Below are 57,671 nucleotides of genomic sequence, written 5' to 3'. Positions count from 1 at the left end.
ATCGATACCGTACGCCGCATTTCGATCACCTTCGGTGGCATCAACCTTGAAGACATCAAGGCGCCAGAGTGCTTCGAGATCGAACGCACCCTGATCGAGCAGTGCGACATTCCGGTCTTCCACGATGACCAGCACGGCACCGCCATCGTTACGGCCGCCGGCATGATCAACGCCTTGGAAATCGCCGGCAAGACCCTCGAAGACGCCAAGATCGTCTGCCTGGGCGCTGGTGCAGCGGCCATTTCCTGCATGAAGCTGCTGGTCAGCATGGGTGCCAAGGTCGAGAACATCTTCATGATCGACCGCAGCGGCGTTATCCACGCTGGCCGTGACGACCTGAACCAGTACAAGGCGCAGTTCGCGCACGCGACCGACAAACGTACCCTGGCCGATGCCCTCGAGGGTGCTGACGTGTTCGTGGGCCTGTCCGGTCCGAACCTGTTGAGCGCTGAAGGCCTGAAGTCGATGGCCGCCAACCCGATCGTGTTCGCCTGCTCGAACCCCGATCCCGAGATCGCCCCTGAGTTGGCCCATGCCACGCGCGACGACGTGATCATGGCCACTGGTCGTTCCGACTATCCGAACCAGGTCAACAACGTACTGGGCTTCCCGTTCATCTTCCGCGGCGCGCTGGACGTTCGAGCCAAGCGTATCAACGAAGAAATGAAGATCGCCGCTGCCATCGCCCTGAAAGACCTGGCCAAGCAGCCGGTTCCCAAGGAAGTATGCGAAGCCTACGGTGTGGACGGTCTGGAATTCGGCCGTGAGTACATCATTCCCAAGCCACTGGATGCACGCCTGATCACTGTCGTCTCCGACGCCGTGGCCAAGGCTGCCATCGAGTCGGGCGTCGCTACGCTGCCGTATCCGAAGCATTACCCGCTCAAGAACGTTGACGACGTGTTCAACGGCTGATCGTTGTTCTGCACTGACTAACCCGGCTGTCATGGCCTGATGCTGTTTACGTAGGGCCGCGAAGCGGCCCCAACGATATCAAGACAGCATCAAGCCATGACTGCCGGGTTTTTTCATGGCTGGACAAACGAAGGGTTCGCGGAAAATCGCCGGCATCGCGCCGTAATGCCAGGGCCGCGTTGCAGCCCTGTCAGGGTGCCGGTTGGATATCAGAAGAGATCCATGGGCGTTGTTTCATCGGCTGGAAGCGGGCTACCCGGTGCAGTCCCGTTACCCAGTTCATCCACCGAGGGTGGAGAGTCCTCCGCCTTGAACAGCTCGAAATAGGCATTGGGCGTACTTGCCGAGGCAGCACGGCCACTGACCGGATCGACCCGCAGGCTCAGGATGCCTTCAGGCTGCGCAGGCGGGTGCTCCGGCCGGCCTTGCAAGGCAGGGCCCATGAAGCCCATCCAGATCGGCAGTGCGGCAGTGCCACCGTATTCCCGACGACCCAGGGTTTCGGGCTGATCGAAACCAACCCATACCGTGGTCACGTAGTCGGCGTTGTAGCCAGAGAACCAGGCATCCTTGGATTCGTTGGTGGTACCGGTCTTGCCTGCCAGGTCGGTGCGTCCCAGTGCCAGCGCTCGGCGGCCCGTACCGCGTTTGATGACGTCCTGCAGCATGCTGGTGAGGATGTAGGTGGTACGGCCGTCGATAATGCGCTCGGCCACTGCCGGGGCTTGGGGTGCGGGTGTCTGATCGAACGAGCCGGCGGGCTCACCAGGAACCTGCCCAGTGCTGATGGGCTGCTCGGGAGCGGCCAGCCCGGCGTTGTCTTCCGAACCCTGGGGAACGCGTGGCGGGTTGGCCGTGAACAGCGTCTCGCCATTGCGGCTCTCGATACGGTCGATGAGGTAGGGCGAGATTTTGTAGCCGCCATTGGCGAACGTACTCCAGCCGGTGGCGATTTCCATCGGCGTCAGGGTGGCGGTACCCAGTGCCAGCGATAGGTTACGGGGCAGGTCCTGCTTGTTGAAACCGAACTTGGCGATGTAGTCGATGGTGCGGTCGATGCCCATGGCCTGCAGCAGCCGGATCGAAACCAGGTTACGTGACTTGTACAGGGCTTCGCGCATGCGAATCGGGCCGAGGAACGTATTGGTGTCGTTCTTGGGGCGCCAGACCTTGTCCACCGACTCGTCGACGAACACGATCGGCGCGTCGTTGACCAGGCTGGAAGCGGTGTAGCCGCTGTCGAGCGCTGCGCTGTAGATGAAGGGCTTGAAACTCGAACCAGGCTGGCGCTTGGCCTGCATGGCACGGTTATAGTTGCTCTGCTCGAACGAGAAGCCGCCGACCAGTGCACGGATGGCGCCGCTGGTCGGGTCCAGGGTGACGAGTGCGCTCTGTGCACTAGGCACCTGGCTGAATTTCAATGACCCGTCATCCAGGCGTTGCAGGCGCACCAGGTCGCCCACTTGGGCAACGTCTGCCGGCGACTGAGGCGCACGGCCCTGGGCATTGGTGTTGATGAACGGACGTGCCCACTTCATGGTGTCCCAGGCCACGGTCTGTTCCTTGCCGTTGCGGGTCAGCACCTGAAGGCCGGTCTTCTCGACGCGGGTAACGATGGCCGGTTCCAGTCCACCCAGTGTGCGCTGCCTGGCCAGTTCGTGGGTCCAGGCCGCCACGGTGCGCCCAGGGAATCGGGCCTCGGGGCCGCGGTAGCCATGGCGCTGATCGTAGTCGGTCAACCCCTTGAGCACCGCCTTGTTGGCGATTTCCTGGGTGTCGCTGGGTACAGTGGTGGTCACGCGCAAGCCTTCGGTGTAGGCGTCGCTGCCGTAGCGGCCGACCATCTCGGCGCGGGCCATTTCGGCGACGAAGGGCGCATTCACCTCCGGCGTGGGCACGTGATAGCGGGCGTTCAGCGGTTCGGCCAGGGCGGCCTGGTAGCTTGCCTCGTCGATCTTGCCGAGCTTGTACATGCGGCCCAGGATCCAGTCACGGCGCTCCTTGGCGCGGACCGGGTTGGCCAGCGGGTTGAAGCGTGACGGCGCCTTGGGCAGGCCCGCGATCATCGCCATCTGCGCCAGGCTCACGTCACGGATCGACTTGCCGTAGTAAACCTGGGCGGCGGCATCGATGCCGTACGCGCGGTTGCCCAAGTAGATCTTGTTCACGTACAGCTCGAGAATTTCGTCCTTGGTCAGCTCGCGCTCGATCTGCAGTGCCAGCAGAATCTCGTTGGTCTTGCGCGAGAAACTGCGTTCGCTGGTCAGGAAGAAGTTCTTCGCCACCTGCATGGTGATAGTGCTGCCACCGGTCTGGATATGGCCGGTCTTGACCAGCTGTGTGGCCGCGCGCATCAGGCTGCTGGGGTCGACGCCATAGTGGTTGAGGAAATTGTCGTCCTCGGCGGACAGAAGTGCCTGAATGAACTGTGGCGGAATCTCCGAGAAGCGGATCGGGGAACGGCGCATTTCGCCAAATTCGGCGATCAGCTTACCGTCGCTGCTGAACACCTTGAGGGGGATCTGCAACTGGATGCTTCTGAGCGAATCGACCGAAGGCAGGTTGGGGCTAAGATACAGAAACGCACCGCTCACACCGAGTACGAGCGCGCAGATGGCTGCGACGGAAGACCACCAGAAGAACTTAAGCAGACGTATCAAGGCTTTTCGGTGTCCAGGTTGTGAATGGATTGCACGCAGGCCCGGCGGGCCGGAAAACGCCGGGCATTATAAGCATTTTTCGCCACGCCGGGGTTACCGCCCGGGCTGCTCGTCGTCTGGCGGCGGCCGGATTCAGGGAACGCCCCAGGGGGTATCGAGCGCAGGGAGGCCGCGATGCTTGGACGCTTTAGCAGGGATGCCGGTTCATTTACAGGGATTGAAATCGTCGAGAATGCGGTGCGGGTGGTTCAGTTGCGCAAACGCAAGCGGGGCTTTGAGGTGCTGTGCCAGACACAGGAATCCTACCGACAGCCAGCGGCCACCACCTGGATGGCCCAGCCAGCACATGCCGCAGCTGCGCTGCGGCGCGCCTTCGAACGTCACGGTCTACGCCAGCATCGAGTGGCCATGGCGCTGCCAGCCGACCAGGTGATCTGCAAGCCGACCTGCCTGCCGCTTCAGGCTTGTGAGGAACAGATCGAAGCGCAATTGCTCGCCGAAGCCGAGCGGCTACTGCCTTTTGCACTGGATGACCTGGCCATGGATTTTCATGTACTGGGCCCCAGCCTTGATGAGCCCAACAGTATCGACGTGATGGTGGCGGCTTGCCGGCAAAGCACGCTGGCACTGGTGCAATCGATGGTGACGCAAGCGGGGCTACAACTCGAGGCCGTGGAGGTCGACACGGTCGCCCTTACCCGCCTGTTACCGTCTGCATTTTCGGATCAGGCAGCCTTGTTGCGGATTGATCGGCAAAACATCGTGCTGCATCGCTGGCAACCCAAGGGCGTCTGCCAGCGATGGGAGTGGACGGCGACTGAACCCATGCGGTCGGGTGAGTTGTCAGAGCAGGTTGCTGCGGCGCTCGTGTCGCAGGGCCTGCCGGCCGACCTGTGGGTGTCAAGCGGCGACTGCATGACCCATCGGCACCTGCAAGCGATGAGCGAAAGGCTCAACGTACATTGCCGGCCGTTACCTGCACCCGGCGGGCTCGAATGTCTCGGCGGCCCCATGCTGCTTGCCAGCACGCTGGCGGCAGGAGGGTTGCGGGCATGATCCGGTTCAACCTGCTTCCTTGGCGCGAGCGGCAGCGGCAAGCGGCCATTCGGCGCTTTCGCAACCAGCTATTGGCAAGCGCATTGGCGGCCCTGTGCGCCGTGACGACGGTCGATCAGTTGGCGCGTCAACGGGCCCACTTGCAGGCGGCCGATAACAAGCAGCGAGCGGCTGAATTGACGGCCCTGGGTGAGCCGGCAGCGTCTAGGGCACAGCTGCAGGACCAGCACGCCACGTCGTCGAGCCAGCTTTCCCGGTTTGAGACGCTGCGCGCTGAGCAGCGCATTCTGGAGGGGTTGTTCACGGACCTTGAGCGCGCCCTGCCAACCACTGTGCAGTTGTTGGGCCTGCAATTTGAAGACAGACACTTGCAGATAACGGGCCTGGCTCCCTCTGGCGCCGTGATCGCCCAATTCATGCGGGACCTGGATCGCTCGGGCATGTTGATCGACCTGCAACTTAAGCAGATCAAAAGCCTGCCCCGTGCCGATCAGTTCCTGCTGACGGCACGCGTCGCTGCGTCCTGGTCATGAAACTGCAGACGGTCTTTGAGCGAGCGGCGGCGTTCGGGCAGTCCGCGCGGGCCAAGAGCCTGGCGCCGGTGCTGCTTGCCTGTTGCCTGTTCATCTTGGGCTGCGCAATACGCCTGCCCGCGGCACTGCAGCAAATGGACCGGGAGCAGGCCAGGGCCCAGGCGCTGGATGAGCGGCAATCGGCCTTGAATGCAGAGCGCGCGGGGCTCGACAGTCTGCGCGCCGCGGTGGCTGAGGCCGAGCAACGCCTGCAGGTGGCCCTGTGGAGCATGGCCGCCGGCCAAGACATGAGCGATCTGGTGGATCACATCGCGGCGTTGGGCCGCGCCCACGGCTTGCTCATCGAGCTGCTGCGGGTGCAAGAGGCGCAAACCCACGGTGATTACCAACAGGTGCCGCTGGAACTGCGGGTCAAAGGCGAGTATGCCGGCGTGCGGCAATGGTTGTTCGAGTGGCTTGGCCAGGCTCGGCTGCTGCGCACTGGCGACATGAGCCTGGAACCTGTCACCGGGCAGCCTGGCATGGTGCAACTGCGGCTGCAGGTCGATGCCTTCCAGGCAACCGTCCCAACGCTGCCGGCACAGGCATTGGCCCAGCTGCCGGCACGCATGCCCGTGGCGGCACCGCACGTCGACCCATTCAGGCCGCAGCAGGACCAACTGCCTGATCGCGGGCTGGCAAGCGTGCCGCTGTCGCAGGTGCGCATGGTTGGTAGTCTGTCGCGGGCGCAGGCTCACGAAGCGCTGTTGATAGCAGCCGGTAGGGTTCATCGGGTAAGCCTGGGTGACCGGGTCGGGCGCGATCAAGGGGTCGTTGCGCATATCGATCCGGGTCAGGTGGAAATTCGCGAACACTGGTTCATGGACGGTGCATGGCACGAGCGCGTTGCGTTTATCTCTATGGCAACACCTGCGGGCAAGGAGGCCCTGATCCTGGATGAGCAAGACATGGAAATGGCTACTCGCAACCCTGCTGTTGCCGTTGACGGCAATGGCCGCCCCCTACCAGGGTGAACGGCTGTCACTGAATTTTCAGGATGTCGAGGTACGCGCCGTGCTGCAGGTGCTTGCCGACCATGCCGGTATCAACCTGGTCGCCAGCGACGACGTCCAAGGGAGCGTCACCTTGCGGCTGGAAGATGTCCCCTGGGATCAAGCGATCGACCTGGTATTGCGCAGCAAGGGCCTGGGTCGACGCCAGGAAGGCAATGTACTGCTGATCGCACCGCTTTCGACCCTGAACGCGCAGTCGTTCGAGGGCACCGCAAATTCACTCGACGTGCAACAACAGCCCATGCGTCGAGAACTGATGCGTATCCACTATGCCAAGGCCGCAGATTTGTCCGAGCTGTTGTTGGCGAGCCTGTCTGAGGACGGCATCCTTGCCGGCAGGGGCAGCCTGGGTGTGGATGAGCGTACCAACACGCTGGTTGTCCACCAGCCGGCGAATCGACTTGCCGAGATTCGGCAACTGATCGCCCAGTTGGATGTGCCCGTGCGTCAGGTCGCGATCGAAGCCCGTATCGTGGAGGCCAATGTCGACTACCAGAAAGGCCTGGGGGTGCGATGGGGCGGCGACCTGTACAGCAACGAACTAAGACCGGGCAAGGACCTGTTTGTAGACCTGGGCGTCGAGCGGGGCGGCAGCAGCCTTGGCGTTGGTCTGTTGCGCGGCGACGTGCTCCTTGATCTTGAGCTCAGCGCCATGGAAAAGAGCGGTGAGGGGGAGATCATCTCGCAGCCCAAGGTAGTGACCGCTGACAAGGAGACGGCGCGGATACTCAAAGGTACCGAGGTGCCTTACCAGCAGTCCAACAAGAACGGCGCGACGACTGTGTCGTTTCGCGAGGCTTCGCTTTCACTGGAAGTAACGCCGCAGATCACGCCCGATGACAGTGTCGTCATGACCGTGAGAGTGACCAAGGACGAACCTGACTATGTCAATGCCCTGAATGACGTCCCGCCCATTCGCAAGAACGAGGTCAATGCCAAGGTCAGGGTCGAGAACGGACAGACGATCGTGATCGGAGGCGTCTACTCGACCACGCAAAACAATGTGGTGGACAAGGTGCCATTTCTTGGCGATCTGCCGTATGTTGGACGGCTGTTTCGACGCGATGTACTACAAGAGAAAAAATCCGAGCTGCTGGTCTTCCTGACTCCGCGTATCATGAGTGACCAGACGATTGCTGTGAGTCGTTGATTCTGTGCGAAATTTGATACTTGTGGGGCCCATGGGTGCTGGTAAAAGCACCATCGGGCGCCTATTGGCCAAAGAGCTGCGCCTGCCATTCAGGGATTCCGACAAGGAAATCGAACTGAGGTGCGGTGCCAACATCCCGTGGATCTTCGACAAGGAAGGCGAGCCGGGTTTCCGTGACCGCGAGCAGGCCATGATCGCCGAGTTATGCAGCCTCGATGGCGTGGTCGTTGCCACAGGCGGCGGGGCTGTCATGCGCGAGGCCAATCGCCGCGTGCTGCACCAGGGCGGCCGGGTGATCTACCTGCATGCCTCGGTCGAGCAGCAGGTTGGCCGCACCGCTCGGGATCGCAACCGGCCATTGCTGCGTACCGCCAACCCGGAGGCGACCCTGCGCGCCTTGCTCGAAACCCGAGACCCGCTTTACCGTGAAATTGCCGATCTGGTGGTGCAAACCGACGAGCGGCCACCGCGGATGGTAGTGATCGACATTCTCGAGCGCCTGCAGCAGTTGCCGCCCCGTTAGCCCGGGACTATTCTCGGCCTCCTGCGCCAAGGCGAGGTTCAACGATACCGCGTGGCTTGCCTGCCAAAGGCGCCGTGCACCAGCTCATTGTGGGGATACATGCAGACACTGAAGGTCGACCTGGGCGAGCGCAGCTACCCGATCTACATTGGCGAAGGCCTGCTTGACCAGCCTGAGTGGCTGACGCCGCATATCGCGGGCCGTCAGGTTGCCATCGTTTCCAATGAAACTGTGGCGCCGCTCTATCTGGAACGTCTGAGCAAGACATTGGGGGCTTACAGCGTACTGCCGGTGGTACTGCCTGACGGTGAGGCCCACAAGAACTGGGAAACGTTGCAGCTGATCTTCGATGGCCTGCTGACGGCCCGCCACGATCGGCGCACCACTGTCGTGGCGCTCGGTGGCGGCGTGATCGGCGACATGGCCGGTTTTGCCGCAGCGTGCTACCAGCGCGGTGTGGATTTCATCCAGGTGCCCACCACCCTGCTGTCGCAGGTGGATTCGTCGGTCGGCGGCAAGACCGGCATCAATCACCCGCTGGGCAAGAACATGGTCGGCGCCTTCTACCAGCCAAACGCCGTGGTGATCGACACCACGACGCTCGGGACGTTGCCAGCGCGTGAGCTGTCTGCCGGGTTGGCCGAAGTCATCAAATACGGCTTGATCTGTGACAAGCCTTTCATGGCCTGGCTCGAAGAAAATATGCCGGCGCTGCGCAGTCTTGACCCAGTAGCGTTGACCGAAGCCATCCGTCGCTCGTGCGCGGCCAAGGCAGCCGTCGTAGGGGCTGACGAGCGCGAGTCGGGTGTTCGGGCCACGCTCAATCTTGGCCATACCTTCGGCCACGCCATCGAAACCCATATGGGCTATGGCGTCTGGCTGCATGGCGAAGCCGTGGCAGCAGGTACGGCCATGGCGCTGGAGATGTCCATGCGGCTGGGCTGGATCACCCAGGCCGAACGTGACCGCGGCATCGGCTTGCTGCTGGAAGCAGGCTTGCCGGTTGTGCCCCCACAGGAAATGACCCCGGCGCATTTCATGGAACACATGGCGGTCGACAAGAAGGTGCTGGACGGCCGTCTGCGCTTGGTGCTGCTGCGCCAGCTAGGCGAGGCCGTGGTCACCGACGACTATCCCAATGAGATTCTTCAGGCCACGCTGTCGGCGGATTACCGCGCGATCGTGGCCCAGCTTTGAGGTTGTGACAGCGCAATGACCAGTTTGCACGCCGATGAGGCCTTTCTCGACCATTACCAACTGAGCCACGACCCGTTCGCACCACGCGTACCGGGCTTCAAGTTCTTCCCCGCCCAGCGCAAGCCGGTCCTGGCACAGCTGCACCACCTGGCCCGCTACAGCCACCTGATGCTGGTGGTCACCGGGCCTCTGGGCAGCGGCAAGACCCTGCTGCGCCAGGCGCTGGCGGCCAGCACCAACAAGCAGTCGGTGCAGAGCGTCGTGGTGTCGGCCCGCAGTGCCGGCGATGCTGCCAGTATTCTCGGCCAGATCGCGCAATACCTGGATGTGGCCGAGCCGCAGGTGCAGAGCATCCTGTCCAAGATGGTGCAACTGGCCCTGACTGGCCAGGAAGTGTATCTGCTGGTGGACGATGCGGAACAACTGGACGAGTCGGCACTCCAAGCGTTGCTGGAACTGGCGGCAGGCGTTCCCGAAGGGCGTCCGCATGTCTTCCTGTTCGGTGAGCCATCGCTGATCGCAGGGCTCGATGAGTTGAACATCGAGGAAGAACGCTTCCACATCATCGAACTTGCGCCGTACAGCGAGGATGAAACCCGCGAGTACCTCGAACAGCGCCTGGTGGGTGCTGGCCGGGGTATCGAGGTGTTCAGCCGGGAGCAGATCGCCGATATCCATGAAAATGCCGATGGGTGGCCTGGCACTATCAACCAGGTTGCCCGTGACACTCTGATCGAAGCCATGATCGCCAGCCGCACGACGGCAAAGCGACCAGCCATGGGGTTCAAGATGCCTAAAAAACACGTACTCGCGCTATCCGCCGTGGTCGTCGTCGCCGTGGCCGCGGCGGTGTTGATGCCCCGCAAGGGCGACAAGGCCCCTGAAGATGCACCCGCAGCCCAAGCCCAGTTGCCCCTTGGCGACGGCAATTCCAGCGCGGCAATCGAGTTCTCCGGCTCGTCCCAGCCCAAGCCCCTGCCGTTGGGCGGGCAGTCGCAACCGGTGATGCGTGAACCGTTGGCCCAGGCAGCAGGCATGGGCGAGGGCGAAGAGGGCAGCCCGGCGGGTGATACAGCGCTGCAACCGGGCAATCCGCCACCCACGGTCACCACCATCGCACCGCCACAAGGTGTGTCTGCTGGCCCAGCTCCGGCGCCTGCCCAGCCGGTTACCTCCACGGCCAAGCCGGCGGTCACGCAACAGCCCAAGCAGACCTCGCCGGCCAAGCCTGAGCCTGCACGTACCCAGGTGGCGGTGGCCAAGCCCGCGCCCAAGGCTGCCGAGAAACCTGCTGAAAAATCAGCGTCAGGTGGCAGCGGCAACAGCGCCTGGTACACCGGCCAGAAGCCAGGCAACTATGTAGTGCAAATTCTGGGGACCAGCTCCGAAGCGTCGGCCCAGGCCTTTGTGAAAGCCCAAGGTGGCGACTATCGCTACTTCCGCAAGTCCCTGCAGGGCAAGCCGCTGTACGTGGTCACCTACGGCAACTTCGCCAACCGCGATGCAGCGGTGGCCGCCATCAAGAACTTGCCAGCGAAGGTCCAGGCTGGTAAACCTTGGCCACGTACTGTCGCCAGCGTCCAACAAGAGCTGGCTTCGGCCCGCTGATACCTTCCGGGCAGCATCACCCCGCTGCCCTGTAGCCAAGCGAATTCTGGTTTTCGTCTAGCCTGCTGCGCCCAAGCGCGGCAGGCTTTTCTGTCCCGGGCTGTCGGCCACAAGCCACCCACGCAGCTCTGGCTGAATCGCTTCAGAGTCCAGTGAAGTCGCCACCTGGTTGGCGGCATCAATACATTCAAAAATGCGACATAAATTTTCAATGGTGAGACATGAAAATTTGTGAGTGTCGCTGTCGCTGTGCAACAATGGTTTTCCATGGCCACCGCAAAAAAGCTGGCGTTTGATCGGCGTGGATGGTAAGTGGTTGTTAAAAAAGAGATTTGCCTCCGTTGAGGGGTGAACCTGGTGAGAATGTGTCTATGAAAACAGGTCTGTACCATCCCGAAGAATTCAAGGACAACTGTGGTTTCGGCCTGATCGCCCATATGACGGGCGAGCCCAGCCACCACCTTCTGCAAACCGCCATGCAGGCGTTGACCTGCATGACGCACCGCGGCGGTATCAACGCCGACGGCAAGACCGGCGACGGTTGCGGGCTGTTGATGCAGAAGCCCGATCAGTTCCTGCGTGCCATGGCCCAGGAACATTTTGCCGTCGAACTGCCCAGGCAGTACGCCGTTGGCATGGTGTTCTTCAACCAGGACCCGATAAAGGCAGAAGCGGCTCGCGCCAACATGGACCGTGAAATCCGTGCGGCCGGCCTGCAGCTGGTGGGCTGGCGCAAGGTGCCGATCGACACCAGCGTGCTGGGCCGCCTGGCCCTGGAGCGCTTGCCGCAGATCGAGCAGGTGTTCATCGGTGGCGACGGCCTGAGCGATCAGGAACTGGCCATCAAGCTGTTCAGCGCCCGTCGCCGTTCGTCGGTAGCCAATGCCCATGACGCCGACCACTACATTTGCAGCTTCTCGCACAAGACCATCATCTACAAAGGCTTGATGATGCCGCGGGACCTGGCTGCGTTCTACCCGGACCTGAGCGACGAGCGCCTGCAAACCGCGATCTGCGTGTTCCACCAGCGCTTCTCCACCAACACCCTGCCGAAGTGGCCGCTGGCGCAGCCCTTCCGCTTCCTCGCCCATAACGGCGAGATCAATACCATCACGGGTAACCGCAACTGGGCCATGGCTCGGCGTACCAAATTCGCCAATGACCAGATCCCCGATCTTGAAGAGCTTGGCCCGCTGGTCAATCGCGTCGGCTCAGACTCCTCGAGCATGGACAACATGCTCGAACTGATGGTGACCGGCGGTATTGACCTGTTCCGTGGCGTGCGCATGCTGGTGCCGCCAGCCTGGCAGAACGTCGAGACCATGGACGCCGACCTGCGCGCCTTCTATGAATACAACTCCATGCACATGGAGCCATGGGACGGCCCGGCCGGCATCGTGATGACCGAAGGCCGCCACGCGGTATGCCTGCTCGATCGCAATGGGCTGCGCCCGGCGCGCTGGGTCACCACCACCAACGGCTACATCACCATTGCCTCGGAAATCGGGGTGTGGGGCTATCAGCCTGATGAAGTACTGGCCAAGGGCCGCGTCGGGCCTGGGCAGATCCTGGCGGTGGACACCGAGACCGGGCAGATCCTCGACACCGATGCCATCGATGACCGTCTCAAGTCTCGTCACCCGTACAAGCGCTGGCTGCGTCAGCACGCCACGCGGATCCAGGCGACCCTGACCGACGACCAGGGTGTGGCCAGCTACGACGCTGACCAGCTCAAGCAGTACATGAAGATGTTCCAGGTTACCTTCGAGGAACGTGACCAGGTGCTGCGCCCCTTGGGTGAACAGGGCCAGGAGGCGGTCGGCTCGATGGGTGACGACACGCCGATGGCCGTGCTGTCGCAGCGCGTGCGCTCGCCGTACGATTTCTTCCGCCAGCAGTTCGCCCAGGTCACCAACCCCCCGATCGACCCACTGCGTGAAGCGATCGTGATGTCGCTGGAGATCTGCCTGGGCGCCGAGCGCAACATTTTCCAGGAGTCGCCGGAGCATGCCTCACGCGTCATCCTGAGCTCGCCCGTCATTTCGCCGGCCAAGTGGCGCTCGCTGATGAATCTGGAGCGTGACGGCTTCGAGCGTCAGTTGATCGATCTGAACTACGAAGAGGCCGTCGGGCTGGAAGCGGCTATCCGCAACATCGCCGACCAGGCCGAAGAGGCCGTGCGCGCGGGCAAGACGCAACTGGTGCTCAGCGACCGCCACATCGCACCCGGCAAGCTGCCGGTGCATGCTTCGCTGGCCGTAGGTGCAGTGCATCACCGCTTGACCGAGCAAGGCCTGCGTTGCGACAGCAACATCCTGGTGGAAACCGCCACCGCCCGCGACCCGCACCACTTCGCCGTGCTGCTGGGCTTCGGGGCCTCGGCTGTGTACCCGTACCTGGCCTATGAAGTGCTGGCCGACCTGATCCGCACGGGCGAAGTGCTAGGCGATCTGGACGAGGTCTTCAAGTACTACCGCAAGGGCATCTCCAAAGGTCTGCTCAAGATCCTGTCGAAAATGGGCATCTCCACGGTCGCCTCCTACCGGGGCGCCCAGTTGTTCGAAGCCATTGGCCTTGCCGAAGAAGTGGTCGGGTTGAGCTTCAAGGGTGTGTCGAGCCGTATCAAGGGTGCGCGCTTCGTCGATCTGGAAAGTGACCAGAAGCTGTTGGCTGCCGAGGCCTGGAGCGTGCGCAAGCCGATTCAGCAGGGTGGCTTGCTGAAGTTCGTCCACGGTGGCGAATACCATGCCTACAACCCCGACGTGGTCAACACCCTGCAAGCCGCCGTGCAGCAGGGCGACTTCGCCAAGTTCAAGGAGTACACCACGCTGGTCGACCAGCGTCCGGTCTCGATGATTCGCGATCTGTTGAAGGTCAAGGTGGCCGACCAGCCGTTGCCGCTGGAGCAGATCGAGCCGCTCGACGCCATCCTCAAGCGCTTCGATTCTGCCGGTATCTCGCTGGGTGCGCTGTCTCCAGAGGCTCACGAAGCCTTGGCCGAGGCGATGAATCGCCTGGGCGCGCGTTCCAACTCCGGTGAAGGCGGAGAAGACCCAGCCCGCTACGGCACCCTCAAGAGTTCCAAGATCAAGCAGGTGGCGACCGGCCGCTTTGGCGTGACCCCTGAATACCTGGTCAATGCCGAAGTGTTGCAGATCAAGGTGGCCCAGGGCGCCAAACCCGGCGAGGGCGGCCAGCTGCCCGGCGGCAAGGTCAACGGCCTGATCGCCAAGCTGCGCTATGCCGTACCGGGCGTGACGCTGATCTCGCCCCCACCGCACCACGACATCTACTCGATCGAAGACCTGGCGCAGCTGATCTATGACCTCAAGCAGGTCAATCCGCAGGCGCTGGTTTCGGTCAAGCTGGTGGCCGAGGCGGGTGTCGGTACCATCGCCGCTGGCGTGGCCAAGGCCTATGCCGACCTCATCACCATCTCGGGCTACGACGGCGGCACGGGCGCATCGCCACTGACCTCGATCAAGTATGCGGGCGCGCCGTGGGAACTGGGCCTTGCCGAGACTCACCAGACACTGCGCGGCAACGATTTGCGCGGCAAGGTCCGGGTACAGACTGACGGCGGCCTCAAGACCGGCCTGGACGTCATCAAGGCTGCCATCCTGGGTGCTGAAAGCTTCGGCTTCGGCACCGCCCCAATGATCGCGCTGGGCTGCAAGTACCTGCGTATCTGCCACCTGAACAACTGCGCGACCGGCGTGGCGACCCAGAACGACAAGCTGCGCAAGGATCACTACATCGGCACGGTCGACATGGTCGTCAACTTCTTTACCTTCGTGGCTGAGGAAACCCGAGAGTGGCTGGCAAGGCTTGGCGTGCGCAGCCTTGGCGAGCTGATCGGGCGCACCGACCTGCTTGAGGTACTGCCGGGCGACACCGAGCGCCAGCACCACCTGGACCTGACCCCGCTGTTGGGCAGCTCGCACATTGCGGCCGACAAGCCGCAGTTCTGCGAGGTGGACAGAAACCCGCCCTTCGACAAGGGCGAGCTTGCCGAGAAGATGGTCGAAATGGCCATGCCGGCTGTGCGTGACCAGGCCGGTGGCGAGTTCGCGCTCGACATCTGCAACTGCGACCGTTCCATCGGTGCGCGTGTCTCTGGTGAAATCGCCCGGTTGTATGGCAACCAGGGCATGGCCGGTGCGCCGATCACGTTCCGTTTCAAAGGCACTGCAGGCCAGAGCTTCGGCGTCTGGAACGCCGGCGGCCTGAACCTGTACCTTGAGGGTGACGCCAACGACTACGTCGGCAAGGGCATGACCGGTGGCAAGGTCACCATCGTGCCGCCGGCCGGCAGCCCGTTCGAAACCCAGCACAGCGCAATCGTCGGCAACACCTGCCTGTACGGCGCCACCGGTGGCAGGTTGTTCGCTGCCGGTACGGCGGGCGAGCGCTTCGCTGTACGCAACTCTGGTGCCCACGCCGTGGTAGAGGGCACTGGTGATCACTGCTGTGAGTACATGACCGGCGGCTTCGTCTGCGTCCTGGGCAAGACCGGTTACAACTTCGGCTCTGGCATGACGGGCGGTTTCGCCTACGTGCTCGACATGGACAACAGCTTCGTCGACAAGCTCAACCACGAACTGGTGGAAATCCAGCGCATCAGTGGTGAAGCGATGGAGGCTTACCGCAGTCACCTGGCGCGGGTTCTTGCCGAGTATGTGGATGAAACCGGCAGTGAGTGGGGGCGTGAGCTCTCCGAAAACCTGGACGACTACGTACGACGTTTCTGGTTGGTCAAGCCCAAGGCCGCCAACCTCAAGCAACTGCTGTCCAGCACCCGCGCCAACCCGCAGTAAACAGCTGCACGTGACCAACCCTGGGCGCTCGAACCGAGCAGCCCAGGGTTTGCCCGGCTCAAGTGATCGTCTTGCGGCTTGCAGCGTGTAGCGTGCGGCTGCTGTTAAGAGGTTTTGAAAAATGGCTGAACGTCTGAACAACGACTTCCAGTTCATCGAAGTGGGCCGCAAGGACCCGAAGAAAAAATTGCTGCGCCAGCGCAAGAAAGAGTTCGTGGAAATCTACGAACCCTTCAAGCCGCAGCAGTCCGTGGAACAGGCGCACCGTTGCCTGGGCTGCGGTAACCCGTATTGCGAGTGGAAGTGCCCCGTGCACAACTTCATTCCCAACTGGTTGAAGCTGGTGTCCGAGGGCAACATCCTGGCGGCCGCCGAGCTGTCGCACCAGACCAACACCTTGCCCGAAGTCTGTGGGCGCGTATGCCCACAAGACCGTCTGTGCGAAGGTGCCTGCACCCTGAACGACGGTTTCGGCGCCGTGACCATCGGCTCGGTGGAAAAGTACATCACTGACACGGCCTTCGCCATGGGCTGGCGCCCGGACATGTCCAAGGTCAAACCAACCGGCAAGCGCGTGGCCATCATCGGTGCCGGCCCGGCTGGCCTGGGCTGCGCAGACGTACTGGTGCGCGCCGGCGTGACGCCCGTGGTGTTCGACAAGAACCCGGAAATCGGCGGCTTGCTGACCTTCGGCATTCCTGAGTTCAAGCTCGAGAAAAGCGTGCTCAGCAATCGCCGCGAAGTCTTCACCGGCATGGGTATCGAGTTCCGCCTCAACACCAACGTGGGCACGGACGTGACCATGGAGCAGTTGCTGGCTGAGTACGACGCAGTCTTCATGGGCATGGGCACCTATACCTACATGAAAGGCGGCTTCCCTGGCGAGGACCTGCCAGGGGTGCACGATGCTCTGGATTTCCTGATCGCCAACGTCAACCGCAACCTGGGTTTCGAGAAGTCGCCTGAAGATTTCGTCGACATGAAGGGTAAGAAAGTCGTGGTCCTGGGTGGTGGTGACACGGCCATGGACTGCAACCGCACCTCGATCCGCCAGGGTGCCCAGTCCGTGACCTGTGCCTACCGCCGCGACGAAGCCAACATGCCGGGTTCGCGCAAGGAAGTGAAGAACGCCAAGGAAGAGGGGGTCAAGTTCCTCTACAACCGCCAGCCCATCGCCATTGTCGGTGAGGACAAGGTCGAGGGGGTGAAGGTGGTCGAGACGCGTCTGGGCGAGCCTGATGCGCGTGGGCGCCGCAGCCCGGAGCCGATCCCAGGCTCCGAAGAGATCCTGCCGGCCGATGCGGTGGTGATCGCGTTCGGCTTCCGCCCCAGCCCTGCCCCTTGGTTCGAGCAGCACGATATCCAGCTCGACAGCCAGGGCCGTGTGGTGGCGCCGGAGAAGAGCAGGTTCAAGCATCAGACCAGCAACCCGAAAGTGTTCGCCGGTGGCGACATGGTGCGCGGGTCGGACCTGGTCGTGACCGCGATCTTCGAAGGGCGCACCGCAGCCGAAGGCATCCTGGACTACCTGGAAGTCTAAGCGCGCCCTGGCAGGTCACGTGGGGTCGCTGGGCGGCCTCACTTGCCAGGGACAAGCGCCAGACCTGCCCGGGAATGCTTGACCTGAAGCACGCAAAAAACAAAACGCATGGCCCCGACCGTGCCTTTTGTGTCGGTGTCTGAGAAAATGCCCCCACTATTTTTCCGGATGCCGACATGACTGCCCTGAAGAACGACCGTTTCCTGCGTGCTCTGCTCAAGCAACCCGTTGACGTGACCCCGGTCTGGATGATGCGCCAGGCCGGCCGCTACCTTCCGGAGTACCGCGCCAGCCGCGCCAAGGCCGGCGACTTCATGAGCCTGTGCAAGAACCCGCAGTTCGCCTGCGAAGTGACCCTGCAGCCGCTGGACCGTTACCCGCTGGATGCGGCGATCCTGTTCTCGGACATCCTCACCATCCCGGACGCCATGGGCCTTGGCCTGTATTTCGAAACCGGTGAAGGCCCGCGTTTCAGGAAGGTGGTCAGCACCCCGGCCGACATCGAGGCGCTGCCTGTTCCCGACGCGCAGAAAGACCTGGGCTATGTGATGGACGCGGTCAGTACCATCCGCCGCGAACTCAACGGCCGCGTGCCGCTGATCGGCTTCTCCGGCAGCCCCTGGACCCTGGCCACCTACATGGTCGAAGGCGGCTCCTCCAAGGATTTTCGCAAAACCAAGGCCATGGCCTATGACAATCCGCAGGCACTGCACCTGTTGCTGGACAAACTGGCGCAGTCGGTGACCAGCTACCTCAATGGGCAGATCCTGGCCGGTGCCCAGGCCGTGCAGATCTTCGACACCTGGGGCGGCAACCTGTCGTCGGCGGCCTATCAGGAGTTCTCCCTGGCCTATATGCGCAAGATCGTCAGCGGCCTGATTCGCGAACACGACGGGCGCAAGGTGCCGGTGATCCTGTTCACCAAGAACGGCGGCCTGTGGCTGGAAAGCATTGCCGATGCCGGGGCCGATGCATTGGGGCTGGACTGGACCTGCGACATCGGCGATGCCCGTCGCCGGGTGGGTGACAAGGTCGCCTTGCAGGGCAACATGGACCCGACCGTCCTGTATGCCCGGCCGCAGGCCATTCGTGCGGAAGTGGCACGCATCCTGGCCAGCTACGGCCACGGCAGCGGCCATGTGTTCAACTTGGGCCACGGCATCACGCCGGAGGTCGATCCTGAACACGCGGGCGCTTTCATCAACGCCGTGCACGAGCTGTCGGCGCAGTATCACCTGTGAGCCGCTTGTGACAGCGCATGACGCTGCGTAGCCCGGCCGGGGCTGAGTGCAGCGAGATTGTCGCATTAAGTTTCAATTCAGCGGTGCTCGCTAGGCTGGTCCTACTCCAACAGAGATAGGACCCGCTCCCATGAAAGCACGCTACCTTGCCCTGATCCTTGCCCCCTTGTTCAGCACCGCTGCACTGGCGTCAGGCGGCTACACCGGCCCTGGTGCGCAGTCGATTGCCACCGTGGCCGCTGCCAGCGAGGCCGCAGACGATACGCCGGTGGTCTTGCAGGGCTACGTGACCCGCAAGCTCGACAACGATGACAAATACGAATTCAAGGACAGCACCGGCACCATTACGGTCGAGATCGATGACGAGGACCTGCCGCCCACACCCTTCAATGACAAGACCAAGGTCAAGCTGATCGGCGAAGTCGAAAAACACTTGATGAGCCGCGAGGTGGACGTGGACCGGGTCGAGATCATCAACTGATCCAGTGATCCTGTCGCAGGCAGGCTCGCGGCGGATCCACTGCGAGCCTGCCTGTGTTGCCGCGTTCCCCTGCCTTCAGGCGGCCTTCGGCGCCAAGGTGCTCAGGCGCAACGCCACCATCAGGGCCACCGCCAGCAAGCATCCAATGAACAGGCCGATGCCGTTCCAGCCCCAATGGTGCCAGAACACCCCGCCAGCCGTGCCCGCCACGCTTGAACCGGCGTAGTAACAGAACAGGTACAGCGAGGAGGCCTGCCCCTTGGCTGTGAGCGCTCGTCGCCCGATCCAGCTGCTGGCCACCGAGTGGGCCCCGAAGAAGCCGAAGGTGAAGACAAGCATGCCCAGGATGATCAGCGACAGCGGCTGGGTCAGGGTCATGAGCAAGCCGCCGCCCATGACCACGATGCTGGCCCAGAACACCTTGCGCCGTCCCAGCCTGTCAGCCAGAGCGCCCACCTGGGCCGAACTGTAGATGCCAGACAGGTAGACGACCGACAGCAAACCCACCAGGGCTTGATTCATGTGATAAGGCTCGGCCAGCAAGCGGTAGCCGATGTAGTTGAACAGCGTGACGAAAGCGCCCATGAGCAGGAAGGCTTCGAGAAACAGCCAGGGCAGGCCGGCGTCCTTGAAGTGCATGAGGAACCCGTTGACCAACGTGCGTGGGTTCAGGGTCTGAGGCTGGAAGTTGCGCGACTCGGGCAATGCCTTCCAGAACACGATGGCCGCCAGCAGTGCCAGGCTTCCCAAGGTGAGCAATGCCGCGTGCCAGCTGACGAAATCGATCAGCACGCCCGTGATCAGGCGCCCGCACATGCCGCCGATGGCATTGCCGCCGATGTACAGGCCCATGGCCAGGCCAATGTGCTGTGGGTGGATCTCTTCACTAAGGTAGGTCATGGCCACGGCCGCCAGCCCGCTCAACGACAACCCGACCAAGGCCCGAGTTGCCAGGACCAGTTCCCAGGTCGGCATCAGCGCGCTGGCTATCGTGGACAAGGCCGCGCAGCCCAGGGCCGCCACCATCACTGGCTTGCGGCCGATGCGGTCAGAGATCGGGCCCGTGACCAGCAGCCCAAGCGCCAGCATGCCAGTCGAGACCGAAAGCACCAGGCTGCTCTGTGCAGCGTTGATGCCGAATTCCTTCGACAGCAAGGGCATCATCGGTTGTACACAGTAGAGCAGGGCAAAGGTGGCGAAGCCGCCGCTGAACAGCGCCAGGACCGTTCTCATGAACGCCGGGGTGCCCTTTTCGATCCAGGCGTCGTGCGAGGTCACAGGCTCGGGTTCGGGTTGGGTCGATACGAGGGCTACAGCGGTTTTCACGGGCAAGTACCTCAGAGGCAGTGAAAAAATCATATAGCTGGCTAATAATTAGGTCCAATATATTGTTCGACCTAATTGAGACGTTTCACGACCTATGGGGTGGGTGATGGAGCTGCGCCACTTACGCTATTTCGTCGCGGTTGCCGAAGAGTTGCACTTCGGCCGGGCAGCCCAGCAACTGGGCATCTCGCAGCCTCCACTTAGCCAACAGATCCTTGCGCTCGAGCAGGAACTCGGTGCGCGGCTGTTCGAACGGACCAACCGCCGTGTCGAGCTCAGCGAGGCCGGGCGACTGTTTCTGGAAGAGGCTCGTCAGGTGTTGGCGCAGGTCGAAAAGGCCGCCGATGTCGCCCGCCGCGCACAGTTGGGCGAACTGGGTGAAATGAAGATCGGCTTCACATCCTCGGCCCCGTTCACATCGAAAATTCCCAAGGCGATTCATGCGTTCCGGCAGCGCTTCCCTGCCGTGCACCTGAACCTCATGGAAATGAGCAGCCGCGAAGTGGCGCAGGGCGTGTTCGACGAGTCCATCGAAGTGGGGCTGATGCGACCCATGCCGCTGGCCGACGGCCTGGTTGCGACCGAGCTGTTTCGTGAGCCCTTGGTGGCAGTGATCAACGCCTCCCATGCGCTGGCCAACGGCGCCGAGCAGGGTGTGCACCTAGCAGCGCTGGCCCACGAGCCTTTCGTTTTCTTTCCACGCAGCTACGGCAGTGGTTTGTACGCGCAGTTACTGGATCTGGCGCGCCAGGCGGGTTTCAGTCCCCATTTCGCGCAGGAAGCAGGGGAGGCCATGACCATCATCGGCCTGGTGTCGGCGGGGCTTGGGGTGTCGGTGCTGCCGGCGTCCTATCAGCGCATGCGCATCGAGGGCGTGGTGTACCGCACCTTGCTGGACGAGCAGGCCACCTCGGCGGTCTGGCTGGTACAGCGCCAGTGCCGCAGGTCGGCGATGGCCGAGGCATTTGCCGAGCTGCTCACCGGGCAGGTTCAGGGATGAAACCTGCCCGGTGAGCGCGGAGAGTCATCAGTTGACGCGGGCCAGGTCACCCTTGAGCGCAACACCGGCAATCACTGCACCGGCGTGGCATTCGTAGGTGGAAGCGTCCTTGCGCTCGTTGCGCTTGTAGTAGCTGGCGATGTTCGTCACGGCATTGGCGTTTGCCTTGCGAGCAGCGTCCTGCAAGGTCAGCAACGCGGATTGCAGGGCCCACTCACAGGCAGCCTCGTCACTCTTGTTGAAGGCGTTGGTTTTCTTGTTGGTGACCGAGTTGGGGCTGATCACGGTGACCTTGCCGCGCGGCTTTACGCCGGCCAGGTAGAATTTGACCGAGCCATCGAGCTTCTTCTCGGCGAGCATCTGCTGCACCACCTTTTCGAACGGCAGGTACAGCGCTGTGTCGCGAGCCTGGCTCAGGCCGGGTAGGGCAGCGAGCAGCAGGGCGGTGGCGGCGGTCAGGGTTTTCAAGCGCATCGGGGTCTTCCTTGGTCAGTGGTTGGATGAGGCGTTGCTGCGTTGCAGAAGCTGATCGGCGGACAGTGCGTTGAGCTGGCGCACGATGCTGCGGTCCAGGTTGTAGACCCAGCGGTTGTAGTTGCGGTGGATCCTGCCGTCGTCATAGCCCAGTTCGCGGCTATCGCGGTAATCGATGCGGAACTGGCTGGCGCTGTAGTGAATATCCACGGCGGCGTAGAAGGTATTGCGCACAGTGATGTCGGCCTGAATGACCGAGGCGCCCACCGAACGGGCCGTCCAGCCACGCTCGACGATGGCCTTGAGGATCGCCTGCTGGACCTGCTGCTGGGTGTAAGGGGTGGCAGCAGCCAGTTGTTCCGAGGGGTTGAGCACCGGCTTGGAGGTACAACCGGCAAGGCCGGCCAGTACCAGCCCTAGTGCAGCGGCGCGTAGCAGTGAGGACATTCCTTGCGCTCCTATTGAGGGTCAGGGCCAGCGGCGGAAGATCAGCGACGTGTTGACCCCGCCGAAGGCAAAATTGTTGTTCATCACGAACCCGTGGCTCATGTGGCGGAACTCACCACGCAGGTAGTCCAGTTCGCCGCAGCGAGGGTCTACCGCGTCCAGGTTCAGTGTGTGCACATAGCGGTCGCTGTTCATCATTTCGATGCTGAACCAGGACTCCAGCGCACCGCACGCCCCCAGGGTATGGCCCAGGAAGCTCTTCTGCGAACTGAGGGGCATGCGTGGGCCGAACAGGCTGCTGGTGGCCAGGGTTTCGGCGATGTCGCCTTGCTCGGTCGCGGTGCCATGGCCGTTCACATAGCCAATCGCCTCCGGTGCCAGGCCTGCGTCTTCGAGCGCCAGTTCCATGGCCCGGCGCATGGTCGACTGTTCGGGTCGGGTCGTGTGCTGGCCGTCGGCATTGCTGCCGAAACCGATGATCTCGGCATGAATCTTCGCGCCTCGCGCCCGTGCATGCTCAAGCTCTTCGAGCACCAGCATGCCTGCGCCTTCGCCGATCACCAGGCCATCCCTGCCGCAGTCGTAGGGGCGCGGGCTGAGGTGCGGCGTGTCGTTCTTGAGGCTGGTGGCATAGAGCGCGTCGAAGACCATGGCCTCGGTCGGGCACAGTTCTTCGGCACCGCCGGCCAGCATCATCGGCAGGCGCCCGTACTTGATGGCTTCATAGGCATAACCAATGCCTTGGCTGCCGCTGGTGCAGGCACTGGACGTGGGGATCAGGCGCCCGGTCAGGCCGAAGAAAATGCTGATGTTGGCGGCGGTCGTGTGCGGCATCATGCGCACATAGGAATTGGCGTTGAGCCCGTCGGCCACCGAGTTGAGCAGCATGTTGCCGAACGCCTTGATCTCGTCGGTACTGCCGGTGGATGAGCCGCAGGCAACGCCCATGCGGCCATCGCGAATGCTCGGGTCGCCGAGCAAGCCTGCATCGGCGAGGGCCTGTTCGGCAGCGCCAACGGCTAGGCGCGACACCCGGCCCATGCTGCGAAGCTGCTTGCGCGTCCAGTGCGCCGGGACCTTGAAATCATCGATGGGCCCGGCCAGGCGCGTGTTCATTTCCTCGAAGCGGTCCCACTCGTCCATGCGGCGGATACCACTGCGTTGGCTGGCGAAATGACCGGCAATGGTTGCCCAGTCGTTGCCCAGCGAGGTGATGCCGGCCATGCCGGTGACGACCACGCGGCGCATCAGCACATCCCCCCGTTGACCGCCAGCACTTGGCGGGTGATGTAGCTGGCCTCCGGCGACATGAGAAAGTTGACGGCGCCTGCTACCTCTTCAGCGGTGCCCATGCGCCCGGCAGGGATCATCTTCATCAGTTCGTCCACCGGCACATGTTCGTCGAGCATGGCCGTGTCGATCAGCCCGGGCGCTACGCAGTTGACGGTGATACGCCGCTTGCCCAGTTCGATTGCCAGGGCCTTGGCCGCCCCGATCAGGCCCGCCTTCGAAGCGCTGTAGTTGACCTGCCCGCGGTTGCCGATGAGCCCTGAAACCGAGGTGATGCAGACGATGCGGCCCGGCGCGCGGCGGCGGATCATGGGCATGGTCAGTGGCTGCAGCACATTGTAGAAACCGTCCAGGTTGGTCCGCAGCACCTGGTCCCAATCCTCGTCGGTCAGCGCGGGGAAAGCGCCATCGCGGGTCAGGCCGGCATTGCACACCACGCCGTAGTAGGCACCGTGCGCTTCCACGTCGGCTTCGAGCGCCAAGCGGCAGGCGGCGCGTTCGCCGATGTCGAACTGCAATACGCGCGACTGCTGCCCCAGAGCACGCACTTGATCGGCCACCACGTCGGCTTCGGACCGGCCGCTGCGGCAATGCAGTACCAGGTCGTAACCCGAACGTGCCAGGCGCAGGGCGATGGACGGCCGATTCCACGGCTCGAACCGGTCACCAGAATGGTATCAGTCATGAAAGGGGCTCCTCAGGGCCCGCTTCGGCCAGGTAGCTGGCCGCTTGCGGCGGGCGGTACACATTCAGGCGGGCGGTGGCGTGGATGCCGGGGCCGCGCAGGTGACATTCGAAAACGCCCATGCCGTTCTCGTCTTCGAGCGAGCGTTGGGCGTGGACATGTAATTGGGCGCCGGCCGGGAAAGACTCGACATCGCACGTGTACTTGCGGGCACCGAGCAAAAAACCCAGCTCGACGGCCTGGCCATTGCGTCGCGCCCGGCAACCGGCGTAGGCGGCGACGCTCTGGGCCATCAGCTCGATGCCGAACCAGGCCGGCAGGCTGCCATCGGCGCGATTGAACAGTGCGCCGGGCCGTACGGTGGTACGGGTGCTGATCTGCTCCTCGTCACAGTGCTCGATGTGATCGATCAGGATCATGTCGCCAGCATGGGGCAGCAGCTCGGCCAGGGGCCAGGTGATCATGCGATGTCTCCAAGAATCAGGCTGACGTTGTTGCCGCCGAAGGCGAACGAGTTGCTCATCAGTCGGCGTGGGCCATGGGCTGCCAGGCGCTGGCTGCCGTCGACCAGGGTCAGTTCAGGCAGGGCAGGGTCGGGCTGGCCGTCCCACAGGTGCGGCGGCAGCAAGCCCAACGGGTTGTGCCTGCTCAGGCTCAGCCAGCAGAACGCCGCCTCGAGCGCACCGGCAGCGCCCAGGGTATGGCCGCCGGGCGTGGTGGATGGCCGCTGTAGCAGCGCTGGTCATGGACACAACCTCGCCACATACTCGGTACCTCGTCCCTATCCGGAGCTCAGTCATGCGACGCGTGGTGTTCAATCAGAAAGGCGGGGTGGGCAAGTCCAGCATCGCCTGCAACTTGGCCGCGGTAAGTGCCCATGAAGGCTACCGAACCTTGCTGATCGACCTGGATGCACAGGCCAACTCGACCCAGTACCTCACTGGGCTGGTGGGCGAAGACATTCCCATGGGGATCGCCGATTTCTTCAAGCAAAGCCTGTCCGGCGGACCTGGAGCAAAGAAGAACAAGGTCGAAATCTACCAGACGCCATTCGACGACCTGCACGTGGTCACCGCCACCTCTGAGCTGGCCGACCTGCAACCCAAGCTCGAAGCCAAGCACAAGATCAACAAGCTGCGAAAACTGCTCGAAAACTTGAGTGAAGACTATGAGCGGATTTACATCGACACCCCGCCGGCTCTCAACTTCTACGCCGTCTCGGCGCTCATCGCAGCGGACCGTGTACTGATCCCGTTCGACTGCGACAGTTTCTCGCGCCAGGCCCTGTACGGGCTGCTGGCCGAGATCGAGGACATCAAGGAAGACCACAACGAACACCTGATCGTCGAGGGCATCGTGGTGAACCAGTTCCAGCCCCGTGCCAGCCTGCCGCAGCAGATGCTGGACGCGCTACTGGCCGAAGGCTTGCCAGTGCTGCCGGTGTATCTGGGCAGTTCGGTGAAGATGCGTGAGTCGCACCACGCCAGCCTGCCCCTGATCCACCTCGACCCCCGCCACAAACTGACCCAGCAATTCGTGGCGCTGCATGATTTGCTGGGTGGGGAGGGGTAGGCGCAGCTTCCGTGCAAGTTTGGTGTTGATCATAATCTCCCAAAACGGGAGATTTTTTGAAATGCGGGTGATTGCCAAAAGCAGTCTAGTGAAATTTTGGGAGATGCCCGGTAATCACGATGCCAAGGCTGCATTGGAAAGCTGGTATGACTTAGTGATCAAAGCTACTTGGCTAACGCCGCAGGATGTGAAAGATCAGCTCGGCAACGCTCGCATCTGTGGAAGGAACCGCATTGTTTTCAACATTGGCGGTAATAAATATCGCCTCGTCGTGGAAATGCAATATAAGGCGGGCATCGCCTGGGTGAAATTCGTCGGCACCCATGAATGCTATGACGAAATTGACGTGGAGACAGTGTGTGAATATTAAGCCTATTCGCAGTGATGAGGATCTGCACGCGGCCTTTCGGCGGCTTGAGGCTATCTTCCAAGCCGAACCGGGCACCCCCGAAGCTGATGAAATGGAAGTACTCGTAACCCTGATTGAAGTGTACGAAAACAAGTACTACCCCATTCAGTCGGCTACCCCTCTGGAAGCCATCAAATTCTGCATGGAGCAACAAAGCCTCACCCCGCGAGACCTGGAGCCCTATATCGGGCCCAGTGGCCGGGTATCTGAGGTCTTGAATGGAAAGCGTAGGCTGAGCCTCTCCATGATCAGACGCCTGCACGAGGGGCTACGCATCCCCTATGAGTCGCTGCTGGGGGGTACCTGAAGTCAAACCCCTTTGCTGCGCAGCCACTCCAGCAGTGCCTGAAGGGGAAGAGCCCCCGCCTGGCGCACGACCTCGCGGCCGTTGCGCATCAGGATGAGGCTCGGGATCGAGCGAATGCCCAGTTGCCCGGCCAAGGTGCGGTTGGCTTCGCTGTCGAGCTTGGCCAGGCGGCAGCGGCCACTCAATTGGCGGGCCGCCTGTTCGAACACTGGCGCGAAGGCCTTGCAGGGGCCGCACCAATCGGCCCAGACATCGATCAGCAAGGGCAGGTCGCCTTTGACCTGGCTGGCATAGCTGTTCTCGGTCAGCACGAACGGCGTCTGCAGCACGACCTGCTGCTTGCAGCGGCCACACTTGGGCGCATCGCCCAGGCGGTCGGCGGGTAAGCGGTTCAGGCCGTTGCAGTGAGGGCAAGGGACAACCAGCGAATCGGTCATTTCATCTCCGTCCGAGTAAGTGGGTTTCAGGACGAGCAACTGATTTCCAAGTGCTTGCCCCATGCAGGGGGCGGCGCTGCATAGGCCTGCATCCCGGTCTGTTCCTCGAACGGGCGGCTGAGCACCTGATGCAAGCGCCTGACCTCAGTGTAGTCGCCTGCCTCGGCCGCTTCGATGGCGTTCTGCGCCAGATAGTTACGCAGCACATACAGCGGGTTCACGGCGTGCATGCGCTCACGCCGCCCGGCAGCATGGTTCGGTTCACGTTCGCAGCGCGCTTGATAGTCCACCGCCCAGGCGTCGAAACCCGCCAAGTCGACGAAGTCGTCACGTACCGATTGCAGCGCGTCGGCCAGCGGTTGATCGCCCAGCCGGCGGAAGAACAGGTTGTAGTCCACGCCACCGCTCTGCATGCGTTGCAGCAGGCGCTCGACCAGGGCCATGTCCTCGTCCTCGGCCGTCGTCAGGCCGAGCCGACGACGCATCAGGTCCAGGTAATGGGCCTGGTACAGGGGCAGGAACAGCGCCAGCGCCTGCTTGAGCGCTTCGACATCGATCACCGTGGTCAAGGCCTGGGCCAGCGCACTGAGGTTCCAATGGGCGATCGGTACTTGGTTGGCATAGCTGTAGCGGCCGCGGTCGTCGGAGTGGTTACAGATGAAGTTGGCATCAAAATCGTCGAGGAATGCGAACGGACCGAAATCGAAGGTGATTCCCAGGATCGACATGTTGTCGGTGTTCATCACGCCGTGACAGAAGCCGTACGCTTGCCAGCGTGCGATCAGCTCGGCATTGCGCTCGACGATGGTCTGGAACATAGCCAGGTAAGGCTGTGCGGCGTCTTTGCACTGCGGGTAATGCTCATCGAGTACATGGTCGATCAGCACGCGCTGCTGCTCGGGCTGCTGGGTGTAATAGAAGTACTCGAAATGGCCAAAGCGGATATGGCTCTGGGCAAGGCGGGTGAGCATGGCAGCGCTTTCCTGGGTTTCGCGCCACACCGGGGTACTGGAGCCGATCACGCACAGGGCGCGGCTGCTGGGTATGCCCAAGGCATGCAAGGCTTCGCTCGCCAGAAACTCACGGATCGAGGAACGCAGCACGGCACGGCCATCGCCCATGCGTGAGTAGGGTGTCTGGCCGGCTCCCTTGAGGTGCAGGTCCCAATGTTCACCGGCATCGTTGACCACCTCGGTCAGCAACAGGCCGCGCCCGTCCCCCAGGCGCGGGTTGTAGCCGCCGAACTGATGGCCGGAGTACACCATCGCCCGCGGATCGGCGCCTTCCCAGAGCTTGTGGCCGCTGAACAGCTCGGCGAACAACGGCAGCTCGGCCTGGGCCGGGTCCAGGTCGATCAGCGCCATGGCCGACGCACTGGCAACCACCAGGCGAGGGTCTGCGATGGGCTCGGGCAGTACCTGGGTAGAGAATGCGTCGCCCAGGCGGGCGAAGCGGTTGTCGAAGGTGAGCTGGTCGAGGGCTTTCACGGGGCTGCTCCTGAGTCGGGGTGGCAAGAGGCCGCTGCGTGGCCCTGTGCGGGCGGACCGGCCGTGAGCGAGGACCACGCCCTCGCGGGTGGAACAGGCATATCTGCCCTATGGAGTCCAATCACACGGGGGGAGTGCCATCGGATTTTGGCGAGTCCATCGGTATCAACTGTTGTTTGCCGGCTTTGGGGTCCATCAGGAACACCTCGACCTGGCGTACGGAGATCTTGATGTCGTGCGCCTTGAATTCCCGGTTGATGTAGCGATTGATCTCATCCAGCGTGGGGTTGCGATCGCCCAGGTCACGGACATGCATGCGCAGTTCGTGGTCCAGCGAGCTTTCCCCGAATTGCAGGAAGTACACCAGGGGTTCGGGGTCCTTGAGTACCCTGGGGTTCTCATGTGCACCCTTGAGCAGCAGGTCGCGCACCAGGTCCAGGTCCGAGCCGTAGTCGATGCCCAGCTTCAGGGTCACGCGGGTGACGGTATCGGTGAGCGACCAGTTGATCAGTTGCCCGGTGATGAACGTCTTGTTGGGGACGATGATGTCCTTGCGGTCGAAGTCGGTGATGGTGGTGGCGCGGATGCGGATCTTGCTCACCGTGCCCGACAAGTTGCCGATGGTGATGGTGTCACCGATACGCACCGGGCGTTCGAACAGGATCATGATGCCCGAAATGAAGTTGGCGAAGATTTCCTGCATGCCGAAACCCAGGCCTACCGACAGCGCGGCGACCAGCCACTGCAGCTTGTCCCAGCTGACCCCCAGGGTGGAGAGGGTGCTGACGATGCCGACGCCGACGATGGTGTAGGACAGCAGCGTGGTGGTGGCGTAGGCGCTGCCCTGGGCCAGGTTCAGCCGCGACAGTACCAGCACCTCCAGCAGGCCGGGCAAGTTGCCGGCCAGGGCGAAGGTGATGCCCACGATCACCAGTGCGCCGAGCAGGTCACCGAGGCTGATGGGGACCATGCTCGCCGCAGCGCCTGTACCGCTGGTGTATTCGTACAGCACGAAGTTGTTGAGGTAGGCGAACACCGAGAGCAGGTCCGACCACACCCAGTACAGGCCGGCGATGAAACCGCCGAGCAAGGCCAGGCGGATCAGGCGCAGGGACTGCTGGTTGACCTGTTCGATATCCAGCGTCGGTTCTTCGACGACGACTTCACCATCGAGCCCTTCCTTGGCCGCAGCCCGCTTGCTGAGCGCGCGCTGGTAGGCCAGGCGTCGGGCGGCCACGGACAGCCCGCGCACGAATGCCGCCTCGATCACCAGCCAGAACAGCAGCAGGTAGAGGGTGTAGATCAGGCGGTCGGTGAGTTTCAGCGCCGTGTAGTAGTAGCCGAAGCACACGGCGATGAACAGGGCGATGGGCAAGGCCGTGAACGCCACACCCACTGCCTTGCGAAACAGCGAGGTGTCGCGGTGGGCAGGGCTGCTCAGCAACAGGCGGCTGAGCAACCAGGCCATCAATGCGTAGCAAGTCAGTACCACGCCAATCCCCAGAACGTCATCGGCCAGCGCCGAGGGCTGGTGTTCGGCTACCGCCACTACCCCTACCAGTGCCAGCACCACGGTGCCAAGACGCCGGACCCAGCCGCGCAGGAACTCCACTTGCGGCTTGTACCAGCGGAAGTGAATCTCGGCCACCCCGCCAGGCGAGAGAATGCGGTAGGCCGTATAGAACACCAGCCAGGCCTGGGCCAGTTGCCACAGCGCCGCGCCAAGGTTGGCGTTCTGCCCGCGGGCGTCGATCTGCAAGGCATAGCTGCACAGCGCAAGACCCAGGCTCACCGGCATCGCCAGCAGGATGTTGATCAAGATCGCCTGAGGGGTGTGCCACTGGCTGTCGCGGCGGAAATGGCCGATGTCCTGGTGCACCTTGCCCAGGCGCTGGTACAGGTACTTGCGACGCCACAGCAACGCGCCGATCACCAGCAACAGCGGCAGGAACAGCAACGGGCGCTGACTCAACCCGTCAGCCAGCTCCTTGAGGCCCGAGCCCCACGGCAGGTCCGCCACCTGGTCAGCCAGGCGTTGCGGCACATAGGCCAGCCAGTCCCAGTCCAATGGCTTGTTGCTGGGTATCCAGAACATCTGCTCGTCCAGCGTGGTACGCAGGCTTTGGGCAGTGCCCAGCAGCTGCTTCTGGTTCAGCTGCAAGGTAATGGATTCGTTGAGCAGGGCCGACAGCTCCCGGTTCAGGCGTTCGAGCAAGTCGCTGCGGGTGATGGCCACTTCCAGCAATGCCTTGCGCAACTGGGGGGTGACGGTTTCAGGGGGCTGGGCTGCCAGCAGTTTGTCCACGTAGCTGATCGGGCTACTCATCTGCTCGCGCTGCTGATTGACCTCGAACTGGTACAGGCGTGTGTCGGCGATCTGGTCAGCCAAGTCACGGTCGAGCTTGAGATGCGGCAGGGTCTGTTTCTGTTTGTAGAGGATCTTGGACAGCAGCAGGCTGCCCTTGAGCACGCTGATCTGCTCGTCCAGCGCCTGGTCGGCCTGGGTCAAGGTGTCGAGCTGCTGCTTGGTCCGCAGATTCTGCTGGGTCAGTTCGTTGAGCCGGTCGGTGCTTCTGAGCAGGTAGTCGGACAGCTTGAGGTTGGCTGCGCTTTCGGTGGCCAGCAGGCTGCTGCCGCCGGCTTTCTGGGCTTCGATCGACTGCTGCGTGACGGTTTCCTGGGACTGGGCCAGGCGTTTGTCATTGATCAGAGTCTGCAGGTCCTGGATTTCCTGTTCCAGGCGTGCTGTGCGCTCGATCAGCAGGTCGTGGCGGGCATTGCCCAGGTCCTGCAGCACACTGTTTCCAGCCAGCTCCTGGCGGCGCAACTGGGTAAGGGCGTTGAGCGAGGCCAGTTCGGCGTTGAGCTGGTTGCGCAGGTCGGGGCTGACAGGCTTGCCCGCGTCCTTGCCGCTTTTGAGGATGCTGTTGATTTGCTGGGCCCGCGCCTGGCTGCTGCTGATCTCGGACTGGGCCCGTTCGGGACGGGTCTGCGAATTGATGATCAGGCTGTTGGCTTCGGCCAGCGCTTTTTGCAGCTCGCCTTGCTGGGTAGTGCGCTCACTGAGCATCTGCTCGAGCTGCGGCACGCCTAGGTTTGCGTAGCGCTGGGCCACCGACTGCACCGAACTCTGCTTGAGCCTTGCCAGCTCTTTCTGGCTGTCGCTGGTTTCCTTGGGCGCGCTGGCCAGTTGCTGCTTGAGGGCAGCCAGCTTGCGTTCGTTGTCTTCCTTGCTGGCCAGCAGGCCGAGGGTCTGCTCGAGCACTTGCTGCAGGGCCTTCTGATCGGCTTCGGGCAGCTTGCGCTCGGCGATCTTGTCGAGGCTTTCCTGGACGCTGGCGGTGGTGGGGGCTTCAGCGGCGGCGACCGCCAGGGGAAGGCAAAGGCACAGCCCGAGCAGGGCTGTGCGAAGGTGCAGGCGAAAGGACATAGGCAGACTACTTGTGGATCAGGCAGAAACGAAGTTTAGAGGAACAATCCTGGTCCTGGTCGCGATCCTTCGGGGAATCTGACGCCCACTTTCTGAATCTTGTTCCCGTCCATGGTCGCCACGGTCCAGATCGTGCCATGCCATTCGACCTGGTCGCCTACCACTGGCGCGCCTCCGACCTTCTGTCGGATGAACTGCGCCAGCGGCATGTGGGCATCCTGGCTGTCGACGTTGAGACCGTAGAGCGATGCCACGGCGCCGAGTTCGGCATCGCCTTCGAGCACGAAGTCGCCGAAGAAGCGCAGGTCCAGCCCGCGCTGGGGTGCCTGGCTAAAGAGTTTGCCCAGTGCAGGCAGGTTGTGCTCATGCCCGATCACGCACAGCATGTCGTCCACTTCCAGCACCGTACTGCCCGAAGGGTGTAGCAATTGTTCGCCACGGAACAGCGCGGCGATGCGCGTGCCCTCTGGCATCTTCAGCTCCCTCAGCGCTGCGCCAATGCACCACTTTTCGGCACCCAGGCGATAGACGAACATCTCCCATTCGCTGGTGATGTGCACTTCCAGTGCCGAGCGTGAAATGGGCGCCGGGTCTGGCGGGACCGTCACCTTGAGCAGTTTGGCCATCCAGGGCAGGCTGGTGCCCTGCACCAGCAGCGAAACCAGGACGATGAAGAACGCCAAGTTGAAGAACAGCTGAGCGTCTGGCAGGCCGGCCATCAACGGGAATACCGCCAGGATGATGGGCACGGCGCCGCGCAGGCCCACCCAGGAAATGAAGGCCTTCTCGCGGTCGTGGAACGCCTTGAAGGGGAGCAGTGCGGCGACCACCGACAAGGGGCGTGCGACCAGAATCATCCACAGGGCAAGGCCCAGTGCCGGCAGGGCGATAGGCAGCAGATCGTGAGGCGTCACCAACAGGCCCAGCACCAAGAACATCCCGATCTGGGCCAGCCACGCCATGCCGTCGAGCATGTGCAGAATGCCGTGGCGGCTGCGGATCGGCTTGTTGCCCAGCACCAGCCCGCACAGGTAGACCGCCAGGAAACCACTGCCATGCAGGGCGTTGGTCAGCGAGAAGACCACCAGGCCACCGGCCACGACCAGAATCGGGTACAGGCCGCCTGCCAGGTTGATGCGGTTGACCAGCTGCAGCATCACCCAGCCGCCGCCCAGCCCCAGCAGCCCGCCGATGCCGAACTCGCGCAGCAGGTGGCCCAGCAGGCTCCAGTGCAGCCCGGTCTGGCCGCTGGCGATCATGTCGATGAGGGTCACGGTGAGGAACACCGCCATCGGGTCGTTGCTACCCGATTCGATTTCCAGCGTGGCGGTGACCCGTTCGTTCAGGCCTTTACCGCCCAGCAGTGAAAAGACCGCCGCGGCATCGGTGGAGCCCACGATGGCGCCAATCAGCAAGCCCTGGATCAGGCTCAGGTCGAACAACCAGGCCGCCACCATGCCGGTCAGCGCCGTGGTGATCATGACCCCGACCGTTGCCAGCGAAAGCGCCGGCCACAAGGCAACCCGGAAGCTTGCTACCCGCGTGCGCAGACCACCGTCGAGCAGGATCACGGCAAGCGCGAGGTTGCCCACCAAGTAGGCGGTCGGGTAGTTGTTGAAAATGATGCCACCCCCGTCCACGCCAGCGATCATGCCGACGGCCAGGATAATGACCAGAATCGGGATGCCGAGCCGCGACGACAGCGAACTGACCAGGATGCTTGCCCCTACCAGCAATGCGCCGATCAGGAACAGGCTATTGATGGTACTGGCATCCAAAGGCAGGTACTCCGGGACAACGAGGAGGGAAGACGTGGTAGCGCGTATTCGATGTTTGCTAGCAGGTCGCGTGCCAACCGATTCTAACCTGATGAATTGGCAGCCTGTAAAGCGTTTCTGAAGATGTAGGCAAGCCAGCCCGCAGCGCGAACCGCTCTCCTCAAAGAAGAGGGCCGCGAGTGCGGCCCTCGTGCAATCAACCGTGGTTCTTGCCCAGCAGCGCGTGATACAGCTCGGTGTCTCCCAGAATGCCCACGACTTTGTCGTTTTCCTGCAGCACCAGCTTGTTGCCGGTCTGGTAGCGAATCTGCAGGGCCTCACGCATGCCGATGTCGGCATGCACCAGGGTTGGCCTGCGGCTCAGGCCTTCCACTGCCTGCCCTGGCGCCCAGTTCTGCATCTCCAGGCCATTCTGGCCTTGCCGCGCACGCTTGATCGAATTGCCTTCACCCAGGTCCAGCCACGAGTCGCCGCCGGGGTCCAGGCAGACCGAACCGTTGACGCGCTTGCAGTTGTCCAGCGAGCGCATCAGGCTGCGTCCGCACAGCACGTTCAGCGGGTTGGTATGGGCCACGAAGGTGCGCACGTATTCATCGGCCGGGTTCAGCACGATTTCCTCGGGCTTGCTGTACTGGATGATCCGTCCGTCCTTCATGATCGCGATCCGGCTGCCCAGCTTGAGCGCCTCGTCCAGGTCGTGGCTGACGAAGACGATGGTCTTGTTCAGCTGGCTCTGCAGGGTCAGCAATTCGTCCTGAAGGCCTTGGCGGATCAAAGGGTCCAGGGCTGAGAACGGTTCGTCCATCAGCAGGATGTCGGCGTCCATGGCCAGCGCGCGTGCCAGGCCTACGCGCTGTTGCATGCCGCCGGACAATTCATCGGGCTTCTTGTTGCGCCACTGGGCCAGGCCTACCAGTTCGAGTTTTTCGTCGACCAGCTTGCGCCGTTCCTTCTCGGGGCGGCCCTGCATTTCCAGGCCGAAGCTGATGTTCTCGCGCACCGTGAGCCAAGGCATCAGGGCGAACTTCTGGAACACCATGGCGATACGTTTGGTGCGCATCATCTTCAGTTCAGCCGGGGTGCAGTGGGCGATATCGATGTGCTTGCCTTCGTGCTCCACGAACAGCTTGCCGCGGCTCACGGTGTTCAGCCCGTTGATACAGCGCAGCAGGCTGGACTTGCCCGAACCGGAAAGGCCCATGAGTACGCAGATCTCGCCTTTCTGGATGTCCAGGTTGGCTTTCTCTACGCCGACCACAAGGCCGGTCTGCTTGAGAATCTCTTCGCGGGTCTTGCCCTGGTCCAGCAACGACAGCGCTTCGCGTGGCTTGTTGGAGAAGATGACGTCGACGTCTTCGAATCGAATGATACTCATGCTTCACTCCTGGCCGGCAGCTCCGGTTGCTTGCAGATACGGTCGAGCATGATCGCCAGCAGCACGATTGCCAGGCCCGCTTCGAAGCCCAGGGAAATATCGGCGGTGTTCAGTGCGTTGACCACAGGTTTGCCCAGGCCGTCGGCGCCCACCAGGGCGGCGATCACCACCATCGACAGCGACAGCATGATGCATTGGGTGACGCCTGCGGCGATGCTCGGCATCGCATGGGGCAGTTCGATACGGGTGAGCAGTTGACGGCGCGAGCAGCCAAAGGCCTTGCCGGCGTCCATCAGTTCCTGGGGTACATCGCAGATGCCCAGGTAGGTCAGGCGGATGGGGGCGGCGATGGCGAACACGACCGTCGAGATCAACCCAGGCACCACGCCCAGGCCGAACAGGGTAAGGGTAGGGATCAGGTAGACGAAGGTGGGGACCGTCTGCATCAGGTCGAGCACCGGCCGCATGGCGGTGTAGAACATCGGCTTGTGTGCGGCGACGATACCCAGCGGCACGCCGATAGCCACGCAGACCACGGTGGCGAAGCTGACCTGGGCCAGGGTTTCCATGGTTTCCTGCCAGTAGCCCAGGTTGAGGATCAGCAGGAAGGACAATCCGACGAAGGCGGTCAATGCCCACTTGCGCTGGATCAGGTGCGCCAGTGCAGCGAACAGGGCGATGAGCACGAGCGGGTTGAACCAGGTCAGGGTACTGGTGACGCCATGGATCATGAACTCCAGGCCTTGGGCGATGGCGTCGAAATAATTCGCGCCGTGCTGGGTCAGCCACTCGACGAACGAGGACATGTACTGGCCCAGGGGTATTTTCTGATCGATAAGCATGATAGCGAGCTTCCACCTGCGTAGATTGAAATCAACCCGGGGCGGGCACGGTCCTGCCCCGAGGTAGCGCTACTGCGTAGTTCGGTTATTGCGTCAGCTTGGCCTTGGCCGCCTCCAGGCCAGGTTTGCCATCCACAGTGGTCACACCTGCCAGCCAGGTGTCCAGCTTGCCGGGATTGTCCTTGAGCCATTTGCGCGCAGCGGCGTCAGGCTTCATCTTGTCGTCCAGGACATAGCCCATCATGGTGCTTTCGTCCTTGAGCTCGAACGACAGGTTCTTCAACAGTTGGCCGACGTTGCTGCATTCCTGCGCATACCCCTTGCGGGTATTGGTGTACACCGTCGCCTTGCCGAAATCGGGGCCGAAGAACTCATCGCCACCGGTCAGGTACTGCATCTTGAACCGGGTGTTCATCGGGTGCGGCTCCCATCCCAGGAACACGATGGCCTCGCCACGTTTCTGCGAGCGGTCCACCTGGGAAAGCATGCCGGCCTCGCTGGACTGGACAATCTTGAAGCCGGCGTCCTTCAGGCCGAAGGCGTTCTTGTCGATCATGCTCTGGATGGTGCGGTTGCCATCGTTGCCCGGCTCGATCCCGTAGATCTTGCCGCCTAGCTCATCCTTGAACTTGGGAATGTCACTGAAATCCTTCAAACCCTTGTCGTACAGGGCTTGCGGTACTGCGAGCGTATACTTGGCGTTTTCCAGGTTGGCGCGCAGGGTTTCGACCGTACCGGCGTCGCGGTACTGCTTGATGTCGTTCTCCATGGTCGGCATCCAGTTGCCGAGAAACACGTCCAGGTCCTTGCCGGCCGCCAGCGACTTGTAGGTCACCGGCACCGAGATCATGGTGGTGTGCGTCTTGTAGCCCAGGGCGTCGAGCACAGCGCTGGTGGTGGCCGTGGTTACCGTGATGTCGGTCCAGCCGACATCCGAAAACCGCACCGTCTGGCACTGCTCGGGTTCTGCGGCCTGGGCCAGTACCGGTGCGGACAGCAACGCGACCAGCAACAGCGAGGGTGAACCTTTCATGGGTGGACTCCTGTGATTTTGTCTTCGGGTTCGCGTGGTTCGTCGGACGTTCTGAGGGTCCGATCGATCAGGCCTGCAGAGGGCAGGTTGCGTGGCCGTGCTTTACGAGTCGCTTTCGATAATCCTCCAGCGCCGGGCAATCGCCTACTGGTGGAGTCGTATCCAGTACGCAACGGGTCGCATCCAGTATGGGCAATGTCGCTTATGGATTCTTCTACCCATCCTGCCGCTTTTTTGCGTCACCAAGGCACCGGAAAGCGGCGCACTGAGCCTGCAAAACAGGCGGCGCGGCTGGACAAGACTACGTCGGTTGCAGACGGCGAGCAGGGTGGCAAAAGCCCGATGATGCGTGCATTGAAGGCGGCCTGCAGTCCAGCCTAGCAGCTGCCCCGCCCTGCGCATTGCGCGTACAGACAAGCCCAGCAAGAGGTGATTCGACAATGGCCATCAGCGTGTTCGACCTGTTCAAGATCGGTGTCGGGCCTTCCAGCTCGCATACCGTCGGCCCCATGCGAGCCGGTGCCCTGTTTGTCCAGGGGCTGCGCGAGCGCGGCGAGCTGGAACAGGTTAAGCGGATCGAGGTGCGCCTGTATGGCTCGCTGTCGGCTACCGGTATCGGCCATGGAACCGACAACGCCACCATCATGGGGCTGATGGGCGAATGGCCAGACGCCATCGACCCTACCCAGATTGTCCCGCGTATCGCCGACCTGCGCGAAACCCAAGTGCTCAAACTCGATAACCGCCTGCCCATCGATTTCATCTGGGCCCGTGACATGCTGCTGCTTGACGAGAACCTGCCTTACCACCCGAACGCCATGACCCTTGTGGCAGAAGGCGAGCAGGGCGAAATTCACCGAGATACCTACTACTCAGTCGGCGGTGGCTTCGTGGTCGATGCCGCCCAGGCCGCCAGTGGCGTACTGGACGCCGACCAGACCGTGCTGCCGTACGATTTCAACAGCGCGGCCGAGCTGTTGCGCCTGTGCAAGCAAAACGACCTGAGTGTGTCGCAATTGATGATGGCCAATGAACGGGTCTGGCGCAGCGAGGCAGAAATTCGGGCCGGCCTGCACACGCTTTGGGATGCCATGCAGGAGTGCGTCAACAACGGGCTCAAGTACGAAGGCACGCTGCCGGGCGGGCTGAATGTCCGTCGTCGTGCTGCCAAGCTGCACCGCAGCCTGCAGGAAATCGGCAAGCCCAACGTGATCGGCTCGACCATGAGCGCCATGGAGTGGGTCAACCTGTTCGCCTTGGCCGTGAACGAGGAAAACGCCGCAGGCGGGCGCATGGTCACCGCGCCTACCAATGGCGCGGCCGGCATCATTCCGGCGGTGCTGCACTACTACATGCGCTTTAGTGACGAGGTGGACGAGTCCAGCGTGGTGGATTTCTTCCTGGCGGCCGCCGCCGTGGGCATCCTGTGCAAGAAGAACGCCTCGATCTCAGGGGCCGAGGTGGGCTGTCAGGGTGAGGTGGGCTCGGCCTGCGCCATGGCCGCTGCAGGACTTGCTCAGGTACTGGGCGCTACCCCGCCCCAGGTTGAAAACGCAGCCGAGATTGCCCTGGAACACAATTTGGGCCTGACGTGCGACCCGGTAGGCGGACTGGTGCAGGTGCCCTGCATCGAGCGCAATGCAATTGCTGCAGTGAAAGCCATCAACGCTGTGCAGATGGCGTTGCGTGGTGATGGCGAGCATTTCATCTCCCTCGACCAGGTGATCCGCACCATGCGTGATACAGGTGCCGACATGCACGACAAGTACAAGGAAACCTCGCGCGGCGGCCTTGCCGTCAGCGCCATCGAGTGCTGATGCACTTCTTCGACCTGCGGTGTCATCGTCGAGCGATCGGCGCTGGCACCACGCTCATCATAACGGTGCAAAGCACCACCTCGTGACCTTAAAACGTGCAAGACGATGCCTACCGTCAGTCGGATGTCGCGATCGGTGCAGGCGTTGTCGGTGACACTCAAGAGTGTCGTTTCTGGGCAACTTGGGTAATGCGTGTCACCAAAGTGCTCAGGGGTGACACGCATGCCGCCTAGAACGCCTGTTTGAGGGCTGTAACAGACTTGTAGGAAAGTCCTGATTTTGACGACGGAGTAGGTCGTTTTCAGGTTTTTTCGGATAGCTGTTCAATTTCAGGCACGGCGTTTGCGTAGTGATAGACAACCAAGCCCCGTGGACGACCCCGGGGCAATAACAAGAAATCAGTGTCCGCCTGAGGCACGCCCTGCATTTGTGTGAGGAGAAATCGCGATGACGTCGTACACCTCCGGGAACCCAACCCAGAACCGCACAACCCCCCAGTCCATCGGGTTTCTTCTCCTGGACAACTTCACCCTCATTTCTCTGGCGTCGGCGGTCGAGCCCCTGCGCATGGCCAACCAGCTGTCCGGCCGCGAGCTGTACCGCTGGCATACCCTGACCGTCGATGGCGGCCAGGTCTGGGCCAGCGACGGCTTGCAGATCACACCCGATGCCGCCATGCACAGCGCGCCCCCCATGGACACGGTCATCGTCTGTGGCGGTGTGGGTATCCAGCGCACCGTGACGCGTGAGCACGTGACCTGGCTGCAAGCCCAGGCTCGCCAGTCGCGCCGCCTTGGGGCGGTGTGCACCGGCAGCTGGGCGCTGGCCTGTGCCGGCCTGCTCGACGGCTTCGATTGCAGCGTGCACTGGGAATGCCTGGCGGCCATGCAAGAGGCCTACCCACGGGTCAACATGAGCACGCGCCTGTTCACGCTCGACCGCAACCGCTTCACCAGCTCTGGCGGCACCGCGCCGTTGGACATGATGCTGCACTTGATCAGCCGCGATCATGGTCGGGAATTGTCGGCGGCCATTTCCGAGATGTTCGTCTACGAGCGCATCCGTAACGAGCAGGATCACCAGCGCGTACCGCTCAAGCACATGCTGGGCACCAATCAGCCGAAACTGCAGGAAATCGTCGCCCTGATGGAAGCCAACCTCGAGGAGCCGATCGACCTGGACGAACTCGCCGTCTACGTATCCGTGTCGCGTCGGCAGCTGGAGCGGCTGTTCCAGAAGTATCTGCACTGCTCGCCCTCGCGCTATTACCTCAAGCTGCGGCTGATACGCGCACGCCAGTTGCTCAAGCAGACGCCGATGTCGATCATCGAGGTGGCTTCGGTCTGCGGCTTCGTGTCCACGCCGCACTTCTCCAAGTGCTACCGCGAATACTTCGGCATTCCACCGCGCGACGAGCGTGTTGGCTCCAATACCACCCAGCAGGTGGCGATGATGCCGATTCCACAGGCCATCACCCTGTCGCCCCACAGTGGTCCGATGGCGGCATTGAGCCAGGCGCGTAATGAGTCAACGTTTGCCAGTGTAAGGCTCTAAGGGTTCAGGGCTGCGCTGCAGCCCGTTCGCCGGCATCGCGCGGCCCCTCTAGGGGCCGGCTTGCCGACGATCACGCCGGCATCGGAGCAATCGCTCAGGCGCGCTTGTTGAATTGCGCCAAGGCTGGCAGCAGCTGTTTATCAATCGCCTGCCGCACGGCCGGTAACAGGGTGGCGCTGCCCGCGTACATCTGCTCGACCATCCCCTTGAGCGCCCGCGCATTCGGTTCGGTGAGCCCGCGTACTACGGCCTCACACGCCTGCTCGGCGCTGGCACCGGCCGGAATGTCGAACCCGCGTGCCCGCAGGTGGCCCGCCAGGTCGTCTTGATCAATCAAATCGGCATGCATCATGGCTGTTGTCCCTTTTATCGCATAGAGAGTGCTGCAGTGATCACGACCGATTCTGTGGCGCCGCCGTCATGCTCGCAACCTCGAAAGGGCAGAGTGGCCGCTTTGGCTATGAACAGGTCGTTTCCGGCTAAATCCGCTGCCCAGGAACTGCGCACACTCTAGTCATCTACCGCTACGGAGGGTTTGGTCACCCTCACTCGTGCACAGTGGATGTTGCTCGCTCTTGGCCCCGGATGCTCACGGCTTTCCGGGGTTATTTTTTTGCAGATCACCTATCCATTTTCAATCGCTCGCAAGACCCTAGCCGTTCGCTGGAAGGCGGATCACCCGCCCGGTATAGGCGTTGGCCGGTACAGGCCCCTGAGCATTGAGGGTGGCGGCCAGGGCAGCGCTGCTGCGCTGACTGAAGGGTGCGGATTTCGGCCCCGCGAGGTCCACATGCAGCAGCATCTGTTCGCTCGCCGCCAATGGATCTCCAAACCCCGCGCGGTGCAGGCTGTGGTAGACATGCAGGCGCTTGCGGTCAAAACCGACGATGTGCGTCTGCACCCACACCTCGGTGCCGAGCTTTACCTCGTGCAAGTAGTTGATGTGCGCCTCGAGCGTGAACAGAGAGTTGCCACCCTGCCCACGGCTTTCGGCATCCAGCCCAATGCGCTCCATCAGCGCGTCGGTGGCGTAGCTGAATATCAGCAGGTAGAACGCATCACGCAGGTGACCGTTGTAATCGACCCAGTCTTCCAGCACTTGGGTCCGGTAGGTGATCAATGCAGGCATCGTGCTCTCCTCAGTCGCTGAACGACATGCCATGGTTGGCCTTGCTGGTGGTCACCGCTTCCAGCACCGCCAGCAGCGTGTCATCCCGGTAGCGTTCCAGCGCGGCGATGCTGCGATCACCCAGTTGCTGCGACGTACCCTCCACCACATCGTCGATCAGTTTGTCGGTCAGCTCAGGCGCCGGCAGGTAGGTCCACGGCAGCTTCAGTGCCGGCCCGAATTGCGACATGAAGTGACGCATGCCGGCATCGCCACCGGCCAGGGTGTAGGTCAGGAAGGTGCCCATGAACGACCAGCGCAGGCCCGCGCCAAAACGGATGGCGTCGTCGATTTCACCCGTGGTGGCGACCCCGTCGTTGACCAGGTGCAGCGCCTCGCGCCACAGCGCTTCGAGTAACCGGTCGGCGATGAAACCGGGGACTTCCTTGCGTACGTGCAGTGGCCGCATGCCAAGGGCGGTATAAACAGTGCTGGCCGCCTCGATGGCCTGCGGCGCAGTCTGCTTGCCGCCGACGATCTCGACCAATGGCAGCAGGTACACCGGGTTGAAAGGATGGCCTACCACACAGCGCTCAGGGTGAACGGCCGAGGCGTAGAACTCGCTGGGCAACAAGCCCGACGTGCTGCTGGCAATAATTGCATCGGGTTTGGCAGCGGCGCTGATCCGTGCATGCAAATCGAGCTTCAGGTCCAGCCGCTCAGGCGCGCTTTCCTGGATGAAATCAGCCTCGCGCACGCACGTTTCAACGGTGTCGACAAAGGTCAGGCGGGCTTGCGATGCGCCTGGCGCAAGGCCCTGTTTCTCCAAGGCAGGCCAGGCGTTGGCGATGCGTTTGCGCAGGGCCTGTTCGGCGCCTGGCGCCGGGTCCCAGGCGATCACGTCCAGGCCATGGGCGAGGGTGCGTGCAACCCAGCCGCTGCCGATCACGCCGCTGCCCAACGCGGCAAATGTCTTGATGTCAGTGATGAAGGTCATGCAGGTCTCCAGAAGCGATCAGCGACGGTTCAGGTTCATCTTTGCCCGGCCTTCTGCGGGGCTCAGGACACGGGCACCCAGGCGCGAAATGATCTCTACCGCGCGCTCGACCAACTGGCCGTTGCTCGCCAGTACGCCACGGTCCAGGTACAGGTTGTCTTCCAGGCCGACTCGCACGTTACCGCCGAGCAACACGGCCTGCGCGGCCATGGGCATCTGCATGCGGCCGATGCCAAAGCCGGCCCAGGTGACATCGGCGGGCAGGTTATCGACCATAGCTTTCATGGTGGTGGTGTCAGCCGGTGCGCCCCACGGTATTCCCAGGCACAGCTGGAACAAGGGGTTGTCGAGCAGCCCTTCCTTCATCATTTGCTTGGCGAACCACAGGTGGCCGGTATCGAAAATTTCCAGCTCTGCCTTGACCCCCAGCTCCGTAATGCGCCGGGCACCGGCGCGTAGTTGCGCGGGCGTGGAAACGTAGATGGAATTGCCGTCACCGAAATTGAGGGTGCCGCAGTCCAGGGTGCAGATTTCCGGTAATAACGCCTCGACGTGGGCCAGGCGTTCGAGCGGGCCGATCAGGTCAGTGCCCTGCCCGAATGCCATGGGGTTTTCATCGGGCCCGATTTCCAGGTCGCCGCCCATGCCGGCAGTGAGGTTGACGATGATGTCCACGTCGGCTTCGCGAATGCGCTCCATGACTTCGCGATACAGGGCGACATCACGGCTGAAGCGCCCCGTCTGCGGGTCGCGTACGTGGCAGTGGACCACTGTGGCGCCGGCCTTGGCGGCTTCCACGGCCGCTGCAGCGATCTGCTTCGGCGTGACGGGGACCAGATGGCTTTTTGAGGCAGTGTCGCCGGCGCCGGTCAGGGCGCACGTAATGATGACGTCGTGGTTCATGGGGGATCCTGTGCGATCTGTTGTGGGCTTTTCGCCGGCAAGCCGACCCCTGCAAGGTTCTGGACGAACCTTGGTGTCCGTGGATCTGTAGGGGCTGGTTTGTCGGTGATGGGTCGGTTTCAGTTGGCGGTAAGCTTGAGATTGTCGGCGGCCGGCTTGCCATCGAAGGTGGTTACACCCTCAAGCCAGCGGGCCTTGTCCTCGGGGTGATCTTTGAGCCATTGGCGCGCCGATTCCAGCGCGTCCTTGTGATCGAGCAATGGCTGCATCATGCGGCTCTCGTCTTCGGCGCTGAAGCTCAGGTTGGCCAGCAGGCGGTTGGCATTGGGGCAGCGCGCTGCATAATCGGGTGCGGTGACGGTCCACACCGTCGCGCGGCCTTCGTCCGGGCCGAGCGCGTCCTGGCTGTCCCCGAGGTACACCATGTCGATGTTCACGTTCATGGGGTGTGGGGTCCAGCCGAAGAACACCACGGCTTCCTTGCGCCGTACTGCCCGGTCCACGGCGGCCAGCATGCCCGCTTCGCTGGACTCGACCAGCTGGAATTTGCCCAGGCCGAACTGGTTCTTGGCAATCATGGCCTTGATTTGGGTGTTGGCGCCCGAACCCGGCTCGATGCCATAGAGCTTGCCTCCAAGCTCCTTCTCGAATTTATGGATGTCGGCGAAGGTGCGCAGCCCCTTGTCGGCCAGGTATTTGGGCACTGCCAAGGTGGCCCGGGCATCTTCGAGGCTGGCCTTGTCCATGACCTTGACCTGCCCGGCATCGATGAAGGGGGTGATGGTCTGGGTCATGATCGGGTTCCAGTAGCCCAGGAACATGTCCAGGCGTTTGTCGCGAATGCCAGCGAAGATGATCTGCTGCGACGCGCTGGTTTGCTTGGTGGTGTAACCCAGGCCATCGAACAAAGCCTGGGCGATGGCGCTGGTCGCGATCACATCGGTCCAGTTGACCACACCCAGACGGACATTCTTGCAAGCAGCGGCATCGGCGGCGTAAAGCGAGGGGGTAGCAAGGCTGGTCAGGGCCAAGGTCAACAGGCTGCGGCGGATCAAGCTGTGCATGGTGGCTCTCCATCGGCAGTGCATATTTTTATGGGGGCGGCCTCTGCGGACCGTGTGAACACGCTACGCTGGTGGCACTATTGAAAATCGCACGCCGGCGACCAACATTTGCACGCAGGCGACCTGTTCGCTGGAGCATGCCATGGCGCAGATCATCCACTTTCTGTTGTTACCCGGTTTCTCCGCCATGGGGTTCATCAGTGCCCTGGAGCCCCTGCGCGTGGCCAACAGGTTCAAAGCCCAGGCATACCACTGGCAGGTATTGAGCCTGGATGGGAGCGCCGTGAACGCCAGCAACGGCATGTCAGTCAATGCCGATGCAGCGTTGGGCGCGCAAACGCCCTGCAGTACATTGCTGATCGTGGCAGGCTTCGAACCCCTGGGCTGCTACGCCCCAAAGCTTCAGCAAAGCCTGCGCCGCCTGGCTCACGAGGGCGTCATGCTAGGCGGTATCGATACCGGCGCTGTGGTGCTGGCCGAGGCAGGCTTGCTCGATGGTCATCGTGCGACCGTGCATTGGGAGGCGCTGGATGCGTTCAGGGAAAACTATCCCAGCCTGCATGCCACCCAGGAGCTGTTCGAAATTGATCGGCAACGCATCACCTGTGCGGGCGGGACCGCTTCGATCGACTTGATGCTCGATCTGATCGCCCAGGCGCATGGCGCCGAGCTCGCTGTGCAAGTTTCCGAGCAGTTCGTGTTGAGCCGTATTCGACCGCGCCAAGATCATCAGCGCATGCAGATTGCTGCACGCTATGGCATCAGCAACCGCAAGCTGGTGCAGGTGATCACAGAGATGGAAAAGCATACCGAACACCCGCTTGGTACAACAGAATTGGCCGCGCGCGTGATGATCACGCGTCGTCAGATGGAGCGCCTGTTCAGGTTGCATCTCAACGATACGCCCAGCGGTTTTTACCTTGGCCTGCGCCTGGACAAGGCTCGCCAGTTGCTGCGCCAGACCCAGATGACGATCACCCAGGTCAGCGTGGCATGCGGTTTTGAACTGCCGTCGTACTTTACCCGACGTTACAAGCGCCGCTTCGGGTGCTGCCCACGCGAAGAGCGCAAGTTCGTGAAGTCGTCTCCACCGAATTAGAGGTGATCGATGCTGCTATGCGCCTCGAGACGTCGTTCTACGCAGTCTCTGTACAGCGCTGCGTATTCATCGACAAGCCGGATACCCAAGTGATCCAGTTCAAGCAACGCCTTGGTTCGACTCGTATCTGGGTTGGTCGAGCAGGCCATGTGCAGAACGATGGCCACGGGCCGTGCCGCCTCGTCAGTGTCGAAGTCGATGAGCATGTGTGAGCTTGCCGATCGAATCTTCAACAAGGCCGGGTCTGGCTGCTTCAGTCCCTGCAGAATGTCGTTGCCCACACGTTGGAACTTGAGATTCTTGCCTTGGGGAGCGGGGATCCAACCTGAGAAGATGTCTTCGAAAACTGCCTCGGTGGGCACGTACGGTATTGTTCTGGTGGTCCGCTCGAATAACAAGGCGCCGTAGCGCTCCAGGTTGGTTAGAAAATGCTCGAACCAGCGTTGGCTGTCCAGGTGTTGATTGTGGACAAGGTTGGCTTCCAACTGCGCCACGCGCAGGCAGCCCTGCAGGTCCTCGTAAGGGTGGCTGACAACTTCCATGGGCATTAGATAGGCCTTCGGCAAACAGGGAAGCTTGGCGCCGCAGCGCGGCGCCAGGGCTTGTTCAGATGTCCAGGGCCAGAATATCGACGGCCTGGCTGGCCAGTTTCAGCCTGACCGCTTCGCGCATGGCATTGAAGTGGCGGATGCTGAAGGAACCCTGCTGCGAGGCGCGATACACACGGGTATTGGACTTGTCGAGGGTGCGGCCAGTGGCGCCGGCAGTCTTCTCGGCTTTGTCGTAGCTCAGTTGAACACTGGTCATGTGCATGATCGGCAGCCCCTGTGGCGACATTTCGCAGGTCGAAATCTGCACGGTGCTGGATTTACCGGAAACGCTCGCGGCGCTTTCTTCCAGCAACTGCTGGGCCTTGGGTGTCTTGACGATCACTTCGAAAGAGCGTTTGACGCAGCGGTTCAGACGATGGTTGTGGCCAATCTGCACCGAGACGATTTCTGGCACCAGGGTTGCCAGGGTATGGGTGTCCTTGTCGACAGCCTCTTCCACATGGGCGGCGCCGGTCAGCGTCCAGCCGAACTTGCCGAGCCCATCATTGTAGAAGTTGTACCACTCGCGCTGCTGCGTTTCCTTGTCGAACTTCTTGTTCGCCGACAGGTTCATCAGGCGCATGCCGTCCAGCACGTCTTCAGCGACGCTGGCCGGTACGTCTGGTGCGAAGATGCACACAGTGTTTGCCACCATGACGGCCCGCTCTTCGCCTTCTTTCTTCAAGGCAGCGATGGCACTGTCCATGTCGGTTTTCGTGAGGTTCACGGTCATATCTGCGACTCCTGTTAAGTGGGTGAAGCGCCTTGGATAAGGGCACTTGGCACTCACTTTGATACGAGCCAGCTTGATGAATAAGCCGCAAACTTTTCCTAACCAGGCAGTCCTACTCTACTGTTGCAGAATCGATTGCAGGTATTCGGACCGCTCATCAGTGCGCTGCGCGACGCAGGTGTCCCAGGCTGCCTGGTAAGCCTTGCCGTTGGTGGGCAGGGCGAAGGTTTCCGCCTTGCAATCGGCATCGCGAAGCTGCGTCCATAGCCCCTGAGCCTGTTTCAAGCGCTCGATCATCGTTGCTGCAATGCCGCCTTTGTCGTCAAACGCGTCGTGAACGCGCTGGAGAAGTTCGTCATAGGCCGATTTTAGCTCCCGTTCGGAAGCTTGCTTGTTGAACGCTGCGCAGGCATGGGCTTGCGCCTCTGTCTCGACGTTATCGCATGGGGTATTTTCCTCCTCACCGGCCTGGGCTGCCGCCACCACCGCCAGCAGTACCACTGCTGCCATCGCTTTCATTCGCTGTTTCCTCCATCGACTGACGAATGCCGACGATTCTCGCGCACTCTCGGCGCGTACGGTATCACCTGGGCAAATTGTTCATCAAAGGACCCTCCATGGTCGTTATCGAGACTGTGTCTCATCGCCACAGACCGCGCCAGAGCGCGCGTTGTCGCGCATTGACGCTTTCGGCAAACCCCCTGTCGTTTTTGCATCGGGGCGCCTCGGGGCACAGGCATATGCTGGCCCCAAAGCGCCGGCACAAGGTTTGGCGCCAGCCCATTCAATAAAAGGGGACGCCTGATGAGCCCAGCCGAATTACACGCCGACAGCATCGTCATCGATGGCCTGATCATCGCCAAGTGGAACCGCGAGCTGTTCGAGGATATGCGCAAAGGTGGCCTTACCGCCGCCAACTGCACCGTGTCGGTTTGGGAAGGTTTCAAGGCCACCGTCGACCAGATCGCCGCCAGCCAGAAGCTTATCCGCGAGAACAGCGACCTGGTGATGCCCGTGCGCACCACCGCCGATATTCGCAAGGCCAAGGAACTGGGCAAGACCGGTATCCTTTTCGGCTTCCAGAACGCCCATGCCTTCGAAGATCAGATCGGTTACGTGGAGGTGTTCAAGCAGCTGGGCGTGGGCATCGTGCAGATGTGCTACAACACCCAGAACCTGGTGGGCACCGGCTGCTACGAGCGCGACGGCGGCCTGTCAGGCTTCGGTCGCGAGATCGTTGCCGAAATGAACCGCGTCGGCATCATGTGCGACTTGTCCCACGTCGGGTCCAAAACCTCCGAGGAAGTCATCCTCGAATCGAAAAAGCCGGTGTGCTACTCCCACTGCTTGCCATCGGGCCTCAAGGAGCACCCTCGCAACAAGTCCGATGAGGAACTGAAGTTCATCGCCGACCACGGTGGTTTCGTTGGCGTGACCATGTTTGCACCGTTCCTGGCCAAGGGGATCGACTCGACCATCGACGATTATGCCGAGGCCATCGAGTACACCATGAACATCGTGGGTGAAGATGCCATCGGCATCGGTACCGACTTCACCCAAGGTCACGGCAAGGAATTCTTCGAATACCTCACCCACGACAAGGGCTACGCCCGTCGCCTGACCAACTTCGGCAAGATCATCAACCCACTGGGCATTCGTACCGTGGGCGAGTTCCCCAACCTCACCGAGACCTTGCTCAAACGTGGCCACTCCGAGCGCGTGGTTCGCAAGATCATGGGCGAGAACTGGGTCAACGTGTTGAAAGACGTCTGGGGCGAATAAGCCGCTCTCCAAGCTTTAAGCCCCTGCCAGCATCGCCGGGGCAACCCAATAAAAATTTTTTCTGGAGTTGAGTTTCCATGGCCAAGATCGCCCCGCAATTGCCAATCGAAGTCGACAGCGAGACCGGTGTCTGGACCAGCGACGCCTTGCCGATGCTGTACGTGCCACGCCATTTCTTCGTCAACAACCACATGGGCATCGAAGAGGTCCTGGGCGCCGACAAGTACGCCGAAATTCTCTACAAGGCGGGCTACAAGTCGGCGTGGCACTGGTGCGAGAAGGAAGCCGAGTGCCATGGCCTGGAAGGGGTCGCGGTCTTCGAGCACTACATGAAGCGCCTGAGCCAGCGCGGCTGGGGGCTGTTCGAGATCCAGGACATCGACCTGGACAAGGGCACGTGCAGCGTCAAGCTCAAGCACTCGGCTTTCGTCTATGTCTATGGCAAGTGCGGCCGCAAGGTCGACTACATGTTCACTGGCTGGTTCGCCGGTGCCATGGACCAGATTCTCGCTGCCCGCGGCAGCTCGATCCGCACTGTTGCCGAGCAGGTATATGGCGGGTCGGAAGAAGGCCACGAAGATGGCCTGTTCGTAACGAAGCCGTTGTAAGCCGGAGATAGCGTCATGGCATTCGAAGCAATGTTCCAGCCGATCCAGATCGGCAAACTGACCGTCCGCAACCGCGTGCTCAGCACCGCGCACGCCGAGGTCTACGCCACTGACGGCGGCATGACGACCGACCGCTATGTGAAGTATTACGAAGAGAAGGCCAAGGGTGGCATCGGCTTGGCCATCTGCGGCGGCTCGTCCGTGGTGGCCATCGACAGTCCGCAGGAATGGTGGTCGTCGGTCAACCTGTCCACCGACCGTATCATTCCGCACTTCCAGAACCTGGCCGACGCCATGCACAAGCATGGCGCCAAGATCATGATCCAGATTACCCACATGGGTCGTCGTTCGCGCTGGGATGGCTTCAACTGGCCGACCCTGATGTCGCCCTCGGGCATCCGCGAACCGGTGCACCGCGCCACCTGCAAGACCATCGAGGTGGAAGAGATCTGGCGTGTGATCGGTAACTATGCGCAGGCGGCCCGCCGTGCCAAGGAAGGTGGCCTCGATGGCGTCGAGCTGTCGGCGGTTCACCAGCACATGATCGACCAGTTCTGGAGCCCGCGCGTCAACAAGCGTACCGACGAGTGGGGCGGCAGCTTCGAAGGCCGCATGAAGTTCGGCCTGGAAGTACTCAAGGCCGTGCGTGCCGAAGTGGGCGACGACTTCTGCGTGGGCATGCGTATCTGCGGCGACGAGTTCCACCCCGATGGCCTCAGCCACGAAGACATGAAGCAGATCGCTGCCTACTACGATGGCACCGGCATGCTCGACTTCATCGGTGTGGTGGGCTCGGGTTGCGATACCCACAACACCCTGGCCAACGTCATTCCGAACATGAGCTACCCGCCAGAGCCGTTCCTACATTTGGCAGCTGGCATCAAGGAAGTGGTCAAGGTCCCGGTCCTGCACGCGCAGAACATCAAGGACCCAAACCAGGCTACCCGGATTCTCGAAGGTGGTTATGTAGACATGGTCGGCATGACCCGTGCACACATGGCCGACCCGCACCTGATCGCCAAGATCAAGATGGGCCAGATCGACCAGATCAAGCAGTGCGTCGGCGCCAACTACTGCATCGACCGCCAGTACCAAGGCCTGGACGTGCTGTGCATCCAGAACGCCGCGACCTCCCGTGAGTACATGGGTGTGCCGCACATCATCGAGAAGACCACCGGCGCCAAGCGCAAGGTCGTCATCGTCGGTGCCGGCCCTGCCGGCATGGAGGCGGCGCGCGTGGCCGCCGAGCGTGGCCACGATGTGACTCTGTTCGAAAAACGCGACCAGATCGGTGGCCAGATCACCATCGCGGCCAAGGCGCCGCAGCGTGACCAGATTGCTGGTATCACCCGCTGGTACCAATTGGAGCTGGCCCGCCTGAAGGTGGACCTGCGCCTGGGCACCGCGGCCGATGTAGACACCATCCAGGATCTGCGCCCGGACATCATCGTGCTGGCCGTGGGCGGGCATTCGTTCCTGGAGCAGAACGAACATTGGGGTGCAGCAGAAGGGCTGGTGGTCAGCAGCTGGGACGTGCTCGATGGCAAGGTCGCGCCGGGCAAGAACGTGCTGGTGTACGACACCATCTGCGAGTTCACCGGCATGTCGGTGGCCGACTTCATTGCTGACAAGGGGAGCCAGGTCGAGATCGTCACCGACGACATCAAGCCGGGTGTGGCCATGGGCGGTACGACCTTCCCGACCTACTACCGCAGCATGTACCCCAAGGAAGTGATCATGACCGGGGACATGATGCTGGAGAAAGTCTATCGCGAGGGCGACAAGCTGGTCGCTGTGCTGGAGAACGAGTACACCGGCGCCAAGGAAGAGCGGGTGGTCGATCAGGTGGTGGTGGAAAACGGCGTGCGTCCGGACGAGCAGCTGTACTACGCCCTCAAGGACGGCTCGCGCAACAAGGGCCAGATCGACGTGGAGGCGCTGTTCGCCATCAAGCCACAGCCGATCCTGAGCCAGCCAGGCGAAGGCTACCTGCTGTACCGCATCGGCGACTGTGTGGCCCAGCGTAACGTGCATGCGGCGATCTACGATGCCTTGCGGCTGTGCAAGGACTTCTGATCGCACCGCCTTTCTGAAAGCGGGACTGGCCCCCCTGTAGGAGCGGCCTTGCGCCGCGAAAGGGCTGCGAAGCGGCCCCAGCATTTGATCAGTACCACGGATGCTGGGGCCGCTTCGCAGCCCTTTCGCGGCGACAGGCCGCTCCTACAGGGGTCCGCGCTGGCCTTCGGGGTGGCGCAAGAATCTAGCTGTTGTGGGAGCTTCCCATGTTGAACACCCTTCTACCCATCCTGCTGTTCGCCGCGCTCGGGCTTGCCGTGCTCGGTGCGCTGCGCCGTGTGAACATGTGGCGCCGTGGCCGGCCCTCCAAGGTGGACCTGATCGGCGGCCTGCTGGCCATGCCGCGCCGCTACCTGGTGGACCTGCACCATGTGGTCGAGCGCGACAAGTACATGTCCAACACCCACGTGGCCACCGCTGGTGGTTTCGTGCTCTCGGCGCTGCTGGCGATCCTGGTGCACGGTTTCGGCCTGCAGAGCAAGGTCCTGGGTTACGCCTTGCTGCTGGCCACGGTGATCATGTTCACCGGCGCCATCTTCGTCTTCAAGCGTCGCCTGAACCCGCCTTCGCGCCTGTCCAAGGGCCCGTGGATGCGCCTGCCTAAGAGCCTGCTGGTATTTGCTGCCAGCTTCTTCATCGCCACCTTGCCGGTGGCCGGTATTCTGCCGGCCAACACGGGCGGCTGGGTGATGGTCGGCATTCTGGGCCTGGGCGTGCTGTGGGGCGTGTCGGAGCTCTTCTTCGGCATGACCTGGGGCGGGCCCATGAAGCACGCCTTCGCCGGTGCCCTGCACCTGGCCTGGCACCGGCGCGCCGAGCGTTTTGGTGGCGGCCGCTCGACCGGCCTCAAGCCTTTGGACCTGGAAGACCCACGTGCGCCGCTTGGCGTGGAAAAGCCGGTGGACTTCACCTGGAACCAGCTGCTGGGCTTTGATGCCTGCGTGCAATGCGGCAAGTGCGAGGCCATGTGCCCGGCCTTCGCCGCTGGGCAGCCGTTGAACCCGAAAAAACTCATTCAGGACATGGTCATCGGCCTGGCCGGTGGCACTGACGCCAAGTTCGCCGGCAGCCCTTACCCCGGCAAGCCGATTGGCGAGCATGGTGGCCATCCGCACCAGCCGATCGTCAACGGCCTGGTGGATGCCGAGACACTTTGGTCGTGCACCACTTGCCGCGCCTGCGTTGAAGAGTGCCCGATGATGATCGAGCACGTCGATGCCATCGTCGATATGCGCCGCCACCTCACCCTGGAAAAGGGCGCCACCCCGAACAAGGGTGCCGAAGTGCTCGACAACCTGATTGCCACTGACAACCCCGGTGGTTTCGCACCGGGTGGCCGCATGAACTGGGCTGCCGACCTGAACCTCAAGCTGCTGTCCGAGGTGAAGAGCACCGAGGTGCTGTTCTGGGTGGGCGACGGCGCGTTCGACATGCGCAACCAGCGCACGCTGCGTTCGTTCGTCAAGGTACTCAAGGCTTCGGGTGTGGACTTCGCCGTGCTGGGCCTGGAGGAGCGCGACAGCGGCGACGTGGCGCGCCGCCTGGGTGACGAAGCGACGTTCCAGCAACTGGCCAAACGCAATATCCAGACCCTGGCCAAGTACAAGTTCCAGCGCATCGTCACCTGCGACCCGCACAGCTTCCATGTGCTCAAGAATGAATACGGCGCACTGGGCGGCAACTACCAGGTGCAGCACCACAGCACCTACATTGCCGAGCTGATTGGCGCCAACAAACTCAACCTGGGGCAGCACAAGGGCGGCAGCGTCACCTACCACGATCCGTGCTACCTGGGCCGCTACAACGGCGAGTACGAGGCGCCTCGCGAGGTGCTCCGCGCGCTGGGAATCGAAGTTCGCGAAATGGAGCGCTCGGGCTTTCGCTCACGCTGCTGTGGCGGGGGAGGCGGTGCGCCGATCACTGACATCCCTGGCAAACAGCGTATTCCCGACATGCGCATGGACGACATCCGCACCACCGAAGCCGAAGTGGTTGCCGTGGGCTGCCCGCAGTGCACGGCCATGCTTGAAGGGGTAGTAGAGCCACGGCCGCTGATCAAGGACCTGGCCGAACTGGTGGCCGATGTACTGATCGAGGAAGAGGCCCAGCCAGCGGCTGCCAAGCCTGCGAAATCCAAACGTGAACCTGCGGAGGTGCATTGATGAGCGACATCATCCGCCGCGACCCTCGCGCCGAGTGGATCGCCCGTAACCGCCTGCATCCGCTGCATGCAGCCATGCAGACGCAACAGACCAGCTGGATGGGGCCCAACGGCCTCGTGCGCAAGAACCCTCACGCCAGTGCAGCGGGCTTCATCGGCCCCAATGGGCTCAAGCGCATCGACCGCTCGGGGGCCCAGCAGGGCACCAGTGGTGGCGCACGCCGTAGCGCTGCGGTCGAAGTGCAGTTGCCGCTGCACCAGGTGCCAGAGCCTGCGTTCTACATTGCCGTAGTACCGGACATGATCGGCGGGCGCCTGGGTAGCCATGACCGCGACCTGCTGGGCCTAGCCCATGGGCTGGCGGGCAGTGACGGTGCGGTACTGGCAATCGTGTTCGGCGAGCACAAGGAAACCAACTTTGCCGGCGCAGGTGTGGACCGCTTGCTGGTCATCGAAGGCGAGGCGTATCAAGGGTATGCACCGGAGCAGTTGGTGCAGGGCCTGCGCGCTGTCGACAACCAGTTCGCTCCGCGCCACTGGCTGCTGCCAGACAGCCGCACCGGCGGTGGCGAGCTCGGCCGACGCCTGGGTGCTGCGCTGGGCGAGCGCCCGGCAACACGCGTCTGGCAGGTCAAGGATGGGCAGTGCATCGGCCGCGCCGGTGCGGGCCAGCAAGACATGCAACGCGCGCTGCCACGCCTGATCCTGGCTGCGGCCGAATGTGCAGAGCCTGTCAGCGAAACCCGTCACGAGGCTTTGCCGGTCGAGTTGTCCGGCAGTGTGGCGCGCAGTATCTCGCGCATCGAGGACCTGGGCTCGGTGGCCGTCGACCCGGCCAAGATCGCCATGGCCGAAGCCGAGTTCATCGTATCCGGCGGTAACGGGGTCAAGGACTGGGCCTTGTTCCACAAGGCGACCACGGCACTGGGCGCGACCCAAGGTGCATCGCGGGTGGCGGTGGATGATGGCCACATGCCGCGTGATCGCCAGGTCGGCGCCACGGGTACGTGGGTAACGGCTCGGGTGTACATGGCGGTGGGTATCTCTGGCGCGATCCAGCACCTGCAGGGCATCGGTGCGTGCGACAAAGTGGTGGCGATCAACATGGATCCGGGTTGCGACATGATCAAACGGGCCGACCTGTCGGTGATTGGCGACAGCGCGGCGATTCTTCAGGCACTGATCGACGCTGTGGAGCAGTTCCGCAACGGCGCCCAGCGTGACGCGGCATAAGGGCACGAGCATGAGTACGAAAGTCATCAGCCTGGTTTCGATCGGTGCGCATCCAAGCTCCGGTCGCACGCGGCGCGCCGAGCAGGACTCGCGGGCAGTCGAGTTGGGCCTGCAACTGGCCGGCGAAGACCTGCAAGTCGTGCACGCAGGGGATCCCCGTGAGGAAGCGTTGCGCGGTTACCTGGGGATGGGCCTGGAACATTTGGATGTGCTTGAGCAACCCGCAGGCGCCGATGTGCTGGGAGTACTAGGCGATTACCTGCGCGGTGCCGGTGCGCAACTGGTACTTACCGGCAGCCAGGCCGAGACGGGGGAGGGGTCGGGCATGCTGCCGTTCCTGCTCGCCGAAAAACTTGGCTGGCCGTTGGTGGTGGGGCTGGCCGAGGTGGAATCCATCGAGAACGGTACTGCCCAGGTGTTGCAGGCGCTACCGCGCGGTCAGCGCCGGCGTTTGAAAGTACGCCTACCCATGGTGGCGACAGTGGATAACGCCGCGCCAAAGCCGCGTCAAAGCGCCTTCGGGCCAGCGCGCCGTGGTGTGCTGGCGGCGCAGGACGTACAGGTGGTGGAGGATGAGCTGTTGGGCGAAGAGGCCCTTCAGCCGGCGCGTCCACGACCCAAGCGCTTGAAGGTTATCAAGGCCAAGAGCGGCGCTGACCGGATGAAGGCCGCAACGGCCAAGGCCAGTGGGGGCGGGGGCAAGGTGCTGAAGGACGTTACGCCGCAGGAAGGCGCTGAAGCCATCATGAAACTATTGGTGGAGGAAGGCGTGCTGCGCTGACGGGCATGCCACATGACTGAACCCGCGAGGCATCCAGCGCAGTAGCTGGCAGTGAACGCGGGTTCGCCCGCTCTCACAATGAACGATACGCGCCGTTCACTACCTGTCATTTCTGCCAGTTCGCAAGCACCGCATCCTCACTTACTCTACGCGTATGCCAAGCGAGTCAGAGTGATCATGGCGACCCTTCTGGATAGCACCGACCGACTTTATTCTGTATCGGGAAAAAGTCACCGCAAGCCACTTGCCTACACACCCTACGGTGCCCGGTGCTTGGCACAGGCCACCTGCATAGGGTTCTGTGGTGAGTTCAGGGATGCGCTGACGGCTAAGTATCCGCTAGGAAACGGTCGTCGTTTCTACAGTCCCAGGCTGGGGCGCTTCACCAGCCCGGACTCGCTGAGCCCATTTGGCAAGGGGGGTATCAATGCATACGGGTACTGCGGTGGTGATCCCGTCAATCGCCACGATCCGGATGGCGCTTTCTGGAGCGCTCTGCTCAGAACCATTGGTGTTGCATCCAGCGGCGCAACGCTCTTCGGTTCATTGATGCGAACCGCCAGGAACGTTGTTGGGCGTAGAAGCGCATTCAAGGCTGCAAGCACCAATGCAAGCAGAGAAAGTCCGCTCAATCATACGGAGTTGACGCAGGCTTCCAGGGTTGCAAACCAGCAATTCTTCATCACTGGAAGCGCAGGGGTGGCGGGTCAGCTCACTGCCGCGTTCACAGGTGCAACTGCCACTTTTCAATCGGCCACGGATGTACTGGGCGTCGTGAACGCAGTCACGAATCTGAGCGGCGGCTCGATCGGTAACTTTGCGGCTGCTCGCGAGGTAGTCGGTTATTTGCGGGCTAACCCGCGAGAAATTCCCACAGTAGCCTTCGAGACGCTGATGGATGTCACGATGGTGGACGAGATGCTATCCACTGTTGGCCGTGGGTTCATATCAGCTGCGGCCAAGATAAGGTCCTGGGGTACTCGCCCCTATGACGTGCAGAGCTAGCGTTAAGAATGCCACGAGGCCAAGCACGCTCTGCCGGTGAAAGGCAGAGCGCGCTACTGCTCCATCTGATAACTACTGAGCTAGCACTTCCTTCAAGTACGGAGCAGGCTCCGCCCCCAAGTTGTTCAGCAAGCGCCCGCTGTACCAGTCAATGAAATTCACCACGCCAAACTCGTAGGTCTTCGAGTAAGGCCCAGGCTGGTATGCCGTGGAATTGATGCCTCGCTGGTTCTCTTCTGCCAGGCGGCGGTCCTGGTCGTTGGTGGCGTCCCACACCTTTCGCATGTTCTCAGGGTTGTAGTCCACGCCTTCGACGGCATCCTTGTGCACCAGCCACTTGGTGGTGACCATGGTTTCCTGGGCGCTGATCGGCCACACGGTGAACACGATCATGTGATCGCCCATGCAGTGGTTCCAGGAGTGCGGCAGGTGCAGGATGCGCATCGAGCCCAGGTCTGGGTTCTTAATGCGGCCCATCAGCTTCTGGCAGGCCTGCTTGCCGTCCATGGTCATCGAGACCGTGCCCTTGAGCAGCGGCATGCGCACGATACGGTTACGCAGGCCGTGGCTCTTGTGCAGGTACGGGATCTTCTCGGCTTCCCAGGCGGCAGCAGAGGCGGCCACGTGGTCCTTGAATTCCTGGCTGGCGCGTGGGTCGTTGGTGTCGTCCCATTCCAGCAGGGTCTGCAGCAGCTCCGGGTGCGAGCCATTGCAGTGATAGCATTCACGGTTGTTTTCCAGTACCAGCTTCCAGTTGGCCTTTTCCATCAAGGTGGTCTGCACCGCCACCTTGGCATTTTCCATGTCGTACGGTTCCATGTAGTGGTCAAGGGTGGCCAGGAACTCGTCGATGGCTGGTGGGTTTTCCGCCAGGCTGATGAAGATGTAGCCGCCAGCGACCTTCACGTTCACAGGCTTGAGGCCGTACTGGTTCATGTCGAAGTCGGCGCCCATTTCGGTGCCGGCGAACAGCAGGCGGCCGTCCAGCTCGTAGGTCCACTGGTGGTAAGGGCACACCAGCTTGGCCACCTTGCCTTTTTCGCTGACGCACAGGCGCGAGCCGCGGTGACGGCACACGTTGTGAAACGCATGCACCTTGCCCTCGGTACCACGCACTACAATGATCGGGTTCTTGCCGATCTGCAGCGTGAGGTAATTGCCCTTCGCCGGGATCTCGCAGGTCATGCCGGCGATCAGCCACTCCTTGTGGAAAATCTCCTGCATGTCGATCTGGAACAGACGCTCGTCGGTGTAGAACGGCTGGGGCAGCGAGTAGGTGCGCTCGCGGTTCTGCAGCATCTGGGCAGTCGCCTTGCGTGCAGGTTCAAGTGGATCGCCCAGGCTCAGGGTTGCGGTGACGTCCATCGTGTATTCCTCGGGGCCGTGTGCGGCCGGCAAAAGGTGGCTAATCGTTGTTGTGGTGCCGCAAGGCTGTTAACCATGAACAGCGTGTTGTTTTGCGGTGGAGTGTGCGTCCGAAGGCGGCGTGAACCGT

The 57,671-nt window shown here is 62.2% G+C and carries 48 protein-coding genes and 2 pseudogenes (1 of these 50 running past the window's edge); 26 read left to right on the top strand and 24 right to left on the bottom strand.

The features are described 5' to 3' along the window. On the top strand, window positions 1-915 hold the 3' portion of the coding sequence (locus B2J77_RS19795) for a malic enzyme-like NAD(P)-binding protein (RefSeq protein WP_023532374.1). Its footprint begins 354 nt before the window's first position; the window shows 915 of its 1,269 coding nt (coding positions 355-1,269); its start codon lies beyond the left edge, outside the window; it ends in the stop codon at window positions 913-915. Between the two features lie 209 nt (window positions 916-1,124). Here the strand turns inward: B2J77_RS19795 and B2J77_RS19790 are convergent, their stop codons facing one another. Next, complete coding sequence (locus B2J77_RS19790; protein ID WP_078479275.1) at window positions 1,125-3,575, bottom strand: penicillin-binding protein 1A; 2,451 nt, start codon at window positions 3,573-3,575, stop codon at window positions 1,125-1,127. 174 nt (window positions 3,576-3,749) lie between these two features. On the opposite strand from B2J77_RS19790, the gene pilM reads away from it, so the two are divergent. From pilM to B2J77_RS19735, 11 genes are all read left to right on the top strand, one after another. Then, window positions 3,750-4,631, top strand: a complete 882-nt coding sequence (gene pilM / locus B2J77_RS19785) for a type IV pilus biogenesis protein PilM (RefSeq protein ID WP_078479274.1) — start codon at window positions 3,750-3,752, stop codon at window positions 4,629-4,631. Beyond that, window positions 4,628-5,164 (top strand): PilN domain-containing protein, encoded by a 537-nt coding sequence (locus B2J77_RS19780; protein WP_078479273.1) that lies wholly within the window; start codon window positions 4,628-4,630, stop codon window positions 5,162-5,164. The genes pilM and B2J77_RS19780 overlap by 4 nt, the downstream gene beginning before the upstream one ends. Further along, window positions 5,161-6,177, top strand: a complete 1,017-nt coding sequence (locus B2J77_RS19775) for a pilus assembly protein PilP (RefSeq protein ID WP_078479272.1) — start codon at window positions 5,161-5,163, stop codon at window positions 6,175-6,177. Before B2J77_RS19780 ends, B2J77_RS19775 begins: the two co-directional genes overlap by 4 nt. After that, complete coding sequence (locus B2J77_RS19770; protein WP_058638117.1) at window positions 6,101-7,366, top strand: type IV pilus secretin PilQ; 1,266 nt, start codon at window positions 6,101-6,103, stop codon at window positions 7,364-7,366. The genes B2J77_RS19775 and B2J77_RS19770 overlap by 77 nt, the downstream gene beginning before the upstream one ends. Before the next feature lie 4 nt (window positions 7,367-7,370). After that, a complete protein-coding gene (gene aroK, locus B2J77_RS19765; protein ID WP_058638116.1) occupies window positions 7,371-7,889 on the top strand; it encodes a shikimate kinase AroK in 519 nt (172 codons plus the stop codon). Window positions 7,890-7,988: 99 nt separating this feature from the next. Further along, complete coding sequence (gene aroB / locus B2J77_RS19760; protein WP_058602920.1) at window positions 7,989-9,086, top strand: 3-dehydroquinate synthase; 1,098 nt, start codon at window positions 7,989-7,991, stop codon at window positions 9,084-9,086. A 15-nt stretch (window positions 9,087-9,101) separates the two neighbouring features. After that, window positions 9,102-10,694: an SPOR domain-containing protein gene (locus B2J77_RS19755; RefSeq protein WP_058638115.1), complete on the top strand. Its 1,593-nt coding sequence runs from the start codon at window positions 9,102-9,104 to the stop codon at window positions 10,692-10,694. A gap of 371 nt (window positions 10,695-11,065) precedes the next feature. Further along, window positions 11,066-15,511, top strand: coding sequence for a glutamate synthase large subunit (gltB, locus tag B2J77_RS19750; RefSeq protein ID WP_078479271.1), 4,446 nt, complete (start codon window positions 11,066-11,068; stop codon window positions 15,509-15,511). A gap of 121 nt (window positions 15,512-15,632) precedes the next feature. Beyond that, complete coding sequence (locus B2J77_RS19745) at window positions 15,633-17,051, top strand: FAD-dependent oxidoreductase (RefSeq protein ID WP_078479270.1); 1,419 nt, start codon at window positions 15,633-15,635, stop codon at window positions 17,049-17,051. A 176-nt stretch (window positions 17,052-17,227) separates the two neighbouring features. After that, window positions 17,228-18,292 (top strand): uroporphyrinogen decarboxylase, encoded by a 1,065-nt coding sequence (gene hemE / locus B2J77_RS19740; protein WP_078479269.1) that lies wholly within the window; start codon window positions 17,228-17,230, stop codon window positions 18,290-18,292. Between the two features lie 130 nt (window positions 18,293-18,422). Next, the gene (locus B2J77_RS19735) at window positions 18,423-18,773 is read left to right on the top strand and encodes a YgiW/YdeI family stress tolerance OB fold protein (protein WP_058602925.1); all 351 of its coding nucleotides are present in this window, start codon (window positions 18,423-18,425) and stop codon (window positions 18,771-18,773) included. 75 nt (window positions 18,774-18,848) lie between these two features. Here B2J77_RS19735 and B2J77_RS19730 read toward each other — a convergent pair whose 3' ends face one another. Beyond that, window positions 18,849-20,099: an MFS transporter gene (locus B2J77_RS19730; protein ID WP_058638112.1), complete on the bottom strand. Its 1,251-nt coding sequence runs from the start codon at window positions 20,097-20,099 to the stop codon at window positions 18,849-18,851. 106 nt (window positions 20,100-20,205) lie between these two features. Between B2J77_RS19730 and B2J77_RS19725 the strand changes: the two genes are divergently transcribed. After that, window positions 20,206-21,099, top strand: coding sequence for a LysR family transcriptional regulator (locus B2J77_RS19725; protein ID WP_058602927.1), 894 nt, complete (start codon window positions 20,206-20,208; stop codon window positions 21,097-21,099). Window positions 21,100-21,126: 27 nt separating this feature from the next. On the opposite strand, the gene B2J77_RS19720 is transcribed toward B2J77_RS19725, so the two are convergent. From B2J77_RS19720 to B2J77_RS19695, 6 genes and pseudogenes are all read right to left on the bottom strand, one after another. Continuing rightward, the gene (locus B2J77_RS19720; RefSeq protein WP_027913518.1) at window positions 21,127-21,573 is read right to left on the bottom strand and encodes a hypothetical protein; all 447 of its coding nucleotides are present in this window, start codon (window positions 21,571-21,573) and stop codon (window positions 21,127-21,129) included. A gap of 15 nt (window positions 21,574-21,588) precedes the next feature. After that, window positions 21,589-22,020, bottom strand: coding sequence for a hypothetical protein (locus B2J77_RS19715; protein ID WP_078479268.1), 432 nt, complete (start codon window positions 22,018-22,020; stop codon window positions 21,589-21,591). A gap of 21 nt (window positions 22,021-22,041) precedes the next feature. Beyond that, a complete protein-coding gene (locus tag B2J77_RS19710) occupies window positions 22,042-23,268 on the bottom strand; it encodes a beta-ketoacyl-ACP synthase (protein ID WP_058638110.1) in 1,227 nt (408 codons plus the stop codon). Then, window positions 23,268-23,995 (bottom strand): annotated as a pseudogene (gene fabG, locus B2J77_RS19705) (3-oxoacyl-ACP reductase FabG). The gene B2J77_RS19710 and the pseudogene fabG overlap by 1 nt, the downstream one beginning before the upstream one ends. After that, a complete protein-coding gene (locus tag B2J77_RS19700; protein ID WP_023532704.1) occupies window positions 23,992-24,459 on the bottom strand; it encodes a hotdog family protein in 468 nt (155 codons plus the stop codon). The pseudogene fabG and the gene B2J77_RS19700 overlap by 4 nt, the downstream one beginning before the upstream one ends. Then, a pseudogene (locus tag B2J77_RS19695) lies at window positions 24,456-24,722 on the bottom strand (beta-ketoacyl-[acyl-carrier-protein] synthase II); the annotation flags it as partial. The gene B2J77_RS19700 and the pseudogene B2J77_RS19695, both read right to left, overlap by 4 nt. Before the next feature lie 71 nt (window positions 24,723-24,793). Between B2J77_RS19695 and B2J77_RS19690 the strand changes: the two are divergent. The 3 genes from B2J77_RS19690 to B2J77_RS19680 all read left to right on the top strand — a co-directional run bounded on the left by B2J77_RS19690 (window position 24,794) and on the right by B2J77_RS19680 (window position 26,283). Further along, entirely contained in the window at window positions 24,794-25,567 is a 774-nt protein-coding gene (locus tag B2J77_RS19690; RefSeq protein WP_058638108.1) for a ParA family protein, read from the top strand. Between the two features lie 61 nt (window positions 25,568-25,628). Continuing rightward, window positions 25,629-25,937: a type II toxin-antitoxin system HigB family toxin gene (locus B2J77_RS19685; protein ID WP_058638200.1), complete on the top strand. Its 309-nt coding sequence runs from the start codon at window positions 25,629-25,631 to the stop codon at window positions 25,935-25,937. Further along, entirely contained in the window at window positions 25,927-26,283 is a 357-nt protein-coding gene (locus B2J77_RS19680; protein WP_058638107.1) for a helix-turn-helix domain-containing protein, read from the top strand. The genes B2J77_RS19685 and B2J77_RS19680 overlap by 11 nt, the downstream gene beginning before the upstream one ends. Before the next feature lie 2 nt (window positions 26,284-26,285). Here the strand turns inward: B2J77_RS19680 and trxC are convergent, their stop codons facing one another. The 7 genes from trxC to B2J77_RS19645 all read right to left on the bottom strand — a co-directional run bounded on the left by trxC (window position 26,286) and on the right by B2J77_RS19645 (window position 36,665). Continuing rightward, on the bottom strand, window positions 26,286-26,720 hold the full coding sequence (trxC, locus tag B2J77_RS19675) for a thioredoxin TrxC (RefSeq protein WP_058638106.1): 435 nt from the start codon (window positions 26,718-26,720) through the stop codon (window positions 26,286-26,288). 26 nt (window positions 26,721-26,746) lie between these two features. After that, a complete protein-coding gene (gene selO, locus B2J77_RS19670) occupies window positions 26,747-28,207 on the bottom strand; it encodes a protein adenylyltransferase SelO (RefSeq protein ID WP_058638105.1) in 1,461 nt (486 codons plus the stop codon). Between the two features lie 121 nt (window positions 28,208-28,328). Beyond that, window positions 28,329-31,637 carry a mechanosensitive channel MscK gene (gene mscK / locus B2J77_RS19665; RefSeq protein ID WP_078479267.1) on the bottom strand — a complete coding sequence of 1,103 codons (3,309 nt, stop codon included), beginning with the start codon at window positions 31,635-31,637 and terminating at the stop codon, window positions 28,329-28,331. Window positions 31,638-31,672: 35 nt separating this feature from the next. Next, a complete protein-coding gene (locus tag B2J77_RS19660; protein ID WP_058602953.1) occupies window positions 31,673-33,415 on the bottom strand; it encodes a potassium/proton antiporter in 1,743 nt (580 codons plus the stop codon). Between the two features lie 196 nt (window positions 33,416-33,611). Then, the gene (choV, locus tag B2J77_RS19655) at window positions 33,612-34,790 is read right to left on the bottom strand and encodes a choline ABC transporter ATP-binding protein (protein ID WP_023532472.1); all 1,179 of its coding nucleotides are present in this window, start codon (window positions 34,788-34,790) and stop codon (window positions 33,612-33,614) included. Beyond that, a complete protein-coding gene (choW, locus tag B2J77_RS19650; RefSeq protein WP_193754990.1) occupies window positions 34,787-35,635 on the bottom strand; it encodes a choline ABC transporter permease subunit in 849 nt (282 codons plus the stop codon). The genes choV and choW overlap by 4 nt, the downstream gene beginning before the upstream one ends. 82 nt (window positions 35,636-35,717) lie before the next feature. Beyond that, entirely contained in the window at window positions 35,718-36,665 is a 948-nt protein-coding gene (locus B2J77_RS19645) for a choline ABC transporter substrate-binding protein (RefSeq protein ID WP_023532510.1), read from the bottom strand. 440 nt (window positions 36,666-37,105) lie between these two features. Here B2J77_RS19645 and B2J77_RS19640 point away from each other — a divergent pair, with 440 nt between their 5' ends. Both B2J77_RS19640 and B2J77_RS19635 read left to right on the top strand, forming a co-directional pair. Beyond that, a complete protein-coding gene (locus tag B2J77_RS19640) occupies window positions 37,106-38,482 on the top strand; it encodes an L-serine ammonia-lyase (RefSeq protein WP_078479266.1) in 1,377 nt (458 codons plus the stop codon). Between the two features lie 447 nt (window positions 38,483-38,929). After that, on the top strand, window positions 38,930-40,036 hold the full coding sequence (locus B2J77_RS19635) for a GlxA family transcriptional regulator (protein ID WP_023532694.1): 1,107 nt from the start codon (window positions 38,930-38,932) through the stop codon (window positions 40,034-40,036). Between the two features lie 94 nt (window positions 40,037-40,130). On the opposite strand, the gene B2J77_RS19630 is transcribed toward B2J77_RS19635, so the two are convergent. From B2J77_RS19630 to choX, 5 genes are all read right to left on the bottom strand, one after another. Further along, window positions 40,131-40,388, bottom strand: coding sequence for a hypothetical protein (locus B2J77_RS19630; RefSeq protein ID WP_023532364.1), 258 nt, complete (start codon window positions 40,386-40,388; stop codon window positions 40,131-40,133). A 300-nt stretch (window positions 40,389-40,688) separates the two neighbouring features. Then, complete coding sequence (locus tag B2J77_RS19625) at window positions 40,689-41,165, bottom strand: thioesterase family protein (RefSeq protein ID WP_058638101.1); 477 nt, start codon at window positions 41,163-41,165, stop codon at window positions 40,689-40,691. 10 nt (window positions 41,166-41,175) lie between these two features. After that, window positions 41,176-42,141 carry an L-carnitine dehydrogenase gene (locus tag B2J77_RS19620; protein ID WP_078479265.1) on the bottom strand — a complete coding sequence of 322 codons (966 nt, stop codon included), beginning with the start codon at window positions 42,139-42,141 and terminating at the stop codon, window positions 41,176-41,178. A gap of 18 nt (window positions 42,142-42,159) precedes the next feature. After that, a complete protein-coding gene (locus B2J77_RS19615) occupies window positions 42,160-43,044 on the bottom strand; it encodes a 3-keto-5-aminohexanoate cleavage protein (protein WP_058638099.1) in 885 nt (294 codons plus the stop codon). Between the two features lie 119 nt (window positions 43,045-43,163). Continuing rightward, window positions 43,164-44,108, bottom strand: a complete 945-nt coding sequence (gene choX / locus B2J77_RS19610; protein WP_058602960.1) for a choline ABC transporter substrate-binding protein — start codon at window positions 44,106-44,108, stop codon at window positions 43,164-43,166. Between the two features lie 142 nt (window positions 44,109-44,250). Between choX and B2J77_RS19605 the strand changes: the two genes are divergently transcribed. Next, the gene (locus B2J77_RS19605) at window positions 44,251-45,207 is read left to right on the top strand and encodes a GlxA family transcriptional regulator (RefSeq protein ID WP_058638097.1); all 957 of its coding nucleotides are present in this window, start codon (window positions 44,251-44,253) and stop codon (window positions 45,205-45,207) included. On the opposite strand, the gene B2J77_RS19600 is transcribed toward B2J77_RS19605, so the two are convergent. The 3 genes from B2J77_RS19600 to B2J77_RS19590 form a co-directional block, all read right to left on the bottom strand. Further along, window positions 45,204-45,755: a hypothetical protein gene (locus B2J77_RS19600; RefSeq protein WP_058638096.1), complete on the bottom strand. Its 552-nt coding sequence runs from the start codon at window positions 45,753-45,755 to the stop codon at window positions 45,204-45,206. The genes B2J77_RS19605 and B2J77_RS19600 overlap by 4 nt on opposite strands. Window positions 45,756-45,813: 58 nt before the next feature. Beyond that, window positions 45,814-46,530, bottom strand: a complete 717-nt coding sequence (locus B2J77_RS19595; RefSeq protein WP_078479264.1) for a hypothetical protein — start codon at window positions 46,528-46,530, stop codon at window positions 45,814-45,816. Window positions 46,531-46,647: 117 nt separating this feature from the next. Next, window positions 46,648-47,049 carry a lysozyme inhibitor LprI family protein gene (locus B2J77_RS19590; protein ID WP_078479263.1) on the bottom strand — a complete coding sequence of 134 codons (402 nt, stop codon included), beginning with the start codon at window positions 47,047-47,049 and terminating at the stop codon, window positions 46,648-46,650. A gap of 285 nt (window positions 47,050-47,334) precedes the next feature. On the opposite strand from B2J77_RS19590, the gene B2J77_RS19585 reads away from it, so the two are divergent. The 7 genes from B2J77_RS19585 to B2J77_RS19555 all read left to right on the top strand — a co-directional run bounded on the left by B2J77_RS19585 (window position 47,335) and on the right by B2J77_RS19555 (window position 56,176). Then, entirely contained in the window at window positions 47,335-48,312 is a 978-nt protein-coding gene (locus B2J77_RS19585) for a dipeptidase (RefSeq protein WP_023532386.1), read from the top strand. A 77-nt stretch (window positions 48,313-48,389) separates the two neighbouring features. Further along, the gene (locus tag B2J77_RS19580) at window positions 48,390-48,920 is read left to right on the top strand and encodes a DUF5943 domain-containing protein (RefSeq protein WP_013970507.1); all 531 of its coding nucleotides are present in this window, start codon (window positions 48,390-48,392) and stop codon (window positions 48,918-48,920) included. Window positions 48,921-48,935: 15 nt separating this feature from the next. Continuing rightward, entirely contained in the window at window positions 48,936-50,996 is a 2,061-nt protein-coding gene (gene dgcA, locus B2J77_RS19575; RefSeq protein WP_027913555.1) for a dimethylglycine demethylation protein DgcA, read from the top strand. 206 nt (window positions 50,997-51,202) lie between these two features. Next, window positions 51,203-53,158: a dimethylglycine demethylation protein DgcB gene (gene dgcB, locus B2J77_RS19570; protein ID WP_078479262.1), complete on the top strand. Its 1,956-nt coding sequence runs from the start codon at window positions 51,203-51,205 to the stop codon at window positions 53,156-53,158. Then, window positions 53,158-54,390: an electron transfer flavoprotein subunit alpha/FixB family protein gene (locus B2J77_RS19565; protein WP_058602964.1), complete on the top strand. Its 1,233-nt coding sequence runs from the start codon at window positions 53,158-53,160 to the stop codon at window positions 54,388-54,390. Before dgcB ends, B2J77_RS19565 begins: the two co-directional genes overlap by 1 nt. 10 nt (window positions 54,391-54,400) lie before the next feature. Next, window positions 54,401-55,171, top strand: a complete 771-nt coding sequence (locus B2J77_RS19560; RefSeq protein WP_058638091.1) for an electron transfer flavoprotein subunit beta — start codon at window positions 54,401-54,403, stop codon at window positions 55,169-55,171. A gap of 177 nt (window positions 55,172-55,348) precedes the next feature. Further along, window positions 55,349-56,176, top strand: a complete 828-nt coding sequence (locus tag B2J77_RS19555; protein WP_078479462.1) for an RHS repeat-associated core domain-containing protein — start codon at window positions 55,349-55,351, stop codon at window positions 56,174-56,176. A 72-nt stretch (window positions 56,177-56,248) separates the two neighbouring features. Here B2J77_RS19555 and gbcA read toward each other — a convergent pair whose 3' ends face one another. Then, complete coding sequence (gene gbcA, locus B2J77_RS19550; RefSeq protein WP_058638090.1) at window positions 56,249-57,541, bottom strand: glycine-betaine demethylase subunit GbcA; 1,293 nt, start codon at window positions 57,539-57,541, stop codon at window positions 56,249-56,251. Window positions 57,542-57,671 lie beyond the last annotated feature (130 nt).

It is taken from the genome of Pseudomonas parafulva (assembly GCF_002021815.1).
Lineage (GTDB): Bacteria > Pseudomonadota > Gammaproteobacteria > Pseudomonadales > Pseudomonadaceae > Aquipseudomonas > Aquipseudomonas parafulva_B.
This window is presented reverse-complemented; position numbering and strand designations above follow the sequence as displayed.

Excerpts from the sequence above, each read along its gene's own strand:
- pilM (WP_078479274.1), top strand. The coding sequence starts at position 3,750 with ATGCTTGGACGCTTTAGCAGGGATGCCGGTTCATTTACAGGGATTGAA.
- B2J77_RS19780 (WP_078479273.1), top strand. The coding sequence starts at position 4,628 with ATGATCCGGTTCAACCTGCTTCCTTGGCGCGAGCGGCAGCGGCAAGCG.
- B2J77_RS19775 (WP_078479272.1), top strand. The coding sequence starts at position 5,161 with ATGAAACTGCAGACGGTCTTTGAGCGAGCGGCGGCGTTCGGGCAGTCC.
- B2J77_RS19770 (WP_058638117.1), top strand. The coding sequence starts at position 6,101 with ATGAGCAAGACATGGAAATGGCTACTCGCAACCCTGCTGTTGCCGTTG.
- aroB (WP_058602920.1), top strand. The coding sequence starts at position 7,989 with ATGCAGACACTGAAGGTCGACCTGGGCGAGCGCAGCTACCCGATCTAC.
- B2J77_RS19755 (WP_058638115.1), top strand. The coding sequence starts at position 9,102 with ATGACCAGTTTGCACGCCGATGAGGCCTTTCTCGACCATTACCAACTG.
- gltB (WP_078479271.1), top strand. The coding sequence starts at position 11,066 with ATGAAAACAGGTCTGTACCATCCCGAAGAATTCAAGGACAACTGTGGT.
- B2J77_RS19745 (WP_078479270.1), top strand. The coding sequence starts at position 15,633 with ATGGCTGAACGTCTGAACAACGACTTCCAGTTCATCGAAGTGGGCCGC.
- hemE (WP_078479269.1), top strand. The coding sequence starts at position 17,228 with ATGACTGCCCTGAAGAACGACCGTTTCCTGCGTGCTCTGCTCAAGCAA.
- B2J77_RS19735 (WP_058602925.1), top strand. The coding sequence starts at position 18,423 with ATGAAAGCACGCTACCTTGCCCTGATCCTTGCCCCCTTGTTCAGCACC.
- B2J77_RS19725 (WP_058602927.1), top strand. The coding sequence starts at position 20,206 with ATGGAGCTGCGCCACTTACGCTATTTCGTCGCGGTTGCCGAAGAGTTG.
- B2J77_RS19720 (WP_027913518.1), bottom strand. The coding sequence starts at position 21,573 with ATGCGCTTGAAAACCCTGACCGCCGCCACCGCCCTGCTGCTCGCTGCC.
- B2J77_RS19715 (WP_078479268.1), bottom strand. The coding sequence starts at position 22,020 with ATGTCCTCACTGCTACGCGCCGCTGCACTAGGGCTGGTACTGGCCGGC.
- B2J77_RS19710 (WP_058638110.1), bottom strand. The coding sequence starts at position 23,268 with ATGCGCCGCGTGGTCGTCACCGGCATGGCCGGCATCACCTCGCTGGGC.
- B2J77_RS19700 (WP_023532704.1), bottom strand. The coding sequence starts at position 24,459 with ATGATCACCTGGCCCCTGGCCGAGCTGCTGCCCCATGCTGGCGACATG.
- B2J77_RS19690 (WP_058638108.1), top strand. The coding sequence starts at position 24,794 with ATGCGACGCGTGGTGTTCAATCAGAAAGGCGGGGTGGGCAAGTCCAGC.
- B2J77_RS19685 (WP_058638200.1), top strand. The coding sequence starts at position 25,629 with ATGCGGGTGATTGCCAAAAGCAGTCTAGTGAAATTTTGGGAGATGCCC.
- trxC (WP_058638106.1), bottom strand. The coding sequence starts at position 26,720 with ATGACCGATTCGCTGGTTGTCCCTTGCCCTCACTGCAACGGCCTGAAC.
- mscK (WP_078479267.1), bottom strand. The coding sequence starts at position 31,637 with ATGTCCTTTCGCCTGCACCTTCGCACAGCCCTGCTCGGGCTGTGCCTT.
- choV (WP_023532472.1), bottom strand. The coding sequence starts at position 34,790 with ATGAGTATCATTCGATTCGAAGACGTCGACGTCATCTTCTCCAACAAG.
- B2J77_RS19645 (WP_023532510.1), bottom strand. The coding sequence starts at position 36,665 with ATGAAAGGTTCACCCTCGCTGTTGCTGGTCGCGTTGCTGTCCGCACCG.
- B2J77_RS19640 (WP_078479266.1), top strand. The coding sequence starts at position 37,106 with ATGGCCATCAGCGTGTTCGACCTGTTCAAGATCGGTGTCGGGCCTTCC.
- B2J77_RS19635 (WP_023532694.1), top strand. The coding sequence starts at position 38,930 with ATGACGTCGTACACCTCCGGGAACCCAACCCAGAACCGCACAACCCCC.
- B2J77_RS19630 (WP_023532364.1), bottom strand. The coding sequence starts at position 40,388 with ATGATGCATGCCGATTTGATTGATCAAGACGACCTGGCGGGCCACCTG.
- B2J77_RS19625 (WP_058638101.1), bottom strand. The coding sequence starts at position 41,165 with ATGCCTGCATTGATCACCTACCGGACCCAAGTGCTGGAAGACTGGGTC.
- B2J77_RS19620 (WP_078479265.1), bottom strand. The coding sequence starts at position 42,141 with ATGACCTTCATCACTGACATCAAGACATTTGCCGCGTTGGGCAGCGGC.
- B2J77_RS19615 (WP_058638099.1), bottom strand. The coding sequence starts at position 43,044 with ATGAACCACGACGTCATCATTACGTGCGCCCTGACCGGCGCCGGCGAC.
- choX (WP_058602960.1), bottom strand. The coding sequence starts at position 44,108 with ATGCACAGCTTGATCCGCCGCAGCCTGTTGACCTTGGCCCTGACCAGC.
- B2J77_RS19605 (WP_058638097.1), top strand. The coding sequence starts at position 44,251 with ATGGCGCAGATCATCCACTTTCTGTTGTTACCCGGTTTCTCCGCCATG.
- B2J77_RS19600 (WP_058638096.1), bottom strand. The coding sequence starts at position 45,755 with ATGCCCATGGAAGTTGTCAGCCACCCTTACGAGGACCTGCAGGGCTGC.
- B2J77_RS19595 (WP_078479264.1), bottom strand. The coding sequence starts at position 46,530 with ATGACCGTGAACCTCACGAAAACCGACATGGACAGTGCCATCGCTGCC.
- B2J77_RS19590 (WP_078479263.1), bottom strand. The coding sequence starts at position 47,049 with ATGAAAGCGATGGCAGCAGTGGTACTGCTGGCGGTGGTGGCGGCAGCC.
- B2J77_RS19585 (WP_023532386.1), top strand. The coding sequence starts at position 47,335 with ATGAGCCCAGCCGAATTACACGCCGACAGCATCGTCATCGATGGCCTG.
- B2J77_RS19580 (WP_013970507.1), top strand. The coding sequence starts at position 48,390 with ATGGCCAAGATCGCCCCGCAATTGCCAATCGAAGTCGACAGCGAGACC.
- dgcA (WP_027913555.1), top strand. The coding sequence starts at position 48,936 with ATGGCATTCGAAGCAATGTTCCAGCCGATCCAGATCGGCAAACTGACC.
- dgcB (WP_078479262.1), top strand. The coding sequence starts at position 51,203 with ATGTTGAACACCCTTCTACCCATCCTGCTGTTCGCCGCGCTCGGGCTT.
- B2J77_RS19565 (WP_058602964.1), top strand. The coding sequence starts at position 53,158 with ATGAGCGACATCATCCGCCGCGACCCTCGCGCCGAGTGGATCGCCCGT.
- B2J77_RS19560 (WP_058638091.1), top strand. The coding sequence starts at position 54,401 with ATGAGTACGAAAGTCATCAGCCTGGTTTCGATCGGTGCGCATCCAAGC.
- B2J77_RS19555 (WP_078479462.1), top strand. The coding sequence starts at position 55,349 with ATGGCGACCCTTCTGGATAGCACCGACCGACTTTATTCTGTATCGGGA.
- gbcA (WP_058638090.1), bottom strand. The coding sequence starts at position 57,541 with ATGGACGTCACCGCAACCCTGAGCCTGGGCGATCCACTTGAACCTGCA.